General features: G+C 60.5%; 38 protein-coding genes, 1 pseudogene and 1 riboswitch. Of the genes and pseudogenes, 24 read left to right on the top strand and 15 right to left on the bottom strand.

What is annotated here, in order from left to right:
- Positions 1–192 precede the first annotated feature (192 nt).
- Positions 193–1,185, top strand: a complete 993-nt coding sequence (locus NA619_RS17800) for a TRAP transporter substrate-binding protein (RefSeq protein WP_336605469.1) — start codon at positions 193–195, stop codon at positions 1,183–1,185.
- 88 nt (positions 1,186–1,273) lie between these two features.
- Entirely contained in the window at positions 1,274–1,618 is a 345-nt protein-coding gene (locus NA619_RS17795; RefSeq protein WP_255963145.1) for a hypothetical protein, read from the top strand.
- A 28-nt stretch (positions 1,619–1,646) separates the two neighbouring features.
- Here NA619_RS17795 and NA619_RS17790 read toward each other — a convergent pair whose 3' ends face one another.
- From NA619_RS17790 to NA619_RS17775, 4 genes are all read right to left on the bottom strand, one after another.
- Complete coding sequence (locus tag NA619_RS17790; protein WP_272891818.1) at positions 1,647–3,119, bottom strand: efflux transporter outer membrane subunit; 1,473 nt, start codon at positions 3,117–3,119, stop codon at positions 1,647–1,649.
- Positions 3,116–6,220 (bottom strand): efflux RND transporter permease subunit, encoded by a 3,105-nt coding sequence (locus NA619_RS17785; protein ID WP_255963144.1) that lies wholly within the window; start codon positions 6,218–6,220, stop codon positions 3,116–3,118. Before NA619_RS17785 ends, NA619_RS17790 begins: the two co-directional genes overlap by 4 nt.
- Before the next feature lie 133 nt (positions 6,221–6,353).
- The gene (locus tag NA619_RS17780; RefSeq protein WP_255963141.1) at positions 6,354–9,434 is read right to left on the bottom strand and encodes an MdtB/MuxB family multidrug efflux RND transporter permease subunit; all 3,081 of its coding nucleotides are present in this window, start codon (positions 9,432–9,434) and stop codon (positions 6,354–6,356) included.
- Positions 9,431–10,666 (bottom strand): MdtA/MuxA family multidrug efflux RND transporter periplasmic adaptor subunit, encoded by a 1,236-nt coding sequence (locus NA619_RS17775; protein WP_255963140.1) that lies wholly within the window; start codon positions 10,664–10,666, stop codon positions 9,431–9,433. Before NA619_RS17775 ends, NA619_RS17780 begins: the two co-directional genes overlap by 4 nt.
- 269 nt (positions 10,667–10,935) lie before the next feature.
- Here NA619_RS17775 and murJ point away from each other — a divergent pair, with 269 nt between their 5' ends.
- The 3 genes from murJ to NA619_RS17760 all read left to right on the top strand — a co-directional run bounded on the left by murJ (position 10,936) and on the right by NA619_RS17760 (position 15,638).
- Positions 10,936–12,402, top strand: a complete 1,467-nt coding sequence (murJ, locus tag NA619_RS17770; protein WP_255963139.1) for a murein biosynthesis integral membrane protein MurJ — start codon at positions 10,936–10,938, stop codon at positions 12,400–12,402.
- A 292-nt stretch (positions 12,403–12,694) separates the two neighbouring features.
- Positions 12,695–13,660 carry an XdhC family protein gene (locus NA619_RS17765; protein WP_255963138.1) on the top strand — a complete coding sequence of 322 codons (966 nt, stop codon included), beginning with the start codon at positions 12,695–12,697 and terminating at the stop codon, positions 13,658–13,660.
- Positions 13,661–13,961: 301 nt separating this feature from the next.
- On the top strand, positions 13,962–15,638 hold the full coding sequence (locus NA619_RS17760) for a putative bifunctional diguanylate cyclase/phosphodiesterase (RefSeq protein ID WP_255963137.1): 1,677 nt from the start codon (positions 13,962–13,964) through the stop codon (positions 15,636–15,638).
- 82 nt (positions 15,639–15,720) lie between these two features.
- Here NA619_RS17760 and NA619_RS17755 read toward each other — a convergent pair whose 3' ends face one another.
- Positions 15,721–15,939 carry a hypothetical protein gene (locus tag NA619_RS17755; RefSeq protein WP_255963136.1) on the bottom strand — a complete coding sequence of 73 codons (219 nt, stop codon included), beginning with the start codon at positions 15,937–15,939 and terminating at the stop codon, positions 15,721–15,723.
- Between the two features lie 246 nt (positions 15,940–16,185).
- Complete coding sequence (locus tag NA619_RS17750; protein ID WP_255963135.1) at positions 16,186–17,319, bottom strand: aminotransferase class V-fold PLP-dependent enzyme; 1,134 nt, start codon at positions 17,317–17,319, stop codon at positions 16,186–16,188.
- Positions 17,320–17,919: 600 nt separating this feature from the next.
- Here NA619_RS17750 and NA619_RS17745 point away from each other — a divergent pair.
- The 8 genes and pseudogenes from NA619_RS17745 to NA619_RS17710 form a co-directional block, all read left to right on the top strand.
- Positions 17,920–18,984: pseudogene (locus NA619_RS17745) on the top strand (glycoside hydrolase family 5 protein); the annotation flags it as partial.
- 187 nt (positions 18,985–19,171) lie between these two features.
- Positions 19,172–20,260 carry an endonuclease/exonuclease/phosphatase family protein gene (locus NA619_RS17740; protein ID WP_255963134.1) on the top strand — a complete coding sequence of 363 codons (1,089 nt, stop codon included), beginning with the start codon at positions 19,172–19,174 and terminating at the stop codon, positions 20,258–20,260.
- 239 nt (positions 20,261–20,499) lie between these two features.
- The gene (locus tag NA619_RS17735; protein WP_255963133.1) at positions 20,500–21,717 is read left to right on the top strand and encodes an MFS transporter; all 1,218 of its coding nucleotides are present in this window, start codon (positions 20,500–20,502) and stop codon (positions 21,715–21,717) included.
- Positions 21,718–21,775: 58 nt separating this feature from the next.
- Entirely contained in the window at positions 21,776–23,743 is a 1,968-nt protein-coding gene (locus NA619_RS17730; protein WP_255963132.1) for a TonB-dependent receptor domain-containing protein, read from the top strand.
- Between the two features lie 56 nt (positions 23,744–23,799).
- A complete protein-coding gene (locus tag NA619_RS17725; RefSeq protein ID WP_255963131.1) occupies positions 23,800–24,834 on the top strand; it encodes a FecCD family ABC transporter permease in 1,035 nt (344 codons plus the stop codon).
- Between the two features lie 2 nt (positions 24,835–24,836).
- Positions 24,837–25,880, top strand: coding sequence for a FecCD family ABC transporter permease (locus tag NA619_RS17720; RefSeq protein ID WP_255963130.1), 1,044 nt, complete (start codon positions 24,837–24,839; stop codon positions 25,878–25,880).
- The gene (locus NA619_RS17715) at positions 25,880–26,731 is read left to right on the top strand and encodes an ABC transporter ATP-binding protein (protein WP_255963129.1); all 852 of its coding nucleotides are present in this window, start codon (positions 25,880–25,882) and stop codon (positions 26,729–26,731) included. Before NA619_RS17720 ends, NA619_RS17715 begins: the two co-directional genes overlap by 1 nt.
- The gene (locus tag NA619_RS17710; RefSeq protein WP_255963128.1) at positions 26,728–27,672 is read left to right on the top strand and encodes an iron-siderophore ABC transporter substrate-binding protein; all 945 of its coding nucleotides are present in this window, start codon (positions 26,728–26,730) and stop codon (positions 27,670–27,672) included. Before NA619_RS17715 ends, NA619_RS17710 begins: the two co-directional genes overlap by 4 nt.
- Before the next feature lie 51 nt (positions 27,673–27,723).
- Here the strand turns inward: NA619_RS17710 and NA619_RS17705 are convergent, their stop codons facing one another.
- The 8 genes from NA619_RS17705 to NA619_RS17670 all read right to left on the bottom strand — a co-directional run bounded on the left by NA619_RS17705 (position 27,724) and on the right by NA619_RS17670 (position 42,107).
- Positions 27,724–29,169, bottom strand: coding sequence for an amino acid adenylation domain-containing protein (locus tag NA619_RS17705; RefSeq protein WP_255963127.1), 1,446 nt, complete (start codon positions 29,167–29,169; stop codon positions 27,724–27,726).
- Positions 29,166–33,728, bottom strand: a complete 4,563-nt coding sequence (locus NA619_RS17700) for a non-ribosomal peptide synthetase (protein ID WP_272891817.1) — start codon at positions 33,726–33,728, stop codon at positions 29,166–29,168. Before NA619_RS17700 ends, NA619_RS17705 begins: the two co-directional genes overlap by 4 nt.
- Positions 33,729–33,747: 19 nt before the next feature.
- The gene (dhbA, locus tag NA619_RS17695; protein ID WP_423836848.1) at positions 33,748–34,506 is read right to left on the bottom strand and encodes a 2,3-dihydro-2,3-dihydroxybenzoate dehydrogenase; all 759 of its coding nucleotides are present in this window, start codon (positions 34,504–34,506) and stop codon (positions 33,748–33,750) included.
- Positions 34,507–34,516: 10 nt separating this feature from the next.
- Entirely contained in the window at positions 34,517–37,612 is a 3,096-nt protein-coding gene (locus NA619_RS17690) for an amino acid adenylation domain-containing protein (RefSeq protein WP_255963126.1), read from the bottom strand.
- Positions 37,609–38,481, bottom strand: coding sequence for an isochorismatase family protein (locus tag NA619_RS17685; protein WP_255963125.1), 873 nt, complete (start codon positions 38,479–38,481; stop codon positions 37,609–37,611). Before NA619_RS17685 ends, NA619_RS17690 begins: the two co-directional genes overlap by 4 nt.
- A gap of 12 nt (positions 38,482–38,493) precedes the next feature.
- Positions 38,494–40,119 (bottom strand): (2,3-dihydroxybenzoyl)adenylate synthase, encoded by a 1,626-nt coding sequence (locus NA619_RS17680; RefSeq protein WP_255963124.1) that lies wholly within the window; start codon positions 40,117–40,119, stop codon positions 38,494–38,496.
- Positions 40,116–41,288, bottom strand: coding sequence for an isochorismate synthase (locus NA619_RS17675; RefSeq protein ID WP_255963122.1), 1,173 nt, complete (start codon positions 41,286–41,288; stop codon positions 40,116–40,118). Before NA619_RS17675 ends, NA619_RS17680 begins: the two co-directional genes overlap by 4 nt.
- A 342-nt stretch (positions 41,289–41,630) precedes the next feature.
- Positions 41,631–42,107 (bottom strand): GreA/GreB family elongation factor, encoded by a 477-nt coding sequence (locus NA619_RS17670; RefSeq protein WP_255963121.1) that lies wholly within the window; start codon positions 42,105–42,107, stop codon positions 41,631–41,633.
- A 214-nt stretch (positions 42,108–42,321) separates the two neighbouring features.
- Here NA619_RS17670 and NA619_RS17665 point away from each other — a divergent pair, with 214 nt between their 5' ends.
- Positions 42,322–42,753, top strand: coding sequence for a DUF2141 domain-containing protein (locus NA619_RS17665; RefSeq protein WP_255963120.1), 432 nt, complete (start codon positions 42,322–42,324; stop codon positions 42,751–42,753).
- 135 nt (positions 42,754–42,888) lie between these two features.
- Positions 42,889–43,413: an HU family DNA-binding protein gene (locus NA619_RS17660; RefSeq protein ID WP_336605468.1), complete on the top strand. Its 525-nt coding sequence runs from the start codon at positions 42,889–42,891 to the stop codon at positions 43,411–43,413.
- A 289-nt stretch (positions 43,414–43,702) separates the two neighbouring features.
- On the opposite strand, the gene NA619_RS17655 is transcribed toward NA619_RS17660, so the two are convergent.
- Positions 43,703–44,467 carry an SDR family NAD(P)-dependent oxidoreductase gene (locus NA619_RS17655; RefSeq protein WP_255963118.1) on the bottom strand — a complete coding sequence of 255 codons (765 nt, stop codon included), beginning with the start codon at positions 44,465–44,467 and terminating at the stop codon, positions 43,703–43,705.
- 343 nt (positions 44,468–44,810) lie between these two features.
- Positions 44,811–44,909: riboswitch (guanidine-I (ykkC/yxkD leader) on the top strand.
- A 119-nt stretch (positions 44,910–45,028) separates the two neighbouring features.
- Here NA619_RS17655 and NA619_RS17650 point away from each other — a divergent pair.
- From NA619_RS17650 to NA619_RS17610, 9 genes are all read left to right on the top strand, one after another.
- Positions 45,029–45,844: an ABC transporter permease gene (locus NA619_RS17650; protein ID WP_255963117.1), complete on the top strand. Its 816-nt coding sequence runs from the start codon at positions 45,029–45,031 to the stop codon at positions 45,842–45,844.
- Positions 45,841–46,680 carry an ABC transporter ATP-binding protein gene (locus NA619_RS17645; RefSeq protein ID WP_255963116.1) on the top strand — a complete coding sequence of 280 codons (840 nt, stop codon included), beginning with the start codon at positions 45,841–45,843 and terminating at the stop codon, positions 46,678–46,680. The genes NA619_RS17650 and NA619_RS17645 overlap by 4 nt, the downstream gene beginning before the upstream one ends.
- A gap of 1 nt (position 46,681) precedes the next feature.
- Positions 46,682–47,410 carry an urea amidolyase associated protein UAAP1 gene (locus tag NA619_RS17640; RefSeq protein ID WP_255963115.1) on the top strand — a complete coding sequence of 243 codons (729 nt, stop codon included), beginning with the start codon at positions 46,682–46,684 and terminating at the stop codon, positions 47,408–47,410.
- Positions 47,411–47,421: 11 nt separating this feature from the next.
- Positions 47,422–48,057, top strand: a complete 636-nt coding sequence (locus tag NA619_RS17635) for an urea amidolyase associated protein UAAP2 (protein ID WP_255963114.1) — start codon at positions 47,422–47,424, stop codon at positions 48,055–48,057.
- 229 nt (positions 48,058–48,286) lie between these two features.
- Entirely contained in the window at positions 48,287–51,904 is a 3,618-nt protein-coding gene (uca, locus tag NA619_RS17630; protein WP_255963113.1) for an urea carboxylase, read from the top strand.
- A gap of 553 nt (positions 51,905–52,457) precedes the next feature.
- Positions 52,458–54,260, top strand: a complete 1,803-nt coding sequence (atzF, locus tag NA619_RS17625) for an allophanate hydrolase (RefSeq protein ID WP_255963112.1) — start codon at positions 52,458–52,460, stop codon at positions 54,258–54,260.
- 339 nt (positions 54,261–54,599) lie between these two features.
- Positions 54,600–55,577, top strand: coding sequence for an aldo/keto reductase (locus NA619_RS17620; RefSeq protein ID WP_255963111.1), 978 nt, complete (start codon positions 54,600–54,602; stop codon positions 55,575–55,577).
- Between the two features lie 254 nt (positions 55,578–55,831).
- The gene (locus tag NA619_RS17615) at positions 55,832–56,077 is read left to right on the top strand and encodes a hypothetical protein (protein ID WP_255963110.1); all 246 of its coding nucleotides are present in this window, start codon (positions 55,832–55,834) and stop codon (positions 56,075–56,077) included.
- A gap of 199 nt (positions 56,078–56,276) precedes the next feature.
- Complete coding sequence (locus NA619_RS17610; RefSeq protein WP_255963109.1) at positions 56,277–57,590, top strand: DUF4832 domain-containing protein; 1,314 nt, start codon at positions 56,277–56,279, stop codon at positions 57,588–57,590.
- The last annotated feature ends 81 nt before the right edge of the window (positions 57,591–57,671 follow it).

Here is a 57,671-nt window from a genome sequence, read left to right as displayed (position 1 = left end):
CGAAGTTCAAGGCAGGGTACGGCTGTAGCGGGCAAAGTGTGACGCATGCCCGCTATCGCTCTTTCGATTGTGAATTTTGCGAGAAAGCGCTTCTTGTGGTTTGGGTTATTTGGCATAACGGTCCGGAAAGCTCATTCGCATCCGGTCGCCGGATGTCATGCCAACCAACCAAGAACAAAGAGCCCTTCAATGATCAAGCCGATCATCACCTTTGCCGGCCTCGTGCTGGCATTGGCTGCAACCGCTGCCGAGGCGGAACCGATTGTCATCAAGTTCTCCCACGTGGTCGCCGAAGACACCCCCAAAGGCAAGGGCGCGCTGCTGTTCAAGCAATTGGTCGAGCAGCGCCTACCCGGGCAAGTGACCGTCGAGGTCTATCCCAACTCCACGCTGTTCGGCGACGCCAACGAGCTGGAGGCACTGGCCAAGAATGAGGTGCAGCTGCTGGCACCGTCGCTGGCGAAATTCGAGCAATACACCAAGCAACTTCAAGTATTCGACCTGCCCTTTCTGTTCGACGACCTGGCATCCGTCGACCGCTTCCAGAAACGCGCTAAGGGTAGGCAGCTGCTGCTTTCAATGGAGAAGCAGGGCATCACCGGCCTGGCCTATTGGCACAATGGGATGAAGCAACTTTCATCCACCAAGCCACTGCGGATGCCAAGCGACGCAAACGGCCTCTCGTTCCGTATTCAACCCTCTGGTGTACTGGAGTCACAGTTCGCCCAAGTTGGAGCAACGACCAAGAAAATAGCGTTCGCGGAAACATTCGGTGCACTGCAAAACGGAACTGTGCAAGGCGCGGAAAACCCCTGGTCGAACATCTACAGCAAGAAAATGCACACGGTTCAGCCTTACATCACTGAGTCGAACCATGGCGTGCTGGACTACATGCTGGTGAGTAACACCACGTTCTGGTTCGCCATCCCCCACCAGATTCGCACACAGCTTGAAGGCATCATCGACGAGGTGACCTTCGAAGTGAACCGCGCTGCAGAAGAAGCCAACCAGGGAGATCGCGAACGCATCCGCAAGTCCGGCACCTCCGAAATTATCGAGCTCACTCCCGAACAGCGCGAAGCCTGGCGTGAAGCCATGCGCCCGGTGTGGAAGGAATTCGAACCTGCAATCGGTGCGGACATCATCAAGGCAGCTCAAACGGTCAACCGCAAACAGCGCCAGTAAACGCTGAACCTCGAACAAACCAGCCGCGGTCCATGCCCAGCATGCACCGCGGTTTTTTCATTCAGTTGTATAACGAGCCCATCACGCCATGTTGATTGCGTTACTCGTGCTGGTGATGATTTTGCCGCCGGTATTGCTGTCGAGTCGCCGCCTCACGCTGGCATGGCCACTTCGTTACCTGCTCTCGGCGCTATCCGCTGCCTATACCTGGATTGGCTCGCAAATCGGAATGCTCGCTGCTACTCGATTCGACTGCCTGGGCGGGATGAAAAATCTGCACGGCTGCAGCGCAGGCGGAACAGATATGACCGCGCTGATCGGGCACGGCCTTTTCCTGATGATCCCTGGAGTATTCGTTGCCGCACCGCTATCCATGTTCTTGCTGCTAGACACGCTGTGCAGACATATTGGTGAACGCCGACCCGAGGTTTAGCGATCAGCTATCGGCTGCAAAAAACTGCTCATCGCTCGGTCGACATCACCGGTTCAGTCTGCAGCGCTTCCTCGTCCCAGCCGCCACCCAGCGCCGCAATCAGTTGCACGCTGGCGGCCAGTCGGTCGCCTAGCAACGTGAGATTGGTGCGCTCGTTGTTGAGCGTGGTCGTCTGCACAGTGGCAACACTGAGGAAGTCGACGGTTCCGGCGCGGTACTGGTTTTCGATCAGTCGCAACGACTCCTGTGCCGCTTCCAGCGCCTGTTGCTGCACGACCGCCTCGTCGGCAAGCACGCGCAATTGGACCAGATTGTCTTCGACCTCGCGGAAGCTGTTGAGCACGGTCTGGCGATAATTGGCAACGGTCTGATCGTAGCTGGCTTCAGCCTGCTCAAGGCTCGCTCGTCTCCCGCCGAAGTCCAACAAGGTCATTGCCAGCTGCGGGCCAAGCGACCAAAAGCGGTTGGGGACGCTGATCAGATTGCTGAAGCTGCTATTGCGATACCCCCCGCTGGCACTCAGGGTCAGGTCCGGGTACCAGGCCGCTTCCGCCACGCCGATCTGTGCATTGGCAGCGCTGACCTGACGCTCAGCCGATGCAATGTCAGGGCGCCGTTCAAGCAATTGGGAAGGCAGGGCCAACGGCACCTGAGGAAGCGCTGGAATATCGCTGCGCTCGGCAATGTCCAGTTCTGATGGCGGCACTCCGATCAGCACCGCAATGGCGTGTTCCAGCTGCGCGCGCTGCCATCGCAGATCAATGGCCTGCGCCTCGGTACTTCTGAGCTGGGTGAGCGCCTGCGTCGCGTCGGATTTGGGCACAATGCCGGCGCGATACTGGTTCTCCGTCAAGCGAAGCGAGCGAGCGAACGCTTCTACCGTCTGGTCCAGCAGCCGCTGCTGCTCGTCCAGCACCCGCAGCTGCAGATAGGTTTGCACCAGCTCGGATTGCAGGCTCAGCCGCACGGCTGCCAAGTCGGCCGCACTGGCTTGCATGTTCGCCTGATTGGCTTCGAGGTTACGCCGCAGCCGGCCCCATATATCCAGCTCCCAGGAGGCATCCAACCCGACACTGTAGCTCTCGCTTACACCACTGCCGCTGCTTTGACTCTGCACCGTCGGGCTGCTTGAGGTGCCCTGCCCGCCGCGAGTGACACCGGCACTGCCGCCGATCGTTGGGAACTGCTGTGAGCGAGCGCCGCGAACCAGTGCGCGAGCCTGGCGATACTGCGCTTCGGCCGCCGCCAGATTCTGGTTGGAGACATTCAGCCGCCCCACCAGCGCATTCAACTCGGCGTCACCGTACAGCGTCCACCACTCGCCACGCTGAAGTGAGTCGGCAGGTGCTGCGACTTTCCAGCCTTCAGCCTGCTTGAACTCAGCGGCAATCGGCACTTCAGGCCGCTGATAGTCCGGGCCAAGTGTGCAAGCGCTCAATGTGAGCGCCATGGCAACCAGGGTCATTGGGCGCAGCGAATGATTCAGGGACGTCGAACTCATAGCGGATTTTCCAGGGCGGCGTCAGTGCGTACACCGCGCCAGCTGTTGAAACGATGACGCGCACGGTCCAGATACAGATAGACCACAGGCGTGGTGTAAAGCGTGAGGATCTGGCTCAGGACCAGGCCTCCGATGATGGTCAAGCCGAGTGGCTGGCGCATTTCAGCGCCTTCTGCGCCCCCCATCAGCAACGGCATAGCACCGAGAATGGCAGCCATCGTGGTCATCAGAATCGGGCGAAAACGCAACAGGCAGGCCCGACGAATCGACTCGGCGGGAGACAGGCCATCGTTTCGCTCGAACTGCAACGCCAGGTCGATCATCAGGATGGCATTCTTCTTGACCACCCCGATCAGCAGAAACAGCCCCAGCAGTGAAATCAGGCTGAACTGCTCGCGCATCAGAATGATCGTCAGAAGCGCGCCGACTCCGGCAGACGGCAGCGTCGAGAGGATCGTCAGCGGGTGTATGTAGCTCTCGTAAAGGACGCCCAACACGATGTACACCAGCAGCAGTGCGCCCAGGATCATCAACGGCTGGCTTTCCTGAGTCGACTGAAAAACGTCACCGGTGCCGCCAAGTTTTCCTTGTACCTCGCTTGGCAGCCCGATAGCCGCAACCGCGCGCTCGATCGCCCGTGTCGCCTCTTCCAGGCTCACGTCGGGCGCCAGGTCGAAGTCGATGCTCTCTGCGGCGAATTGGCCGTCGTGGCTGACACGATCCTCCTCAAGGCTTCGCTCGTAACTGGCGAATGCTGCAAGCGGAACTCGGCGACCGTCGCTGGTGATCACCTGGATCTGCTCGAGCACTTCCGGGTGCTGGGCGTAGCTCGGGTCGATCTCCATAACCACGCGGTACTGGTTGAGCGATTCGTAAATCGTCGAGATCTGCCGCTGGCTGAAGGCGTTGTTGAGGAGCGTGGTCACGGTGCTCATATCAATGCCGAGCCGCTTGGCAGCATCACGATCGATCTTGAGGCTGATCTGTTGGGCGCCCTCTCCTTCGTTGGCGTCAATGCTGGTTAGCTCCGGCAAGGCCATCAACGCGCGGGTGACCTGCGGCACCCATACGCGCAGGTCGGCCAGATCACTGGCAAGCAGATTGTAGGAATAGGCTGAGCTGCTCTGCCGGCCGCCACCAAACTGCAGATCCTGATCAGCCATGAGGAACATACGCCCGCCAGGCACCTTCGGCTGATTCTCGCGGATTCGCTCGATCACCTTTTGTGCGGAGATATCGCGCTCCGACAACGGCTTGAGCCGCACGATCATGAAGGCATTGTTGATGCCGCCTTGCCCACCGATGAAACCTGCCACGCTTTCCACCGCCGGGTCGGCCAGCACCGCCTTGCGATAGGTTTCCATTTTCGGCTGCATCACTTGGAAGGACAGTCCGTCATCGCCGCGGATAAAGCCGGTCAGCTGGCCGGTGTCCTGCTGGGGAAGGAAGGTCTTGGGCACCTCAATATAGAGAAAGACGTTCAGCCCGATGGTCGCCAGCAGCGTGAACAATGTGATCCGATGGTGGCGCAGCGCCCATCCCAGCGACCTGTCGTAGTGGCGCAGCAGCCATTGGTGGGCGTCGTGACTCCAGCGGTGCAAGCGGCCGTCGCGTTCAGGCTGATGCGGTTTGAGCCAGCGCGCGCAAAGCATGGGTGTCAGGGTCAGCGAAACCAGCAGCGAAACGAGAATGGCCGCCGCCAAGGTGATGGAGAACTCGCGAAACAGCCGCTCGACGATGCCGCCCATGAACAGGATCGAGACGAATACCACCACCAGCGAGAGGTTCATCGATAACAGCGTGAAGCCGACCTCTCGTGTGCCGATATACGCGGCCCGCATCGGCGGCACACCGTCGTCGATGTGCCGTGCGATGTTCTCCAGCACCACGATGGCGTCGTCCACCACCAGACCCGCAGCCAGGATCAACGCCATCAACGACAGTACATTGAGGGAGAAGCCGAACAGGTACATCACGGCGAATGTGCCAACCAGCGATACCGGCACTGCCAGCGCCGGAATCAGCGCGGTTCGCAATTTACCGAGGAACAGGAACACCAGAATGATCACCAGCCCCACAGCAATCAGCAGCGTTCGCTCAGCCTCGTGCAAGGTGGCGCGAATCACCGGCGAGCGATCCATCGCCACCGCCATATTGACGCTGCCCAGCACGATGGCCTGCAGCGCCGGCAGCTCGTTGCGGATCCCCTCGATGGTTTCGATGATATTGGCGCCGGCCTGGCGGTTTATCACCAGCAGGACGGCCCGTTCATTGTTGAAGAAGCCGTCGTTGTAGCGATCTTCCACGCCGTCCTTGACCTTGGCCACGTCACTCAGACGCAGCGCGGCGCCATCCTGATAGCGGATGATCAACGGAAGGTAGTCCGCCGCCTCGTGCAACTGATCATTGGCCTGCACCTGCCAATGCCGATTGTCGTCTTCGACCATTCCCTTTGGCCGCCGGACGTTGGCACCTGCGATGGTCTGGCGGACCTCGTCCAGCGACACGCCGTACTGTTCCAGCTGTTTCGGTTGCAGCTCGACCCGCACCGCTGGCAATGAACTGCCCCCGACCTGTACTTCGCCCACCCCGGACACCTGGGACAGTTTCTGAGCCAGAACCGTTGAAGCGATGTCGTAGAGCTGCCCCTTGTCGAGCACTTCAGACGTCAGCGACAGCACCATGATCGGTGCCTGCGCGGGATTGATCTTGCGATAGGTCGGCATGCTGCGCATGCCGCTGGGAAGCAGGTTACGTGAAGCATTGATCGCAGCCTGGACGTCACGGGCGGCGCCGTTGATCTCTCGATTCAGATCGAACTGAATGACGATGCGCGTCTGGCCCTGACTGCTCCGGCTACTCATTTGGCTGACGCCAGCGATGCTGCCCAGTGATCGCTCCAGCGGCGTGGCGACGCTGGAGGCCATGATTTCGGGGCTCGCCCCAGGCAGGCTAGCCTGCACGGTGATAACCGGGAAATCCATATTCGGCAAAGGCGAAACCGGCAGCATCCCAAAGCTGACGCCGCCCAGGATCAGGATCGCCAGGCTCAGCAGCATGGTCGCGACAGGACGGGCGATGAACGGAGCGGACAGGTTCATAGCGAGAAGCCGCAAGCCGCAAGCTGAACGCTGCAGGCGGATCGCAGCTGGCCGGGCAGAAGAACATGAGCCCTATTACAGGTTACAGAATGCTCTGCTTTTCTCTTGCCGCTCCAGGCTCCAGGGTCAAGGCTCATACTTCGGCCTCCTGCCCTACGCGACTCTTGCCGGCAAACCGCTGCCCGAGCCGATCAAAGAACAGGTAGATGACTGGCGTGGTGAACAAGGTCAGCAACTGGCTGAGCAACAACCCACCGACCAGTACCAGCCCTAGCGGCTGGCGCAGCTCGGCCCCGGAACCTGACGCCAGCATCAGCGGCACGGCGCCGAACAGCGCGGCCAGGGTGGTCATGAGAATCGGACGGAAGCGCAACAACGCCGCTCGGTAGATCGCGTCGTGAGGGCTCATACCCTGATGCCGCTCAGCCTCCAGCGCGAAGTCGATCATCATGATCGCGTTCTTCTTGACGATGCCGATCAGCAGGATGATGCCGATGATGGCAATCAGGCCCAGATCGTTTCCAGTCAGCAGCAGGGCCAAAAGCGCACCCACCGCTGCCGACGGCAAGGTCGACAGAATTGTTATCGGATGGATATAGCTCTCGTAGAGCACCCCAAGGACGATATACATGGTCACCACTGCCGCCAGGATCAGCAGCAAGGTGCTAGACAGCGACGCGCGAAACGCTTCAGCGGCGCCCTGGAATCGGCTCTGGATGCCGGCTGGCAGCCCGATCTCCGCTTCGACGCCTTCGATGACCTCAACCGCCTTGCCCAGCGAAACACCGTCGGCAAGGTTGAATGAGAGCGTGACCGCCGGAAACTGACCGATGTGATTGATCAATAGCGGTGCGTTGCGCTGTTCAAGTGTCGCCAGGCTCGACAGTCGCACCGGCGTTCCACCCTCGCTCTGCACGAACAACTGTTCCAGCGCCTGCGGTCCCAGACGGCTGCCTGCGTCTGCCTCGATCACCACCCGGTACTGGCTGGCCTGGGTAAAGATGGTCGAAATCTGGCGCTGGCCGAACGCGTCATACAGCGCGTCGGTAATGGCCGATATCTGGATACCCAGCCGAGCCGCCGCATCACGATCGATATCGAGGTAGATCTGCAGCCCATTGCTCTGCAGGTCACTGGCCACATCAGTCAGCTCCGGTCGCTCGCGAAGTGCGGAGACCAGCCTCGGCGCCCATTCCTGAAGCAGCGCGCCATTCGGTGACTCGAGGCTGAACTGGAATTGCGTGCGGCTGACCCGATCCTCGATGGAAAGGTCCTGCACCGGCTGCATGAACAATTCGATGCCAGGCAGCTTCGCCAGCTCAGGCCGCAGGCGGTCGATGACCTGGCTGGCAGTGACGTCACGTTCACCATGGGCTTTGAGGTTGATTAGCATCCGCCCGCTGTTGAGGGTCACGTTGTCACCATCCACGCCTATATAGGACGACAGGCTTTCAACGGCAGGATCAGCGAGGATCACGCGGGACAAGGACTGCTGACGCTCACTCATGGCCCGGAATGAGATCGCCTGAGGCGCTTCACTGATGCCCTGAATCACACCGGTATCCTGCACAGGGAAGAAGCCCTTCGGTACGGCGAGGTACAAAACGACCGTCAGACCCAGCGTAAGAACGGCGACCAGGAGGGTCAGCGTCTGGTGTCGCAATACCCAGGTCAGCCAGCGTGCATAGCCACCGATCAGCCGCTCGACCCAGTCCGGCTTGGATTTTTCCAGCGTGGCTGGCTTGAGCAATTTGGCGCACATCATCGGAGTCAGTGTCAGGGACACGACCAACGAGATGAGAATCGCGACCGCCAGAGTGATAGCGAATTCGCGGAACAAACGGCCCACCACGTCCTGCATGAAGAGCAGCGGGATCAATACGGCGATCAGCGACAGCGTCAGCGAGATCAAGGTGAAGCCGATCTGCTTTGCACCCTTGAGTGCGGCCTGTAGCGGGGTCTCGCCCTCCTCCACATGGCGCGCAATGTTCTCGAGCATGACAATCGCATCGTCGACCACAAAGCCGGTAGCGATGGTCAACGCCATCAGCGTGAGGTTGTTCAGCGAGAACCCAGCCAGATGCATCACGGCAAAGGTGCCAATCAGCGACAGCGGCACGGCGATGGAGGGGATGATCGTCGCAGAGAGTCGCTTGAGGAAGACGAAGGTGACCATCACGACAAGAAAGGTCGCCAACAGCAATTCGTGCTGAACGTCGGTAATGGCCGCACGTATTGTCTGGGTACGATCGGTGAGCACCACCACGTCCAGGCCGGTGGGCATGCTGGCGGTCACCTCAGGCAGCAGCGCCTGAATGCGCTCGACCACTTCGATCACATTGGCGCCCGGCTGGCGCTGGATGTTCAGCAACACGGCCTGGCTTTCGTTGGCCCAGGCAGCGAGTCGCTCGTTCTCCGCGCCGTCGACGATCTCAGCCACGTCCTTCAGGCGCAGGGTCGCGCCATCCTCGTAGGCCAGGATGAGTTCAGCGTATTCCTCGGGCGTTTTCAGCTGGTCGTTGGCATCGAGCATCGAGACGCGAGTCGGGCCGTCGAAGTTGCCTTTGGGCTGGTTGACGTTGGAACTGGTAACCAGGGTGCGTACATCTGCGAGCGACAAACCATACGACGCAAGCGCTTCCGGGTTGATGCGAATGCGCACGGCCGGTCGTTGACCGCCCGCGATGCTGACCATGCCGACGCCACTGATTTGCGCCAGCTTCTGCGCCATCCGAGTGTCCACCAGATCATGCAGTTCAGGCAGTGCAAGGCTTTCGGATGTCACGGCCAGTGTCATCACGGGCGTATCGGCTGGGTTGACCTTGTTGTACACCGGCGGTGCCGGAAGATCATTTGGAAGTAGATTGCTGCCGGCATTGATCGCGGCTTGCACTTCCTGCTCGGCGACATCCAATTCGACATCGAGCGAAAAACGCAGGGTGATCACCGAGGCGCCCCCCGAGCTGGTCGAGGACATCTGGGTCAGCCCCGGCATCTGGCCAAACTGTCGTTCAAGCGGCGCGGTCACCGCGCTGGTCATGACCTCGGGGCTCGCGCCGGGATATAGCGTCATCACCCGGATGGTGGGGTAATCGACCTGCGGCAACGCAGAGACCGGCAGCATGCGATAGGCAATGAGGCCCGCCAGCAGGATTGCGATCATCGTCAGGGTGGTTGCCACCGGCCGGAGAATGAACAGCCGCGACATGTTCATTGCGCGGGACGCTCCCCGCGACCTTGTGGCGCGACCTTGGGACTCTCAGCCGCTTCTTCGGCGAGTTTCTGCGGGTCCACCACCTCCACTTCACTACCGTCCCGAAGGCGATCCGTGCCCTCCATGACGATTCGTTCACCAACGCTCAAACCCTTGGTGATAACGGCTTGTTCACCGTTGCTCGGGCCGACTTCAAGTACCCGCAGTTCGACTTTGGAATCCTCGCCAACTACGTAGGCATAGTTGCCGCGCGAGCCGAACTGTAGCGCTGCAGCGGGGATCAGGACGGCGTCTTCGAGCGTCTCAACGCGCAATCGAACATTGACGAACTGGTTTGGGATCAGCAGTTCCGCCTCGTTATCGAAACGGGCCTTCATTTTCAACGTCCCGGTGGTGGCATCGATCAGGTTGTCGAAGCTTTCCAGAACGCCCTCACCGAGCATCGCGCGCTCACCCCGATCCCAGGCGTACGCCGCTAGCTCATCGCCCTTACGGAAACGTGCAATGACAGGCGGCAGATCGCTTTCCGGCAGCGTGAAGCTAATAGCCATTGGCTGGGTCTGGGTGATGACGACAAGAGGGGTGGTGTCATTGGCAGCGACAAGGTTGCCCTGATCCAGCTGGCGCAGCCCGACGCGTCCATCGATAGGTGCGCGGATCTCAGTGAACTGCAGATTCAGCTTGGCCTCGTTTACCGCGGCCTGGTTGGCGGCAAGCGTGCCCTGGTACTGGTTCACCAGCGCCTGCTGGGTATCGAGGGTCTGCTTGGCGATGCTGTCATCGGCGAACAATCCTTGATAGCGCTTGAGGTCGACCTGCGCGTTCTGCAACAGGGCGCGGTTCTGCTGTAGCGTACCCTCGGCCTGTTGCAACGCCACTTTGTAGGGTCGGGGGTCGATGACGGCGAGTAAATCACCAGCCTTCACCCGCTGGCCTTCATCGAAACGTATCTCCATCAGTTCGCCCGCGACGCGGCTACGCACATTTACGGTGTTGAGTGGCGTAACGGTGCCGAGCGCCTTGGCGTAAACCTCGAATACGCCCTGCTCGACTGTCGCGACCCGTACGGGCGTCGGGCCGCCAAATGCGCCTCTGCCGCCTCCAGGTTGCTGAGGCTTATCGGTTGTTGTCGGCCACAGCCACCAGACCAGCAGCACAGCCACAATAATTAAGCCGCCAATGACCAGCCAGCGTCGCACGGAGCCGGCAGAAGAAGTGTTCGCCTCGGACATGAACTGGGTTCGCCTGAAAATGAGCGTGAACCATAAGCAGTCGCGCTCCGCTCGCAAAGAGGATTTACGGCATTTTTACGTATCGGCGGGTTTCATCGTCTTCATGAAGCTATTCGGCCCGGAACCATTAGAATGGCCGCCCAGTCTATTCCGCATTCGACTTGCTGGGCTTTTTCTGCAAGCCAAGGGTCAATCATCAACCAGCCCGTTCACCGGATGACATCAAGTCGTAATTGGCCACTTTTGGATGGCCGCCAAAGGATCAAGGAATGAACACATCATTGGCTATTCTGGCGCTCACTGTCGCCAGCTTTCTCCTCGGTTTCCTGCGGGATATTTTCATCGCCAGAGAGTTCGGTCTGAGCTGGCAGGCGGACCTTATATTCGTAGCCCTGATCCTTCCGCTGTTTTTTGAAAACTTCCTCGGACTGGCATTGCGTGACGCGATGATTCCGTATCTGCAGCGGTTGCGCAGAGAATCGGAAGAGGTGTTCAGGGCGGTTGCCGGCTGGCTTTACTGGCGCATCAGCCTTGCGGGCGCAGGCGTGGCGCTGCTGATAATCCTCTGCAGTTATTGGATTCTCGGCCTGCTCGCACCAGGCTGGACGGTCGAGCAACTCGACGCTGGGCAGCTCGTGTTCTGCGTCGGCGCGCTGCTGATTGCGGTACAGGCGGTGCTCTACTGCCAGAGCGCGCTGCTGAACATGGACAACGTGTTCATATTGCCGATGTCCCGGACGGTCCTGCTCAACGCCGGCGCGATTATCGGCATCCTGATTTTCGGTCCAAATGGCATAGTGATTTTTGCCGGCATGCTGGTGCCTCAACTGGCGCTCATCATTATCCACCATCGTCGACTCGGTTATCTGGGCGGTTCCACCGAAGCGGCAGGGAAAGGACGTGGTGGCGACTTTGGCATGGCCCTGGCTCCGGTGTTGCTGGCTGCCGGGGCACAACAAAGCTGCATTCTCGCTGAGCGGATGTTCGCCTCCTTCCTCGATGAAGGCAGTATTTCCATGCTTTCCTTTGCGTTCCGGATCGTCACCATCCCGCTCACGCTCTACGCCATGTCGGTGCTGGGTGTGCTCTTTCCGCGGTTCGTTTCCACCTGGGGCGACCAAGACCCTGACTCTCACGCGGTGGTAATCCGCAAAGGGCTGCTGGCAACCCTGCTCTTCCTGGTCCCGGCCGCGGTTGTGCTCTGTTCCTTCCCTCAGTCGGTGGTTTCTGTCCTGCTGGAACGCGGCGAATTTGGCGCAGCACAATCCGGCGCCACCGCATCGCTCGTGGTCTGCTACGCGCTTGGCCTGCCTGCCATGGGGCTGGCCTTGTTATGGGGGCGCGTCCTGCTCGCACAGCACAAGTCGCGGCTGTTTCTGGCCATCACGCTTATCAGCTCCACACTGACGGTCAGCCTGGACGCAGCGCTCTATGACCCTTACGGCGCCGAGGGCTTGGCTTTCGCGTTCTCCGCCGGGGCGACGTTACAGGCCCTGTTCATGGGCCTCTACGTCTACCGCGCATCCCCGGCGGGGCTTGCGCCAAGCGTCCTTCTACGCTGGTTGGGCACAGCCTTCGGCATTGCTGCCGTGCTGCACTGGGTGCCCGCACCGCACGGGCTGCTGCAGTTGTGCCTGTACATTCTTGTGGTGCTCATCACCTTTGCGGTCGGCGTAGGCATTCTTGGCGAGCGAGACCTGTTCAAGCCGGCCTACTGGTCGATGAAAAACGTCTGATCGCTGAGCGGCCAGCGCGCTGATGAAAACAGCTGGTATCAATTAAACGGGATGCCGACCCGCCCTCGCCCATCGCATCTCCGCCTCGAAATCACAGGTGGCAAACGCCACCTGACTACCAATCTGCTGCGCCCCCTGCAGCAGAACGCCCGTCGAGTGGGTCCGATCAGGGACATGACGCTTGAACCTCGCCAAGTTACAGCGGCTTGGGGAGCAATGAGCTGCCGGTCAAATCCGACCGATACCAATTTCTGCGGAACCTGTGAGTCCGCACCTAGGGGAAAGATCAGACATGCAACAACTCGATCTGCAGGTGATCGACACGGCTTTGCAATGGGTCGCAGATGGACAGGACATATGGTTCTGCACTGTCTTGTCGACCTACGGATCGGCCCCCCGAGCGCCGGGCGCGCTGCTCGTCGCACGAGCTGATGGCGCCTATACCGGCTCATTGTCCGGCGGCTGCGTAGAAGAGGAGTTTCTCGCGAGCCTCGCTCAGGGCGATCTGCGGGCGCCGGCGCAGATCGTTCGCTACGGTGAAACCGACGATGACAGACGGCGGCTGCGCCTACCGTGCGGTGGCATTCTTCAAGTGCTGGTCGAGCACCATCACCCGAGCGAGCCTTGGCATGAACACTTGCTCACGTTTAAAGCAGCGCTCGAGGGCCAGCGCAGGTTGCTGCGCCGGGTTGATCTGACGACTGGAAATACAGAACTGTTGCCTGATCAGGGCGGCGAGCAGACCCGTATTCGGGACGAACGAGCCGAAATCCGCATTGGTCCAGCGTTGCGGTTGCTGCTCGCCGGTGTCTCGCCTGTGGCGCAAGCCTGCGCGAGTTTCGGTCGTTCGCTTGGCTGCGAAGTGATCGCCTGCGATCCCCGTGAGGAAATGCAAGGGATGCTTGTCGAAGGCGTCGAAGTACGACCGGTTCTACCATCCGTTTTCATCGAGGCAGGCGGTTGTCACGAAGCCACCGCGGTGGTCGCCCTCACGCACGATCCGCGCATCGACGACCTCGCACTGATGGAAGCGGTGCGTACCCCTGCTTTCTACATTGGCGCCATGGGATCCAGGCAGACCTCAGCGAAACGAGCTGAGCGGCTTCAACGCGTCGGAGGCTTGAGCACCGAACAGATCGAGAGGATCCACATGCCTATTGGGCTGGATCTTGGTAGCAAAACGCCCGCTGAGATCGCGCTTTCGGTCATGGCCGACGTATTGCGTGTGTACCGGGGCAAGTCCCGGGACGAGCTATGAGCGCTTGGTCGCACCGGCATCACAGACATTGACTACTCATTCAGCATCACAGATGTCCAGGACACAGAGCGCTTAAATCGACAGTGGATTAGAGCCGCATTTTCCGACCGTTATCGCTGCTGCCCGGGATCCGGGCTAGCGCCCTCTTCAGCCTACCGTTTGGCATCCTGTTTCGGGATGTGTACCTATACCCGACTGTTGCGCTGCACTTTTTCTCGGATGTCGAGTCAGTATTAATCCAACGGTGCCGCGATCGTTCCTAGCACCCATAAGCCAGTAGTCGCTATGCGTGGTTTAGCCAATGACTGACGATAAATACCGGACTGCTGTAGACGCCGCCGCGATCTACTCCGAAACGGATCTGCGCGGGACCATCACCCATATCAACGATCAGTTTTGCGCCATTTCCGGGTATGACAAGGAAGAGCTGATCGGCGCCAATCACCGCCTGCTCAACTCCGGTCTACATCCTCCGGAGTTTTTCCGCGACCTCTGGCAGGCCATTTCGAACGGTGAAATCTGGAAAGGCGAGATCTGCAATCGCCGAAAGGATGGATCGCTGTACTGGGTCAACAGCACCATAGTGCCGATCAAGGACGACAAGGGGCAGCGCGTCGAGAAGTACATTTCCATCCGTTTCGATGTCACGGAAAAGCAGGAATTGCTTGAGGCCATGCAGTGGCGTGCGTCGCACGATGTGCTCACTACCCTGCCCAACCGCGTTTATCTCCATGACCGGCTGCACCAGGCCATTTCGGCGGCTCAGCGCCATGATCGCTCGCTCGCCGTGTGCATTCTCGATCTCGATGGTTTCAAGGCGGTCAACGACCGTTACGGTCATGCAACAGGTGATCTGCTTCTGGTAGAAGTCGCCAACCGACTCACTCGTGAGCTGCGCGCTGAGGACCTCCTGGCCAGACTTGGGGGCGACGAGTTCGTCCTGCTGCTCGATGAGGTCGATGAAGAGCTGCTCCCCGCTGCGCTACAGCGGATCCTGGATGTGATTGCGGTGCCTTTTCATGTCGACGGTCATCTGCTCAAGGTGGCCGGATCGCTCGGCGTGACCATCTACCCGAAGGATAACGAAGGCCCGGACACCCTGTTGCGTCATGCCGACCAGGCGATGTACGAAGCCAAGCAGAGCGGACGCAACCGATTTCGGTTTTTCGACGTTTCCATCAGCAAAAAAACGCGAGCAACCTTCAAGACCATCGAACGACTCAAACGCGCGCTGGAGCAGGATGAGCTGCGCCTCCATTACCAACCCAAGGTCAACCTGCGCAACGGTATGGTTATCGGATTCGAAGCACTGCTGCGCTGGGAGCATCCCGAATGGGGGTTGTTGCCGCCCGACGCGTTCCTGCCGGCCGTCGAGCGAACAGACCTCATCATCGACATTGGCGACTGGGTGATGGAGCAGACCCTGCAACAGATAAGGCTCTGGACTGCCGAAGGCCATCATTGGCCTACCAGCGTTAACATCGCGGCTCGGCATTTTCAGCTACCCGATTTCGTAGATCGCTTACAGCGTCTGCTCGCCAGGCATGCAGACGTGGAGCCGCGAATGCTCGATATCGAGATCGTTGAATCCACGGCTATCGATAATCTCGAGCACGTGAGTCAATGTCTGATTGATTGCCAGAAAATGGGCGTGACTTTTTCGCTGGACGACTTCGGGACCGGCTTCTCTTCCCTCAGTTATCTGAAACGCTTGCCGGCACAGACCATAAAGATCGATAAGTCCTTCGTGCGGGATATCCTGCATGACAAGGATGATCTTGCCCTGTCAGAAGCGATCATCAATCTTTCACGCACGTTTGAGCGAGAGGTAATAGCCGAGGGCGTCGAAACAGATCTGCAGGAAAGCATGTTGCTGGGTATGGGCTGTTATCTGGCGCAAGGTTACGGGATAGCGGCACCGATGCCGGCGAGCCAGGTAGCAGATTGGGCAGCGCGTTACGAGTTAATGCATCGCTAGCCAACTCATTCAAACAGAGCGGCAATAAAAGAAGGGGATATCCTGCGCTAACCTCCACCCGTCAGCGCAGGACGGCAGTGGGTCAGGAATTCCTTAGTTCAATGTGCTGCTCCCGACGTCTGGCCAGCATGTCAGCAGTAATCAGCGCAAGTAACGGCAGTACGCCAACCTTGAGGCCCAGCTCCCATGATCCAAGGAACCCAATCAGTACCGCTCCTACAACAACGATGGCAGCAACGCAGTGCGCGCAAAAACGCCACAACTCGAGTGCAACGACCTGAGCATTCTGGTTGTTGATCATAGTTAGCCCCTCTTTCTTGTTGTAATAAGCTTTGTACAACTTGAGAGTAGCCCTCCTGACAGATGGTGCAAACACATTTTTGTTTCAGGAATGTGTCTATCTCGCAGGTTTCGGGCCCTTCTTCGTTGTTCGGAACAGCAGTGGCAAGGGATGCGCTTGTTGTTTAGCTTCAACGGGCCCCCTGCTCCCCCAAAAAAACGCCTTCAGAAATTACGATGAACGGTCACTCAATACTGCGAATTTTCTTCATGAATTTCTGATGGCCTCTAGTGCGCGGCGAAGCGTATCCACTGTTCGGTCTATATTTTTAAGTTTCTCCAGGCCGAAAAGACCGACGCGAAATGTCTGAAAGTCTGCTGGCTCATCGCATTGCAGGGGTACACCGGCGGCAATCTGCAAGCCCTGATCGGCAAACTTGCTGCCATTCTTGATGCCCGCGTCGTCGGTGTAACAGACCACAACCCCTGGGGCGTCGAAACCTTCCGCGGCAACGCTTTTAAATCCCCGTTCCGCAAGAAGCCGCCTAACTGAGTCCCCAAGTTCCACTTGCTGCCCACGCACCTTTTCGAACCCATACGCCTGGGTTTCCAGCATGACATCGCGGAAACGCGCCAGTGCATCACTCGGCATGGTCGCGTGGTATGCGTGACCGCCCTGCTCGTACGCCTGCATGATCTGCAGCCATTTTTTCAGGTCACAGGCGAAGCTGCTGCTTTGGGTCGCCTCAACCCGGGATTGAGCAGCCTCGCTGAGCATTACCAGCGCGCAGCATGGTGACGCGCTCCATCCTTTTTGCGGAGCACTGATCAGCACGTCGACGCCGTAAGCCTGCATATCTACCCAGAGTGCACCCGACGCAATGCAGTCCAACACGAAGAGCCCGCCAACCGCGTGTACGGCTTCTCCGACCTTCCGCAGGTAGTCGTCCGGCAGGATCATTCCAGAGGATGTCTCTACATGTGGCGCAAAAACGACATCAGGCCTTTGCTCCGCGATGCTGGCCACTACTTCGTCAATTGGAGGCGGGACAAATGCCGCATTGGCGTTTGCGCCCTTCGTACGCGCCTTGAGCACGGTCGACTCTGCCGGGATTCGCCCCATCTCGAAGATCTGAGTCCAGCGATAGCTGAACCATCCGTTTCGAATCACCAGGCATTTCTTGTCATGGGCAAGCTGCCGCGCCACTGCCTCCATTCCGAAAGTACCGCTCCCGGGCACCACTACGACGGAGTGGGCGTTGTAGACAGATTTGAGCGTGGCAGAAATGTCGTTCATCACGCGTTGGAACGACTTGGACATATGGTTCAGCGAGCGGTCGGTGTAGACGACCGAGTATTCGATCAACCCATCGGGATCGACTTCCGGGTATAGCTCTGACATGGAATCACTCCGCAGCGAGAGGCCTCAATCGACCCTGCCCGAAGCCTGGATACATTACAAGCGCAAGCTGTTCTAGCTTGGGCCGGACCCTCATGAGCAAGGTTGTAATGTATGAGATCCACCGTCGGTCTGATGAGAATGATGATCGCCGCCCGCTTGGCCTGTTCGATCCTTCAAAAAAATGACGCTTAGCCGTCCCTTACTAGCCGACTTTCGCCAGTTTTGCTGACCCCAAGCAGATCTTCAGCCTATGCCCCAGCAGAGCGATTACTGGCAATTCAAAGATAGACGATTTACTGACGCCTGCATTTCGTCGGCATATTATTGATTCGTTTCCAGAATTAATAATTAATCCGCAGCAACCGAAACGGCGGCGTTGGAATGCGCGGCGGTTTCGACTCAGTGGATCGATCTGTTCGTGGATATACCTGCTTACTTAGCACCGCTTATTGACCGACCTCCCATGTAGCTATGTCGTCCTGCGGGTCGATGTACACGATCACGGTGAGCCCAATGCATGACTCGAATTTTTCCCGCAGCCCAATAAGGCTTCTGTACGCGATCGCGCTTTCGACGCTATTGGGCTGGTTTCCAAGTGTCACTAGTGCCCAGGCCAAAGCCAACATCAATGCTTCAGGCCAGTTGGCAATACAGAAGAGTGGAAAAGCAGTTCCTGCGCCATTCAGCGCGGCGGTCGCGGCACCCGTCCAACTGGTGGGCGTCAATCTTTCCGGTGCGGCGTTCGGATCGTCCGCGCTGCCTGGCAAGCACGGCACCAATTACATTTATCCAGCCGAGTCGTATTACAAGAAGTACGCCGAGCAAGGTCTCAAACTGGTCCGCTTGCCCTTCCTCTGGGAGCGTTTACAGCCAAAGCTCGACGCTGAGCTCGATGCCGAGCATCTCGCCTTACTCATGCAATCGATGGATTTCGCTGAAAAGCATGGCGTGAAGGTAGTGCTCGACATGCACAACTACTATCGCTATTACCGCGAGCCGATTGGCTCGGTGAACGTGCCAGTAAAGTCGTTCGCCAATGCCTGGAAGCGCATAGCCCTCAAGGTCGGTCATCACCCAGCCCTGAGCGGCTATGGTCTGATGAATGAACCGAACACCAAGGGTCTCTGGCCCGAGACCGCGCTTGCGGCGGCAAAGGAGATCCGCAAGATTGACAAGACCAACTGGATCTACGTCGCGGGAGATCGGTATTCCAGCGCCTGGCACTGGCCGCAATCCAATACCCAGCTGATCGCCGACCCGTGGATGCGCGACCCCGCAAACAACCTGATATTCGAAGCGCATATGTACCTGGACCGAGACACATCGGGCATGTACGCAGACAAGACCGAGACTTTCGCGCCGGACCTAGGCATCAAGCGCGCCAAACCGTTCGTGGATTGGTTGCGGGCTAATAACCTGCGTGGATTCATTGGCGAGATGGGCGTCCCCCACTACGCGCCCGATGCAATCCTTGCGATGGATAATCTGCTCGGTTATCTGCATGACAACTGCGTTCCGCTCACCTACTGGGCGGCTGGCCCCTGGTGGGGCAAGTACGTTCTTTCCCTGGATGTGACCGGCGGCGCCGAGCAACCGCAGTTGCCGGTATTGCGCAAGCATGCCGCCGCGCCTAACAGCTGCGCGGCTATCGGCGAGCCAATGTAGCGCCTGCTACACCGCAAAAAAGGCCTGACCCTGTCAGGCCTTTTTTGTTTGTGCGCAAAGATGCACAACATGCATGTCATGTGATCGCAACGGAACCAACCATCGGTACGGCAGGACGAACTCCTTGTGCCTTCTCCAGGCGCCTGAACGGCGACACGACGTCAGCCGATAAACTCCGAGGATTGGAATGAAGGAAGGAATACTTCTCGCCGCGACCGGGCTGCTGGTCGTACTGACCTTTCTGCCGCTTTGGAAAAACCCGGTCTGGTGGGTTCGAGGATTGGATTTTCCGCGCTTGCAGCTGTGCGTACTGGCCTTCGCACTGCTGATCGGCCAAGGGCTGCTGCTTTCATACTCCAATGCCTCGCAAGTGCTGATTTCGGTCCTTTCGACGATCTGCCTCGCCTATCACGCATGGTGGATCTTTCCCTACACCCGTTTATGGCGCCGCGAAGTGAAGTCTGCTGAACCGAGCGCTGACAGGCCTCGAATTCGCGTCATGGCGGCCAACGTACTGACACCGAATCGCCAGGCCGACAAGCTCAAAGCACTGGTGCGCGAACATCGCCCGGAGGTTTTGGTCACGCTTGAAACTGATCAATGGTGGGAAGATCAGCTGGCCGAGTTGGCCGATGAGTACCCTCACAGCATCCGATGCCCGCTGGATAATCTCTACGGCATGCACGTCTGGTCACGGCTGGAGCTGGAGAATCCGGAGACCTGCTTTCTGGTCGAGGATGACGTCCCGTCCATGCACGCCAACGTTCGGTTGAACGATCAGTTGGCGATACGCATGCACTTCTTGCATCCCGCCCCGCCGAGCCCAACGGAGAATGACGAGTCCACCGAGCGCGACGTGGAATTGCTGGTCGTGGCAAAAAGTGTGCAGGACGACCACGAAAACACGCCGGTGATCGTCACGGGTGATCTCAACGATGTGGCTTGGTCTGCCAACACGAGACTGTTTCGCAAGATCAGTGGGCTGCTCGATCCGCGCGTTGGACGCTGCATGGTCAACAGCTTCCATGCTCAGCACTGGTTTCTGCGCTGGCCGCTGGACCATCTGTTTCACAGCCACCACTTTAAGCTGGTGTGGATCCAGAGGCTGCCTGAATTCGGCTCCGATCACTTCCCGGTTCTGGTCGAGTTGCAATACGACCCCGCGCCTGAGCAGGAGAGCTTGTCCGGCGACGAAGACGACGAGCGCGAGGCGGACGAAAAGATCGGCAAGGAAAATGTTCAGGCATCTGACGTACCTGAGCCTGAGAAGCACTGACAATCACACCCATGCGCTACCCCAGGTCAGACGATCATCACCTGGGCGTCTGGCTCCAAGCTACGTGCAAACGGCGCCGCCATGGGTGTCTCGATCCTCGGTTGAGCACCCGGCAATAGGCCTCAACGTGAGTCATCACGCCGCACGTCATCAAGACTTAATACGAACGATTTGTATTTGATGTCGGTTCTCGATTGGCTTAGCATGCTGCCGCCTGTCAACTGAGCGCGCCGCAATCCATGAAAGCTGCCCTACCGTCGAGGATCGCCGTTCACCTTGCGATGCTGATCAACATGCTGTCGCTGGGCAGCTTGATGATGGTCATGCCGCTTGGGCCCGATCTGGTTCACGACCTTGGCATGGAGCCAAGCCATGTCGGTTACATCAGCGGCGGCGCGACTCTCGCAGCAGCATTTAGCGCCATTGTGAGTGCACCTTGGCTTGATCGTTTTGCCCGCAAGCGCGCACTCGTCGTGCTGCTTGTCCTGCGTTTCGCGCTTTTGCTCAGTTGCGCGTTGGCGACCGAACCACAACAGCTGATTACACTTTTCGTGCTCTCCGGGCTCGTCGCCGGTCCGATGGGTGCGATCCTGATGGCAACCATGCTCGACCTGATTCCACCCGCCGAGCGCGGTCGACAGCTTGCCTACGTGGGCATGGGCTTTTCACTTGCCGCCATTCTGATCATTCCACTAGCCCTTGAATGTTCGATGCGCTGGGACTGGGCCAGCCCGTTTCTCCTGCTTGGCGGGGCCGGCCTGGCGCTCGCGCTGCTATGTCAGCTTTATCTTCCGGTTCCAGAGCGAGTTGCCCATCCAAAGGCGACGCTCAAGGCGTTGCTTGCATCGCGGCTTTGTCTTATCGCGCTAGCCATCACGTCACTGCAGATGTTCGGGCACTTCCTGCTGGTGCCGCACTTCGCGACGTACTTCCAGTTCAACCTTGATTTCCCCCGTGAACAGCTCGGAATGCTGTACCTGGCCGGCGGCCTTGCAAGCCTTGCGGCCATGCGCATGGGCGGTGCGTGGATCGATCGTGGCGGCGCCATGACCGTCGTGCTGGCCAGCAGCGGTGGCCTCGCGCTGGTCACCCTCCTCGGGTTCGCCGCGCCTGTCGGGCTATCGCTCTACATCATCTTCACCTTGTTCATGGCGCTGAGCGCAGTGCGCAGCAACAGCACCATGACCATTGCCGCTGGCGTGCCGCCTGCTCACCAACGCGCCGCGTTCATGGCCTTCCAGGGCACGGTTTCAAACGTCGCCGCGGGGCTTGGCAGCCTCGTTTCAGCGCAGTACCTGATGGGTGACGCGCAGAACGAGCTGCTTGGCTTCGAGCGCTTGGCCGCCATTTATGCAGTCGCCGGCATCGTAGCGGGCGCCGGTGTGCTGTATCTGATCCGCGCCATCAGGCAGCGCGATTCCAGCCAGACGCTTGCAGCAGAACAACAGGCGGGATGAACCCGCCGGGAAAACGTGATGAGTCGATTCCAAATAACGAGCAGCAACGGAGCATGCTATGAAAATCGCAACCAGTCGGGGCATCAGCCGCCCTCGTCACCTTTCCTTGACCGTCCTGGCCAGCCTTTTATCTTTCGCCGCACTGGCGGACGAGCCTGTAGCACTTGAACAACAAGTCATCACGGCCACCCAGACAGCGCATAGCGAACTCAGCGCACCGGCCAGCGTGTCCGTGGTGACCCGTGAAGAGCTTGAGAAACGTCCGGTCTATAACCTCGCCGATGCCGTGAAGTATCTCCCCGGCGTACACCTGAACCCGTCTTCGACCTACGGGCGCCAGGAGATCAAGCTGCGCGGCATGGACTCCGATTACACCTTGCTGCTGGTCAACGGCCGCCGCATCAACTCGCGTGACGCGCTGAGTTCCAACTACGCCAACGATTTTGATCTGTCGTCAATTCCGATTGCCGCCGTTGAACGCATCGAAGTCATCCGTGGGCCGATGTCTTCGCTATACGGTGCTGACGCACTGGGAGGCGTTGTCAACGTGATCTTGCGACAGCCCACCGAAGACACCAAAGCAGGCATCGCCTACACCTACGAACACCCAACCGAGGGTGACTCCGGCGACAGCCACAAGGCCAGCGGTTACATCAGCGGCTCGTTAATTGAAAACAAGCTGCGCGGCAATCTCATCCTCGAGAAAACAGACCAGGCGGCGTGGCTCAGCGAACAGACCGTCAACCCCAATACAGACGCGGCCGAGCAACGCCAGAACAGCGCAGCTTATGGTTCGTTGAGCTGGTTGCTGGACGAGCGTCAGACTGTCGACCTGGACATCACTCATCGCAAAGATGACCGTGAAGCCGAATGGAACAACTTCGGTGCGGTAGTTCAGAACATCCAGGAGATGGAGCGCTGGAGCTTCGGCCTCGGACATACGGGCAACTGGGATGGCTTCAATACCCGGATTCGCTACTACTACGAGGATGTTGACCTGATGGATGACTCGCAGATCATGACCACCCTGCGTGGCGTGAAGGGCGATATTCAACAAAAGAACCACACCGTCGATGGTCAGGTAACCGCGTTTGTGGGTGATCATCTGGTTACGCTGGGCAGTGAATTTCGCCGTACCGAGCTGACCCATAATCAGAACCTGGGCAGCGAAACGGAGGTAGATCAAAAGGCGGTCTATTTGCAGGATGAATTCTCCGTTGGCGCACTGGATGTCACCCTTGGCGCCCGGCTGGACGATCACGACAGTTTCGGCAGTGAGTTCAGCCCGCGCGCATACGGCGTGTACAACCTCACCGATAACTGGGTAGTCAAGGGTGGTGTCGGTCGCTCATTCAAGGCGCCCAGCATCTACCAGTCTGACGACAGCTACGGCGTACTGGCCTGTCGCGGCATGTGCACGCTAGTGGGCAACCCCAACCTAAAACCAGAAACTGCCACCAGCTACGAGATCGGTACGCTCTTCCAGAACGAACAACTCGAAGCCGGCATCATGCTGTTCAACAACGACATCGACGACATGATCATCACGGACAGCTGGCGTGCCGGTTATAGACCCGCTGTGATGACCTACAGCAACGTCAGCAAGGCTCGGGTAAGAGGCTACGAATTGATTGGTCGCTACAACCTGAGCGACACCATGGGACTACGCGCGAATTACACCTACTCCGATGCAGAGGACCGCGATACGGACGAGCAGCTGCGCAATACGCCGCAGCACGTCGCCAATCTCGGCTTCGATTGGCAAGCTGCACCCGCGCTGGGGCTGAACCTTGACTACCAATACACCGGCAGCCAGCTGCTTTACGTCTCGGCGGCGGATCCAAATGTCGAGAGCGGCGCGTTTCATCAGCTCAACCTGGGCGCGAGATATCAAGCCACCCGCGAGCTCTCGCTCAAGGCTGGGATGAATAACCTGACCAACGAAAAACGCGACGATGTCGCTCAATCGGTCGACAACATTCTCATGGGTCGCACATTGTTCGTCGGCTTCAGCTACGACATCTGATTCACCACGACACCCCGGCAGCCGCGCTGCCGGGCCTTTGGAGTTCTCTGCTTTCGATGATCCGAACCGAATCCTTCCCCGCCTTCCAGCAAGCGGTACTGCTGGGAAGCGTCGGGCTTTTACTGGGCTTTTTGGTGCTGTCGATGAGTACCGGCGCCGGCGTATACGGTGCAGCCGAGGTGTTTCGCTATCTGACCGGTGATCCTGCGGCGGTGGCGGATGAAAAACTCGCCATGGTGGTCGATACGCTGCGTCTGCCGCGAACCCTGGCCGCATTGGTGGTGGGTGCAAGCCTCGCAGTTGCCGCATCGCTATTGCAAAGCGCCACCCGTAATCCGCTGGCAGAGCCCGGCTTGCTGGGGGTCAACGCTGGCGCCGTGCTCGGTCTGGTAATCGGATTGATCTTCTACAACGTGGAGTCGACCCGAGGCTATCTGCTGTGGTCCGGTAGCGGTGCCCTGCTGGGCAATGTGATCGTTCTGGGCATCGGGCTGATGCTGGGTCAGGCCAGTCCGCTCAAATTGATACTCGCCGGGGTCGCGCTTGCCGCAATCTTCGGCGGGCTCGCCAACTTCATGCTGCTGCGCACCCGCGTTGCGCTCGACCAGTTCCGTTACTGGAATCTCGGTTCACTGTCGGCTTCGAGGCTCGATGCCCTGGGGACCATCCTTCCGGTCGCACTGCTTGGCATCGTGCTGGCCGCCCTGCTCTGCCGGCAGCTGACGTTGATGCAGATGGGCGACAGCCAGGCCAGAGCGCTGGGCATTCATACCACCGGGGTGCGGGTTGGCGTATTGGTCGCTTCGACACTGCTTACCGCCTGCGCCATTTCCATCGCCGGGCCGATAGGCTTTGTTGGCTTTCTAGCTGCTTATTGCGCGCGACTGATCGAACCCGTCGGGCTGCTCCGGCAACTGCTGTTTTCGACTCTGTTCGGCATGCTTTTCCTGCTTGCCGCGGATGTTCTCGCGCGATGGCTGCTGCAGCCCTATGAGTTACCCGTGGGTACGCTGCTGGCTGCAATCGGCGCTCCCGCCTTGATCACCATCGTGCTGCGCGGTGGTTTTCGTTCACTGCTGACCGTGAGGTAGACATGGCCTCCATCACCCCTAGCGGTTTCTGGACCGTCCGGCTGGGCAGCCTGAGCGTGTTGCTGCACCGGAGAAACTGGCTGATGTTCGGCCTGCTGACCACGCTGCTCGCCGGTTTCGCCGTTGTCGCCATCAGCCTTGGCTCCGGCAACATGGGCGTGCGCGATGTCATGGCAACGCTGGGCGGCAACGGCAGCAAACTGCACGAAATCATGGTGTTCAAGATCCGCATGCCGCGCATCGCTGCGGCTGTTGTGGCGGGTTTGGCCATGGGCATGGCGGGTTGCCTGATCCAGACGCTGGTACGAAATCGACTGGCGACCCCGGATATGATCGGGGTGAACGAAGGCGCTTCCCTCGCAGTGGTCGGCTTTGCCATGTACCTCACCCTGGGCAGCTGGCCCTGGTGGGCGTCGCCGCTGGGCGCGCTCTTCGCCGCCGCGGCGCTGTTCACGCTCTGCCGACGCCCTGGCGAGCAAGGTTATCTGTTCATCGTCATCGGTATCGCACTCTCCGAGTTGCTCGGCGCTATCGGCGACTTCGCCATGTCCACCCAACCGCTGGTGCATCTGGGCAGCATTTACCTCTGGACGATGGGCCATTTCGCCGGGGTCAGTTATCAAACGGTGAAGCCCATCACCCTGGTGCTGCTGGTACTTTGCCCGCTGATGGCGCTGATCAACCGCCCACTGGCATTGCTTCGCTTCGGCGATGCGACCGCGCAGAACCTCGGCGTTCGTGTACCGCTCATTCAGCTGTCCGTCCTGGGGCTGGCGATCCTGGTGGCGTCCCTGGGCACGGCCATCGCCGGCCCGGTGGTTTTCATCGCCATGGCCGCGCCCATACTCGCGAGCTGGCTGGCGCGGGACAACCTTGCGCCTATCTGGCTCGCCGCGATGTGTGGTGCCGTGCTGATGCTGGGCAGTGACACGCTGGTCCGCGTGCTGGCTCAACCAGAAGAGATTCCTACGGGAATCATGACTCGCCTGCTCGGTGGCATCCTGCTGCTGGGCCTGCTCATCAAGGACAGACGAGGAGCTGACTGATGACCGTTCTCCAGGTGCGGAACCTGCACTTCGCCTATCAGGACAAGGTCGTGCTCGAAGACCTGTCCTTTTCGCTGCCCAAGGGGCGGCTGATCGGAATCGTCGGCCCGAATGGCAGCGGCAAATCCACGCTGCTGAAGCTCCTGGCGCGACAGCTACCCCTGCAACGTGGCGACATTGAAGTACAGGGTGAATCACTGACTCGCTTCACCTTGAAACGCCTCGCCAGGCAGCTGGCATTTCTGCCGCAAAGGCCGGTCATGGCGGAAGGCATTCGCGTGGAACAGCTGGTGCAATACGGACGTCACCCTCATCAAGGCTGGTTCAACCAGTGGAGCGAAGAAGACGCCGCTCAGGTTGAAAAAGCCAGAGTGGCAATGCAGCTCGACGCCATATGGCAGCAGCAGGCGTCCTCGCTTTCCGGCGGCCAGGCGCAACGCGCGTGGCTGGGCATGATCCTGGCGCAGAACACCGATCTGATCCTGCTGGATGAGCCCACCAGCGCGCTGGATATCGGCCATCAGGCCGAGGTCATGGAAGCCGTGCATCGAATCGCGACCGAGGGCCGCACGGTGCTGATCGTCATCCACGACCTGGGCATCGCAGCGCGCTATTGCGACGAACTGATCGCCCTCGCCGATGGCCGCATTCAGGCCATGGGGCCGGCGCGGCAAGTGATCACCAAGGAGCTGGTGGATCACCTTTACCAGACCGAAGTTGACATCCTCCCGGCACCTGGGGATGGCGCGCCGGTAATCGTGCCGCGCCGACGACCACTGACCCCATCCCTAGCGCCTGCATTCCAGGCAAGTGCCCATTACGAACTTGCACCACAGGATGAAACCCTATGAGCCTGAGATTCCCCCTGACCCTGACTGCCGCATTGCTGACCGGCCTGCTGACACTCAATACCCAGGCACAAACGCGTCAGGTCGAAGATGCATTTGGCAACAGCGTCACCATCCCGACAGCGCCTGAACGCATCATCACCCTCAGCGAGATCGACCTCGACACCGCCTTGACCCTCGGCGTTACGCCGATCGGCACCGTCAACGGTCGCGGCCAGGCCGCGCCGCCTCGTTACCTTGAAGGCAAAGTGCCAAAGGGCATCAAAGTCGTCGGAGATCTCGACAACCCCAATCTGGAAGTGCTGCTTGAGCTCGAGCCAGACCTGATCCTCACCGGCCCGGTAAAGCCGGAGCAGCTCGCCATCCTCAACGAGATTGCGCCAACCGTCATCACCTTCAACTGGGCGCGCCCATGGCAGGAGAGCATGTTGCGAACCGCTCACGTGCTGAACAAGGATGCCGAAGCCCAGGCCTTTCTTGAGCGATACAAGGCCCGGGCTGCGGAAGCACGCCAAAGGCTGCAGGATCATCACGGCGAAACGTTCAGCATCGTGCGCTGGAACCCAAAAGGCCCGTCCTACATGTTCAAGGACGCGTTCTCCAGCACCGTCCTCGAAGACGTCGGCTTGGTGCGCCCGGCCCATCAGCAGGACCCGGGGCACACCCATTCGATGGCCCTCAGCCTCGAATCGCTCGAACTGCTCGACGGCGACTGGCTGGTAATCGGTACCCTCGCTACCAGCGGCGAAGCGGTCGAGGCGCTGAACCAGGCCGAGGAGACGGCCGCCTTCCGCCAGTTATCTGCGATCCAGGCCAAGCGCTTCGCCGCCGTGGATGGTTCGCTGTGGACCTCGCTCGGTGGCCCGATGGCTGCCCTGCAAGTAATTGAGGACATCGAATCCATCATTGGCAAAGCGGACGCCGAGCCAGTAGCCAGGGACTGACCGATGCGGCGAGCCCGTTGCTGTGCTTAGCACGGCTCGCCGCCTCATCGCTCAGAGCGGCTCGGGCAGGCGCTTGCGATCGATCTTTCCACTGGGAGTTTTGGGTAACGCGTCGATCATCACGATGCGGCTCGGAATCATGTAGTGCGGCAGGGTCAGATGAAGCGCTCGCCGAATCTGAACCCGACTGGGGGCGCCCTGGCATCCTGCCTCCACATAGCCCACCAGACAGGCATCATCGCCTGCGCCGAGCAAGCGCACCGCCGCATCCTGAACCCCGTCTATCTGCCTTAGGTTCGCTTCGATCTCCCCCAGCTCGATTCGGAAGCCACGCAGCTTGATCTGGTCGTCCTGGCGTCCGAGATACAGGAACTCGTCGTCACCGGTTCGGCGTACCCGGTCACCGGTGCGATACAGACGCCGCCCCCGCCAGCTGATGAAAGCCTGATCGCTCAACTCGCTGCGCTGCCAGTAGCCTTGGGCCAGTGAAATACCTTCGATACACAATTCACCCTTGCCACCGGATCCGACATCATCACCGTCCTCATCCAGTACCCAGTGCCGATACCCATCAAGTGAGTGCCTGAGGCGTACGCCTTGCTCAGCCGACAAGTCGACCGGCGCCATCATTGACCAGATGGTCGCCTCCGTGGGGCCGTAGCAGTTCCAGAGTTGGCCAACCGATGCGCCGAGCCGGGTCGCGAGTGCAGTGTCCAGGGCTTCTCCACCGCACAACGCGATCAGGCCGGCGCGGCCCTGCCATCCTGCCTTGAGCAGCATCCTCCAAAACGCAGGGGTTGCTTGCAGCGTATTGAGATCCGGTCGGCTGTCGAGTAACTGCAGCAGTGCCACCGGGTCCTTGTGAGCAGGAGCACAGACCACCTCGACATAGCCACCCGCCCAGAGCGGCCCTAGCATTTCCAGCAAGGAAATATCGAAAGCCGGGGTCGTGGTGAACAGCCAACGCGTATGCGGCCCGACTCCGACTCTTCGCGTCGCCGCATCGAGAAAATTGGCAAGGGCAGCGCGGCCGACGACCACGCCCTTGGGTCTGCCTGTGGAGCCGGAGGTGAACATCATGTAAGCCGGCAATTCATCACTCAGCACTGGCGAAGCGGGCATGTCCGCGATACCCGGCTTCAGGCGCAGCGACGGCGAAAGCGACCGTGAAGCCTGCTCATCCTGAATCACCCAATGCACCTGCGCGTCGTCAGCGATGCCTTGCAGCCGGTCGAGCGGAAAGTCCGGTTCGAGTGGCACAAAGCACAGACCTTCATGCAGACAAGCCAGCAGCGCGGCGATCAGATCGGGCCCCCGACTCAGATGCAAACCGACGCGATCACCCGCAACCAGCCTTTTGGCACGCAGTTGCAGCACGATGGCCGCCACCCGCGCCTGCAGTTCGGCATAGCTGAAGCTGGCACCCATACATCCCAATGCCGGCTGGTCGGGGTGACGGGCAAAAACACCGGCGAATCGTGAATTGAGTGAGGTCATGGTGCGTCCTCATTCAAGGCCGCCAAGCGTTGAAGGTTCGTCTTCAGCGACGTCAGCAGCTGCGCACTCAGATCCGCACGCAGGCTGCCGATCTGGCGCAGGGTCAGCAGCCCGTCGAACACACCGCCGTGCAGACTGATCAGCTCTGCGGACAGGTTGCCCTTACCGCTCGGGTTGCCTGCAGGCATTGGCAAGGGCTGCCAATGCCCTGCTCCACTGCCGTAGACGCCCAGGTAGTTCAGCGCCACAGGTGGTAATGGCAGCGAATCGCGATGCACCGGGTTGTTGCGCAATGGGAGATAACCCACGCCCTTGTCGGGGACCTGGCGCAGCTGGTCAGCGGCTTGCCGTAGCAGCGCCGTCCAGTCGGCCTGGTTGCACACCCTTACCGGAAACATGCTGGTGAACCAACCCACCGTGCGGCCGACGTCCAGTCCAGCTTCGATGTGCTCGCGACCATGCCCTTCGAGCATGATCCACTGCTGTTCGCCAAACCCCAGGTCGCTCAGGGACCGCGTCAGCGCGGCCAGCAGGATTTCACGTACATCGCTTTGCAGTCGCACGGTAGCAACCTGTGTCAGCTGCCGTGTGGTGGCCTCGTCAAGCTCCAGCAATTGCGGTTCGGCTCGCTCGTTCGAGGACCAGTCGGCAGGGCACCGGATATCCATCGCACCCACCTGCTCACGCCAATACGGCAGCTGCGCTTCAGCGCGTTTGGCATAAGCGGCAAGACCCTCACCCCACTGTCTATAGCTGCTGCTCTTGTCCGGCAAGGTTTCGCCCCGGGCAAGACGCTGCATGTCTTCAATCAGGATGCGCCAGGACACCGCATCGACGACCAGATGATGGAGCGCCAGGAACAGGCCACGCTCGCCGCTCGGCAAGTTCTCGATCACTGCCCACGCCAGCGTTCGCGCACTGGCCGGGTCCATGTGCGCTTGCAGCTCGGTCAACGCCTGCTGTACGCCCGATGGCCCGAGTTCGGCTGCGTCCAGCCGCGCAGGCTCGGCCAGTGGCAGGAAGGCTTGGTAACACTGGCCGGACGGGATGACGATCAGGCGCAACGCGTCGTGATGTGCCAGGAGCTGCCGCATGTAATCCATCAGCTGCGGGGTCGTTGTGGCCTCTGGCAAATGCAGCACCACACCCTGATTCCAGTGCTGAGGCTGAGCGAATGGCTGTTCGTAAAACCACTGCTGGATCGGTTGCAACGGGAACTCGCCTGTCAGCAGGCCGTGCTCGGCGCGGATCGTCTCGGCGGCTCGCGGCATTTCGAGTACCCGACACAATCGCCGAACCGTTTTCGCCTCGAAGACTTCCTTTACGCTGCAGGGGTAGCCCGCGTCCCGAAGCCGGGTCGCCAGCTGAATGCTCAGGATGGAGTCGCCTCCCAAGCGGAAAAAATCACTTTCAACGCCAAGCGGCTGCTGCAGGACGTCCTGCCAGATGCGCAGTACCTCGCTTTCCAGCGCTCCGGTCGGCGGCACAAGCGGCTCATCCGAATCCAGTCGAACCGCAGGCAGCTGCCGCACATCGAGCTTGCCGTTGGCGGTCAGCGGCATCTTGTCGAGCAGGATCAACCGTTGCGGCACCGTGTATTCAGGCAGTCGCCGCGATACCCGCTGCAATATGTCGTCCGGCTGAGGGGCCGCTGCGCCTGGGGTCACCGTTGCATAGGCCACCAGTGCCTGGCGCGTTTCCTGTCTGGCAACGATGACCTTTATCTCCTGCAGGCCTGGGCAGATGGCGTGCAGCTGTGCTTCGATTTCGCCCGGCTCGATGCGATAGCCGCGCAGTTTGATCTGCGCATCCAGGCGTCCCAGATACTCGTATTCACCATTGGCGAGCTGCCGAGCACGATCACCGGTGTGATAAAGACGGACTGTGACACCGGCGATACGATGCTCACGAAACACGTCCGAGGTGCGCTCCGGCTGGTTGAGATAGCCTCGGGCAAGCCCCAAACCGGCCAGACAGAGTTCGCCGGGAACACCGGCTGGACACAGCGCGCCATGGCGATCAAGAACCACCGCCTGCAGACCATCGATGGGCTCACCGATTGTCAGGCGTGCACCCACCACGAGCGTCTTGGTCAGCGCCGTCACGGTGGCTTCTGTGGGCCCGTACATGTCGATCAGGCGGAACTGCCGCGCCCAGCGGTGTGCAAGGGCCGGTGGACAGGCCTCACCGCCGAAGCCCACAGCTTTCATGGCTGGCAATCGCCGCTCGGGCAAGGTCGCCAGCAGCGCTGTGGCAAAGATCATGTGGGTGGTCTGAGTTCGTTCGATTTCGTCCAGCAGCCCCTCACCCGGGTCTGCCCAGAGCAGGCAGGCGCCATGAACCAGCGGCACAAGGGCGCACATGTTGCCGGCATCAAAGGACAGCGACATGCAATCCAGCATGCGGTCGCCAGGCTCAACCATCAGCCGTCGGCCATGATCGCGCAGCAGATTGACCAGCGACCCGTGTTCCACCATGACGCCCTTCGGCGTGCCGGTCGAACCGGAGGTGTAAATCACCTGGGCGAGTCGCTGGGGCTCTTGCCGCAACGGCGGTGCATCGGGCGATTGTGCATCGAGCTGCGCCTGTAACACCTCGCTGCGCAGATTGACCCAATGTTGGCCCGCCTCCAGCGCAAAGGGTGCCTCACCCTGGCCGATGATCAGCTGCAGCTCGGCGTCGCGCACGATGTGTGCAATACGCTGCTGCGGATAATCCGGGTCCAGCGGAACGTACGCGGCGCCGACTTTCCAGCACGCCAGCAAGGCGGTGACGAACGCATTCTCACGCCGGGCAAGCACGCCGACGAGGTCACCATCGGTGCAGCCCTGCACCTGCAGCCAGTTGGCCAGCCGGTTCGCCCGGGCGTCCAATTCTGCGTAGCTGATCCAGCTGCTGCTCTGGCGCAGCGCGGGCCTGTTCGCATGGGACCGGACTATGTCATTGAACAGCGAAAGCGCGGTGAGGCCATCAGGATAGGCAACGGGCAGCGCGCTAAGCTTCTCGGCGGTCTGCTTCAGCAGCGCCTGATCGTGCATCGGAAGCTGCCAGATATCCTGCTCCGGCGTCTCCACCACCGCCTGCAGCAGATTCAGCAGACGACTCGCATAGCCTTCGACGCTGCTGCGCTCGAACAGGGCCGTAGCGTAAAGCCAATCGACCCGCACCGAGTCGACCAGCTCGGTGACCTTGACCGAGATATCCGTCTTGGCTGGCAGCACGGGGGACGTCTCTTCCATCGCATTGCAACCGGGGATCAGGTCATTGAAGTCCACGCGCGCCTGGTAGACCAGCATGATCTGGAAGATCGGGTTGATGGCGGTGTGGCGGTCCATGCCAAGGGCCTCGCTCAAGGCTTCGAAGCGATACAGCTGATGATCGAATGCCTGAAGGTCTTCAGTTCGGCACTGAATCAGGTAGTCGACGAAGCGCTGTCGCTCGGGCAGTTGCGTGCGCAACACCAGCGTGTTGACGAAAAAACCCACCACCGGCTCGACTTCAGGACGCTCCCGATACGCCAGCGGCGTGCCAATCACAATGTCGCGTTCCCCGGAGTGGCGCGCCAACAGCAACGCGAGCACCGCGTGCAGGCCTATGAAGGGTGACGTGTTGTGTTGCTGGCACAGCGCTTTGAAACGCGCCCAGAGGCAGTTGTCGATGGTCGAGAACACGACTTCACCGCCACTCGCCGGCTGTGCTGGGCGAGGCTTATCCAGCGGCAGGCTGTGTACATCGGGAATTCCCGCCAGCCGCTCAACCCAGAACGCCTTGAACTGTTCGTGGTAGTCGCGGAACAGGGGTGAATTGAACCAGTGCGCGTAGTCGATATAGCTCAGTCGCGGTTCTTCCCAGCTTGGCTGCTGACGATTCTGATAGGCGAGATACGCGACCTTCAGGTCGGCGAACATGTTCTTAACCGACCAGCCATCCGAGATGATGTGGTGCTGGTTGATCATCAGCACGTGCTCGCGTTCGCCAAGCTCCAGCAGCGTGACCCGGGTCAGCATCCCGCTGGTGATATCGAACGACTGCAGGATTTCCTCGCGCACCCGCTGCGCTACCCGCTCTTCGCGCGCCTGAGGCTCCAGGTAACTCAGGTTCTCGCGCGCAAGATGGAACTCGGTGTGGGCCAGGATCTCCTGTTCCCCCCGGCCCTCGGCACTACGCTGAAACCGCGTGCGCAGGCTGGTATGACGGGCGACCAGCGCATCGAATGCGAACGTCAGCGCATCCACGTCCAGTTCGCCAGTCAGGCGGAAGAACACCGGCATGTTGTACAGGTGTGAGCCTTGCTCGTACTGCTCGATGAACCAGAGCCCGCTCTGCGATGAGGACAGCGGTCCGACGCTGCCGCGCTGCGCGGTGATGGGTGAATCGAACGCCTGCTGCGCCCGCAGGCACTCAATGATGGCGTCGCGGTTATCGCGAATCTGCTGTCCGAGCGCCGGGGTGATGGCGTCCTTGCGGGCCTGCGAGACCAGCTGTCGCTGATCGTTGAGCGCAAGCTGCACCCCCTGCTGAGCGAGATGCTTCAGCAGGCCGATTATGTTGTTGTGCATTTGCTACCTCTCGGAAAGCTCAAGCCGCCAGGGTGGCGCCACCATCGACGACGATGTCCTGCAGGGTGATATGGCTTGCCAGGTCCGATGCCAGAAACAGCACCGCACGGGCGATCTCTTCCGGTGTGGCGATCTTGCGCAGCGGGATGCCTAGCTTGTACTGCTCAGGAAAGCCGGCGATGGTCCGGTCACGAGCGTCCTCGGTTTGCCACATGCCTCGCTGCATTGCGGTATCGGTGGAACCCGGCGAGACCAGATTGCAGCGCACGCCGTGCTCGGCCAGTTCGAGGCCAGCGGTGCGGATCAGGCTCGAAAGTGCCGCTTTTGAAGCGCTGTAGGCGGCCATCTGCATGCGCGGGACGTGGGTCGCGTTGCTGCTGACTGCGACTACCGCCCCTCTGCCCTGCACCTTGAAATGTGGAATAAGCTCGCGCAGGAAATAAAACGGGCCGGAGGCGTTGACCCGCATCGTGTCGTCCCAATCGGCCGAACTCAGCGCCTCGATCGTCCCCAGCCGCAGGATGCCAGCAACACTGGCGAACACATCGACACGCTGTTTCACACCGAGTAGCTCGGCGCATGTGTGTTTGACCGCCTCGGCATCACCGACATCGAGCACATAGGCGGTGAAGCCGTAATCCTGCTCCGGGAAGGCGCGGTCGAAGCCGGTGACCTGCGCGCCCAGCCGCGCAAACCCCTCAGCAACTGCACGGCCAATCCCCTGCCCGGCGCCGGTTACCCAAACGCACTGCCCGGTGAAACTCATCTGATCGTTCATCTGCCCGTCCTCACCAAACCAGTTCAACCTGCTCTTCTTGCTGCCCCATGCGGGCGTCGAGAAAACTGCAGAAGTCCGCGAGCCGCGGGTGATCGAATACGTCCGAGACTTTCACAGCGGTACCGAATTCAGCGCCCAGCCGGTTCACGATCTGGATGGTCTGCAACGACTGCCCGCCGAGTTCGAAGAAGTTATCGTCCGGCGCGATGGCACCGACGCCAAGAATCTGCTGCCAGATTGCGCTCACCCGCCGCTGTGTTTCGTCGTTCAGCACATGTTCGGTAGCGCCTTGCAGGTAGCTCTGCTGCAACCGCTTGCGGTCGATCTTGTTGCTTGCGGTACGGGGCAATGCGGAGAAATGACGGTAATCGGTGGGCACCATCGCGGCGGGCAACACCTCGGCCAACTCACGTTTGATCGCCCGAATGTCTTCACGAGGCCCAGCAATGAACGCAACCAGTCGCCGCACGCCGGCTTCAAGCTCAAGGCCGAGCACGCATGCCTCATCAATACCGGGCAGCGCAAGCAGCCTCGACTCCACCTCGCCAGGCTGTATGCGGTAGCCGCTGATCTTGAACTCGTGATCCACGCGACCGAGATAAACCAGCTGGCCATCGACCAGCCGAACCCGATCGCCGGTCCGGTAAACACGCTCCGTCTCGTCGCCAATACGCAGATGGGCGAACGCCGGCGAATCGCTGTTCAGATAGCCGTTCGCCAGTTGGGCGCCCAAGAGCACCAACTCGCCTTCGCGCGCCGGACGGTTACCGCGCTCAAGCACCAATGCCTCGACGCCTGCCAGAGGGCGGCCGATTGGCAATTGCCCGGCGTGCGGATCGAAGTCTTGCAGCTCGCTGGTGCAGGCCACGACCGTGGTTTCTGTCGGACCGTAGGTATTGATCAGTCGGATGCCCATAGGCGCAACGCGCTGCCAGGCGAGCAGTTGCTCGGGGTAAACGGCCTCACCACCAATGATCACCGTTGTAAGGGTTGCGGGGATCCGCACCTGGCCGCTGCGCAGCGCCACGACCCACTCGTTCCAGAACGCCGTAGGCAGATCGACCACCGTGACGGCCAGCTGCTCAAGCCCATCGACGAAAGCCGTCATCGATTGCAGCAGCGCGTCGGTCCGCGATACCAGTGTCGCGCCGGCGGACAAGCTGACGAAGACTTCTTCGATGCTGGCGTCGAAATTGAACGGGGCGAATTGCAGCACCCGGTCGGTAGCGTCAATGCCGTAACGCTGCCGGGCGGCCTGGCTGAAATGCGAGAGCGCGCGGTGGCTCACTTCGACACCTTTGGGTGTGCCCGTCGAGCCCGAAGTAAACATCAGATAGCAGGCATCGTCGGCCCCGCACGGGCTGTAAAGGCGATTGGCCGAAGTCAGCAGGCCGATCAACTGGATCGGGCCTGCATGAATATCAGCCAATCGGTGACGATAAGCCGCCTCGGTGATGACGAGCGCCAGCTCTGCGGTCTCGCAGATAAGCCGCTGCCGATCGGCAGGCTGCTCCGGATCGAGCGGCACATACACCGCCCCGGCAAGCAACACGCCCAGCTGCGCAAGAATGGCCTGTGGCGATCGGCTTAACATCACACCGATCCGCTGGCCCGGTTGGACGCCCTGTTCAGCCAGCGCGGCAGCCACCATTTCGGCACGCGCCTGCACCTCGGCGTAGGTTAGTGCCTGTTCATGCTGAACCAGCGCGATGCGCTCCGGCTGGGCCTGTGCCTGCTGACGAATCGCCTCCAACACGCTGGCCGCCTGCGCCTGGGCTGTGACGCCCGGCGCCTTGATCACCTGCCACGCACGTCGAACCGCGTAGAGCTCATCGAGCATTACATCTCGCGGTTGCTGGGGATCGGCCAGCCAGCATTCGAGCAGATCGAACAGTTCTTCCTGCAGGCTGCGGACCTGATCAAGGCTGTAGCAGGATGGATTGGCGTCATAGTCCAGCACCGGCACGCCGTCAGTACCGATCTGCACTTCGAGGGTCAGGTCTTCCACTGGTCCGGCGCTGAGGTTCAGCGTGCGCGCCGGGCAATTGCCGTACGCCAGCGGCCGGTCGAACGGCATGATGTTGATCAGCGGGCCGAACAGTCGTTGCTCACCGCCGACACGGCCAAGATCACGACGCAGTGACTCGTAACGGTAATGTTGATGCTTGCGGCTGCTACGCCGTAATTTGCCGATGGTTTTGGCGCAGGCTATGAGGTCCGCGTCATCCGGGAGATCCAGGCACAACGGAGCAATGTTCATCTGCATGCAGGGCACGTTGAACGATGCTGAACCGATGCGGTTCATCACCATCAGTCCCAGTACCTGTGCCCGGGCGCCACTGACCTGACGCAACTGAGCCGAAACACCGGCGAGCAGCAAATCGGGCCAACCGATCCCGTGGGCCTCGGCAGCGTTCTGCAGGGCATGCCAGAGCGGTGCCGGGAATGCTGCACCGTGACGAATGAACGTGGCTGAAATCGGCGCGCTACGGTCGCTGAAGCTGACCGGCTCGGGCATGCGTGACAGGGCTTCCAGCCAGTAACCGCATGCCGCTGCTGTACGGCCATCTGCATGCCGCGCGGCGTCTTCGGTCAGGACGTCCTCATAGCAGCCGAAACCGTTTGGCGGTGTCGCTTCGCCAAATAGCGCAGCCCCATAAAGCTCGGCGATGCGCTGATACAGCAGGTTGGTGCCATAACCGTCCAGGGCGATGTGGTGGATGCAGCTGTACAGGAAGTCACCCGCCTCGCCCTGCAGCAACACGAAACGGCACGGCAGTTCATTTTCCAGGTCCATGGGCTCCCGAATGTCGCGCATGGCCCAGTCGCGCACCCAGCTTTCAGCATCGACACCCTGCGGAATCGCCAGCTTGCGCACCTCCAGCGGCAGCTCACATGGGTTGAAATACACCGCGTCTTCGTCAGCCACGAACAGCCCGGACAGTGCCTCGCACTCACGGACCGCCCGCTGAACCGAGCCGATCAGAGTCGCTGCCTGAACTTTGCCGTCGAAAGCGATGCATTCGGCCGTGTTGAACATGGCACGGTCCTCGTTCAGCAAGTAGCCGAACCAGAGCCCTTGCTGGGCGATTCCAAGCGGCCTCATCGTGCACCTCCCTGTTCGGCGATGAGTGCCCACCACCCGTTAAGCGTCGGGGTTTTGGCCAGATCAGTGAAATTGAGCTCAAGGCCTTGTTCCCGCCACTCACTGAGCAGCGTCATCATCTGAATGGAGTCGAGGCCGTAGTCGAGCAGGTTCTCATCCGGGTCGAAGGGCTCGTCCATCTCGTCGAGCAGCGTCAGCAATCGCGCCTTTAGGCCGTCGCGGGTGGGCAATGATTGCGCAGCGGAGCCGAGCGAGACGACTTCACTACAGGTCACCACCCGTCCACACCGAGTCGCCACGTAATCGAGCGCCATCTGATGCTCGGCCTGACTGAAGTCGGCGATGCCATCGGCAAGCATGAAGGGCTGGATATCGCGCATGAAGGCGTCGCATGCGGTCATCAGGCAGCCAATGTGTCCGTAAATGCCGCCGATGATCAGCTGATCACGCCCGAGCTCGGCCATCATGTGCTCTAGCGGTGAACGCTGAAACGCGCTATAGCGCCACTTCACCAGCACGGTGTCGTCGTCAGCCGGTGCGAGTCCGGCAGTGATGGCTTGCCGATCGGGATGCTGGGTGATGCCTGGCCCCCACATGTCGGTAAGCAACGCACGATCCGCGTCGGCTTGCTGCCCCGGCTGCGCGGTGTAGACGACGGGAATACCCAATGTCTTGCAGCACTGGCGAACTTGCGCCAGACGCGAGACCAGCTCGGCAACGAAGGGGCTCTCCACGCCCCAGAAATCGCAGAAGTACGCTTGCATGTCGTGAATAAGCAGCACAGCGCGACCGGGATCCAGCGTCCACTGAACCTTGTTTTCGCGCCATTCGCGAGGCAACGGGTACGGCGTGAGAGTGGGAATAGCCATTGAAACGGATCCTTATTCGTTCACTGTCAGTTTTTCAGCGGCACGGCGGCGCAGGCGGTTCTTGTCCACCTTGCCTACGGCGGTCATCGGGAGGGAGTCGAGTTTCTCGAAACGATCGGGCAGCTTGTAGTCAGCAAGTCCGAGCCCGCGGAGGAACTTGCGCAGAGCGATGCCCTTGAGGCTGAGTTCGGAGCTGACGATGTAGGCGCAACTCTTCTCGCCCATCGCCTCGTCGGGGATCGAAACCAGCGCAACCTGTGTCACGGCCGGGTGCGCCATGAGGAGGTTTTCCACCTCTTCAGCGGCAATCTTTTCCCCGCCACGGTTGATCTGGTCCTTGATACGACCGACGACGACGAGGTAGCCGTCCTCACGCAGACGCACCAGATCACCGGAGCGATAAAAACCCTCGGCGTCGAAGGCGCTGGCGTTGTGTTCGGGGCTCTGAAAATAACCACGGATGGTGTAGGGCCCACGGGTCATCAGCGCACCAACCTCGCCGGTTTCAACCGGATTGCCGTCTCGGTCGACGACCTTGAGCTCATCATCCGGGCTCATCGGCCGGCCCTGGGTGAGGTAAACCCGCGCGTCGTCATCCTCCAGGCGGGTGTAATTGACCAGACCTTCGGCCATGCCAAACACCTGCTGCAGCCGGCAGCCCAGCAAAGAAGGCACGCGCCTGGCCTGCGATTCCGGCAGTTTGGCGCCGCCCACCTGTATCAATTCAAGCGTCGCGATTTCGTCCCGATGGGCCGGTGCCGCCTGCAGCCACAACGACAGCGCCGAAGGGACAAGCGCAGTCACGTTGACCTGCTGCCGCGCAATTAGCGGGAAGCAGCTGGCGGGACCTGGATCAGGGCTGAGCACCACCCGGCCACCTGCAAGGAAAACGCCCAGCGCACCGGGCGAACTCAGCGGGAAGTTGTGCGCAGCGGGAAGCGCGCAGAGGTAACGAGTGTGGCGATCGAACTGGCAGATCTCGACGCTGCGCCGAACGCTGTAGAGGTAATCATCATGGGTCCGCGGAATCAGCTTGGGCGTGCCGGTGCTGCCGCCGGAAAGCTGGAAGAACGCCACTTCGCTGGCTGGAGTCGGGCTGAATGGACGCCCTGCTTCGACCGGCTCGAACCAGCATTGCAGCCGCAACTCCGACTGGGGATCGTCATGCAGCACGACGGTATCGAGCCCCGGAATGAGGTCGGCCAACTCTTCGACGAATGCATCGTCAGCAAATAACGCGTGACTACGGCTGGCGATCAACAAACGCGGGCGAATCTGGGCGGCATAGGCCACCAGTTCGAGGCGGTTGTGACTGAACAGTGCATTGACCGGAGCGATCCCGGCCTTCATCAAGGCGAAAAACACGATATAGAGTTCGGCCTGATTGCCCAGCTGCACCAGCGCGCGATCACCCTGCCCCAGCCCCCGGTTAGCCAACCGCCGCGCCAGATGTGACGAGGCCATGTCCAGCTCGGCGTAACTGATCGCCTGGTTGCCACTCACCACGGCGATGGCGTCCGGTTGGCTGCTTGCCTGATCAACGAGCATCTGGCTCAAGGGCTCCCCGCGCCAGTATCCGCCACGGCAATAACGCTCGACGAATGCTTCGGGCCAGGGCGTGAACGGAACCAGACTCATAGCGCCTCCCGATCCAGGCCGAACGCCGCGAGCATGGTTCCTAGCTTGGTACCGGTCTCACGCCACTCCGATTCGGGACAGGATGCTGATACCAACCCGGCCCCGGCAAACAGCCGGACCTTGTGCTGGTCGATCACTCCACAGCGGATCACTACCGCCCATTCGCCGTTTCCAGCGGCATCGCACCATCCGACGATGCCGCCGAATACACCACGATCAAAGGGCTCCAGCTCGGCAATCAGTTGTTTGGCGGCCGCAGTGGGAAAGCCGCACAGGGCTGGAGTCGGGTGCAGCTGGCAGGCCAGATTCAAGGCGGAGACAGGCTCTACCAGTTCGCCTTCAATCCGCGTCGACAGGTGCCACAGCTTGGCCGTACTCATCAGTGATGGAGCGGTAGGTATGTGCAGCTCACGGCACAACGGTCGTAGCTGACGTTCCATGTCGCGAATCACCAGCCGGTGTTCGTGCTGGTCCTTGGCGGAGTCCAGCAGGCAAAGCGCAGCCTTTTGGTCCGCCGCCGGATCGGCGTGTCGCCGCGCTGAACCCGCCAGCGGATTGGTCTCTAGCCGTTGCCCTGTCTTGCGCAGCAGCAACTCGGGGCTGGCACCAATCAGAACGCCCCCATCCGGCAAGTCCGCGAGGAAATGGTAGGCCTCGGGGTTTTGCTGGCGCAGTCCCTGAAAGATGGTCGCGGCACACGGCGGTTCGTCGAATTCAAGCTGCAGCAGGCGGGACAGCACTGCCTTGTCCAGACGCCCATTACGCAACGCGCTCAGCGCACGTGTGACGGCCTGCTGAAAGCCCGCCTGATTGGGTTGCTCAATGCACTGCCGGGCGCTACCGCATGGAAAACCGCAAATTGCTGTGGGCGGAGACGCCGGAGATAGATGGCTTACGTGTCGCGGAATGAACAAGCTGGAGGGTTGCTGCTTATCGAAGGGAATCACACCAACCAGTACAGGATTGGTCAACCCGGCAGCTCGGGCTTCGGAGAATGCGCGCTGAACATCGCGTTCCAGGCCCGGCCCCGCTCCTTCGGCTGGTGTATTTATCGCTTTGAAACAACCGCTGGCTTCAATGCCACCAGCCGGGGAATAGAATCGATATGACGGTGGGAATTTGTATCCCAGCCCTGGCCCGTCACAGGCGACGCGAGTCAATGCGTTCACCAACACCTCCGCAAATGCAAATGAGATTGCTTTTCATTTGCTGCGGAAAGATAGATAGCTCGGCTGAATGCGTCAAATTGTTTCTCGGCGAAAGTGCCGAGTGGCACTAATCCGATAACACCGGAATGCACCAAGATGGCGCGTTAATCTCAGAGCGTTTATCGATTCTCAGAGGCTCGCACAGGCCAAGCGATAGACTATATAGATCAATAGTTTATTAAACTTTATTGATGCTTATTCGAGTATCTTCCGTTGAGCGGAGCAGGGACAGCCAAATGAGATCAGTTACCTAGAATCATTATGAGAATTCATCGCTATCTAACTGATTTTAAAACTATATTTTCAGATAACGGAAACAACAGCATAGCGTTGCGCTCGGCTGTTAACTGAAATTTCCAGTTCGTCACCCTCATACAGATTCATCAGCGCCTGGCCCAGGGGTGAACGGGGCGAGATCAGCAGCACATCAGTTGAATCGATGACTACGCACAATCCAGCTGCGTCCGGGCCCAGAAACACCCACCGGCAGCCACCATCCCCCTCCAGTTCGATCAGAGCGCCAAGAGATATCGGCTCGTTCAGGTGAGCACGGATCGGCAGGTTGCGAAAACCCGCCAGAGCTACTTCGATTTCATGAACCCGCCGACGCTGCCCATCCGCCAGATAAGCAGCTTCAAGCCCGCGGGTATCGTATTTGTTCTCGGCTTTGCTCTCGGCATGGGTAGCCGCCTCGTGAGACGCCTGCAGGGCATCCTTGGCAATCTTCAGATCGGCCTGCAGCTGTTCAATGATCAATGTGTGAAGCAGGCTTTTGTTCATGAGGGCTCGAATAGCATTGAGGCGTGGCGGTTGGCATCGTCCAACTACACGGTTTGGCTTCCGCCACGCTGGCTGGGGCACTGGTAGGTTACCAGTCGTGCACTCGTGCTGGTCGACAACGACAAAGCGCGGCACTATCGCGAGCCAGAGTCCCGCTGGCGTCGACTGCGCCAGTAACCAGGTTCACCTGTTTTGTCTAAAAGGGAGTGAGTTGATGACACTACGCGCAGTGCTGGCTCTAGCAGCCGCAATCACGACGAGTGGGTTCGCCGTTGCTGAAGGCGAATCGATGACGGTCAGACTGAACGGCGTTGAACACGACCGTGGCACCGTCCGGGTTGCTCTGTTCTCTGATCCGAAGACCTTTCGCAAGGCTGATCAGGCATATGCTGGGAAGGAAGTACCGGCAAGCGCCGGAACCGTCACGGTAGAGTTCGAAGAGGTGCCAGCCGGCCAGTACGCTGTAATGGCCTACCACGACGAGAATGGTAATGGTGAGCTGGACCTGCGCTTTGGCATGATGCCCATCGAGGGCTATGGTCTGTCCAACAACCCCAAGGTCATGGGGCCGCCGTCGTTCAAAGACAGCCAATTCGAAGTGCCCGGCGACAAGCCGAGCGAGATCGACATCGATATACGCTACTAAAGTCGAATGCAAGCCAACGAGCTAGGCCTGCCGAGCAGGTCGCCTGGGCAAATGCCCGATTATTCCGCCGCTTTTGTACCGATAAGCTTTGCCGATTCAAGCAGCTAGCGGATCTGGCTTTGAATCTATCCAGCCATGTTCTGGTGCGCAGCGCAGTTTCGCACTGAGGTTTCACGTCACAGGCTGCATCCCTGGCTGCCGGTAGTCGGAGCATCAATGAACCGAAGCCGGATTGCAGCTGTCCAGACAAATGCGTCTGGATCAGCCAAAAAACGAGCGAATAGTCGGCCTGAGCGGGATATTTTTCAAAAAAGAGGAAATTTGCCGCAGGCGACAGAGCAAGACGCTGCTTATACTGACCACCCATCCCAATCTGGAGCCACACCCGTGAATAAAGCCGAGTTGATTGAAGCGATCGCCGCCTCCGCCGATGTCCCGAAGAGCACCGCAACCCGCGTGTTGGATGCCTTCACCGAAAGCGTGACCAACACCCTGCAAAGCGGCGACAGCGTGACGCTAGTCGGCTTCGGCACTTTTGCCGTCAAGGAGCGCGCTGCTCGCGATGGTCGCAACCCGCAGACCGGCGCTACGATCAAGATCTCCGCTGCCAAACTGCCAGGCTTCAAGCCAGGCAAGTCGCTCAAGGACGCGGTGAACTAAGTCACCCGCATCCGAACACCGGGCCGCTGACGTCCCTTGCGGACGCAGCGCCTGCTTACTCCCAGCCTCCCTTCTCCCTCCTCGACCAATTCATACGGTCGATTCCCTCCCTGAGCAAGCCTATCGCGCAGACCAGTCTTCTCGCTGTGTGTGGCTACCTCGCATCTCTAAGTGCCCCTAAGCGCAAGCAATGCGCTTACATCGGCTCGAACAATCCGCAATACCTAGGGCGAGACCAGCCGGCAAAAGCCGGTGCGAATCCGGATCGCACCGGTTGTGATTGCACGTTTTATTTGTCGCGGTCCACAGCAAAGCCAGCCCAGGCCTGGCGCGACGGCATGATTTCCAGCCGATTGATGTTGATATGCGCCGGCAGCGAGGCGACATAGAAGATCTGCTCGGCGATGTCCTCGGCTGTTAGTGGCGTGGTGGTGCTGTAAAGCGCATCGGAGGCTGCCTGGTTGCCCTTGGTACGCACCAGGGTGAACTCGGTCTCGGCCATGCCCGGGGCAATGTCAGTGACACGCACACCGGTCGCAATCAAATCGCAGCGCAGGTTGTAGCTGAATTGCTGTACGAATGCCTTGCTGGCGCCATAGACATGGCTTCCGGGGTACGGCCATTGGCCGGCGACCGAACCAATGTTGATGATGCTGGCGCCCTTGCCGGTTTCGATCAGGGTCGGCAGCAAGGCATGGGTCACGTTGACCAGCCCGGTGATATTGGTGTCGATCATGGTGTGCCAGTGATTCAGATCGGTCTTCTGGGCTGGCTCCGGTGCCAGCGCCAGACCGGCGTTGTTGACCAGACAGGTCACCGCGCGGAATGCGTCGGGCAGATTCGCAACCACCTCAAGCACTGCTTCATTCTTGCGTACATCGAGCGTCGCGACATGCACCGGCACCTTGGCGCCTAGCTCGGCTTTCAGTGCATCCAGCCGCTCCGAACGGCGGCCAGTCAGAACCAGGGACCAACCTGCCTCTGCAAAACGGTGTGCTGTGGCGCGTCCGAAGCCAGACGTGGCGCCCGTGATGAAAACAACCTTGCTGTTCATGCTGTTCCTCTTTCGAATGGCAGCGCCGGTAGAAGCACTGCGTTGATCTCTACTTTCTATGGTCCGTCGGCGGACGAAATAATTCGAGCGGTTTTCCGAGCTTTACCGCCTCTCGGTGCGCTGCTAGTCACTGACGCTCTTGCCGAGATGCCCCGACCTGGGACCAGTTTGATCCATTAGGGGGCATCGCCATGTATTGCGCACCATCAAGGCGCTAGAACTCGTCTCAGGTCAGTGACAGATCCCGGCGTGCAGCCAGTAATACGGGGGCTGAAATCACCTGGCACCCCTCTTGCTAATACTTCTTTGCCAGGAAGCTGCGGCTCACGGACGAGAAAATTCAGAAATAGCTGACTAGGGTTCCGGCTCGCAATGCGAGTGGCTGGTCCGAGAGTTGGCGACCTCCAGTGAGGTTACACGGCGGGATAAAAGCCCGGGAGACGGCGTTTGATACGCAGCTCCTTTGCCATGTCCACTCACTGGAGGCTCTTTTATGCCATCGCTCGGATTTCATAAGACCGATCCACGGCAATGCTCCCCGATAGCGCGGGGGCTCTCCCCATGCGTTTGATCAATCGTGTGCCAGGTCGTACCGGCTGGACGCTGCTGGTAATCCTGCCCTTCGCCCTTCTGCTTTTCGCCTACCTGACCAGTTCCGCGCAGCGACTGGAAACCAACCCAAACGACAAACTCCTGCCCAGCTTCACCCAGATGTCCAGCGCGGTGGAGCGATTGGCCTTCACGCCAGACAAGCGCAGCGGCGACTACCTGTTCTGGCAGGACACCGCCTCCAGCCTCAAACGTCTGGGCATCGGGCTCGGTATCGCCGCGATTGCCGGGCTGTGCCTGGGCGTGGCTGCCGGCACCCTGCCGCTGCTCAGTGCGCCGCTGTCGCCCTTGCTGACGGTGCTGTCGATGGTACCGCCACTGGCGATTCTGCCGATTTTGTTCATCGTGTTCGGACTTGGCGAGCTATCCAAGGTGATGCTCATCGTAATTGGCGTCACGCCGGTACTGGCCCGCGACCTCGAACAGCGGGCCCGTGAATTGCCGCCGGAACTCTTGATCAAGGCGCAAACACTGGGCGCCAACACCTGGACGCTGATTCTTCGCGTGGTTCTGCCACAGCTAATGCCGCGGTTGCTGATCGCACTCCGACTGGTGCTCGGTTCCGCCTGGCTGTTCCTCATCGCAGCAGAGGCCATCGCGTCCACCGATGGGCTGGGCTATCGAATTTTTCTGGTACGGCGCTACCTGGCGATGGACGTGATCCTGCCCTACGTAGCCTGGATCACCCTGCTCGCCTGGAGCATGGATTTCGGCCTGCGCAAGCTCACCCAGCTGGCCTTCCCCTGGTACGAGGGGGCCAAGTCATGAGTGAGATCATCGTGAGCCAAGCCGTCGAGCAGTCGCCCAGCCCCTTCATCCAAGTCAACAACGTCTGGCAGGAATACGGTGACCAGGTCGTGCTGGAAAGGCTGAATCTGAGCGTCAACGAAGGTGAGTTCTGCACGCTGGTGGGCGCGTCAGGCTGTGGCAAATCTACCTTTCTGAGATTGCTATTGGGTCAGGAACGAGCCAGTCGCGGCGAGATTTTGCTCGATGGCACGCCGATCGCCAACGAACCGGATGCCAGCCGTGGCGTCGTGTTTCAGCGCTACTCGGTATTCCCCCACCTGACCGTGCTGGACAACGTCGCCCTCGGGCTGGAGCTGCCCAGGGCGCCGTTGTTGGGCCGCCTGTTCGGTAGCCGTAAGCGTGATGCGCGCGAACAGGCAGAAATGATCCTGCGTAATGTCGGACTTGCCCACTCGCTGGACAAATACCCCGCGCAGCTCTCCGGCGGCATGCAACAACGGTTGGCCATCGCCCAGGCGCTGATCATGAAGCCTCGCGTGCTGCTGCTCGACGAGCCATTCGGGGCGCTAGACCCGGGCATACGCAAGGATATGCACGAGCTGCTGCTGCAGCTCTGGCAGGAGACCCGGCTGACGGTGTTCATGGTCACTCACGACCTGTCCGAAGGCTTCACCCTCGGCACCCGCATCTTGGTATTCGACAAGACTCGTCTCGACCCGCACGCACCCGGCGCTTACGGCGCACGGGTGACCTATGACATCCCGCTGAACTCCGAACGCCGGGTCGCACGCGCCGCCATTGGCGACCTGCCTACCCAGCTCGGCGCTCTGCATACAGTCAATCAAGGAGCCTGACATGAGCGCTTCACTCGCCATCCGCCCGACGCTTTACGAAGAAACCCTTCCAGGCGGCGGCCATACCTCTTTCGTGCTCAAGCGTGGGCAGCTGCTGCGTTTCACCGACATTGAAGGCGGCGCTAACGTCAGCCTGATGCTGTTCAACGCAGCCGAAAAAAGCGAGCGCCTTAACCTGCCGGATTCGCTCAAAGGCCAGCACACCGCCAAGCTATCAGCCGGCCATTGCCTGTATTCGGACATGGGCCGCGTACTGGCCTGCATCACCGCCGACACCTGCGGCTGGCACGACAGCTTTGGCGGCGTACTGAACGCCGATGAAGTCGCCGAGAAGTACGGCCAGGGTCGCTATCAGGAGCTGCGCAACGGCTTTTTCCGTAACGGCGTCGATAACCTGCTGGTGGAAATGGGCAAGTGGAACCTGAACCTGCAGGACTTGCTGATGACGCTCAACCTGTTCAGCAAGGTTACCGTGGACGCCGACGGCGGCTTCGCTTTTCACCCCGACAATTCCACGGCTGGCAGCTACGTCGAGCTTTATGCGCCGATGGATACGCTGGTGGTACTCACCGCCCTGCAGCACCCAATGGATCCAAGCCCGGTCTATGCGCCGAAACCCGTCCAGCTCAGCTGGCAGCGTGTGGACAGCGACGGCATCAGCGTGCTCTGCCGTACCTCGCGCCCGGAGAACGGCCGCGCCTTCCATAACACTGAACGGCTCTATATCTGAGGAGGTGCCCCATGACCATTCTTGAAAGCCAGCTGCACCCTGAAACCGCCGTTTTCCGTCATGTCATTCCGGCAGGTGAGCCCTACCTGTTCGAAGTGAGCGCAGGCCAGACCCTGCGCCTGTTGGACATGGAGGGTAATCAGGCAATCGACACCCTGTTCTTCAGTGCTCGCAACCCGCGCGAACGCTTCGACCCGCAGCGCACCCTGCGCAAGCAGAACAAGGTCTACCTCACCGCCGGCACGGTGCTGTATTCGAACCTGGGCAACCCGCTCCTGACCATCACGGCGGACACCTGTGGGCGCCACGATACGCTCGGCGGCGCCTGCGCCCAGGAGAGCAATGTGGTCCGCTATGCGCTGGACAAGCGCTATATGCACAGCTGCCGCGACAACTTCCTGCGCGCCAGCCTGCACGATGGTCGTCTGGAGAAGCGCGATATCGGCGCCAACATCAACTTCTTCATGAACGTGCCCGTCACCGTTGATGGTGGCCTGACCTTCGAGGACGGCATCTCCGCCCCCGGCAAGTACGTTGAACTCAAAGCCGAGCAGGACGTAATCGTGCTGATCTCCAACTGCCCGCAGCTGAACAACCCGTGCAATGGCTGGAATCCGACGCCCGCTGAGGTGCTGGTGTGGGATTGAGCGCTCCAGCCCTCGCCCAGGGCGCTGCCCTCCGTGATCGCTCACTCGCAGGAGATCGAGCTGCAGCAGATGGACCGGCCTGAAGGCCATTGACCTCTCGGTCCTCTCGGAAAGTGATGCGGCACAGCTCAGCCGTTCACCTCCGGGCACACAACGCCTCACCACGGACGACCGTGGCTTCGAATGAATAAAAGCGGGACGGCCCGCCTCCCCCCTGAGGGATTTGACGATGTTCGACAAACTGCTGATCGCCAACCGCGGCGCTATCGCCTGCCGCATCCTGCGTACCCTCAAGGCGCTCGACTGCCGGGGCGTGACCGTGTACTCGGAGGCCGACGCCGCCAGCCTGCATATCCAACAAGCTGATGAGGCCCATAGCCTGGGTGAGGGTCCGGCTGCCAATACCTATCTCGCCGTGGAGAAGATCCTCGGCATCGCCCGGCAAACCGGCGCAAAAGCCATCCACACTGGCTACGGTTTTCTCTCCGAAAACGCAGCCTTTGCCGAAGCCTGTGAGGCCGCCGGGATTGCATTTGTTGGCCCAACCCCTGAGCAACTGAGGGTGTTTGGTCTCAAGCACACCGCCCGGGCGCTGGCCAAGCAACACGGCGTACCGATGCTCGAAGGGACTGAACTGCTGGAAAATCTCGACGCCGCGCTGAAGGCCGGTGACGAAGTCGGCTACCCGGTGATGCTGAAAAGCACTGCCGGCGGTGGCGGCATTGGCATGCGTGTCTGCCGCTCGGCCGAAGAGCTGTCGGACGCTTTCGAGGCGGTCAAACGCCTTGGCCAGAACAACTTCAGCGACTCGGGCGTGTTCATCGAGAAATACATCCAGCGCGCCCGCCACCTCGAAGTGCAGGTATTCGGCGATGGCACCGGTGAGGTAATCGCCCTTGGCGTGCGCGACTGCTCGGTGCAGCGGCGCAACCAGAAGGTGCTGGAGGAAACCCCGGCGCCTAACCTCCCCGCAGGCATGGCCGATCAACTGTGCGACGCAGCGATCAAGTTGGCCAAGGCGGTGCGCTACCGCAGCGCCGGCACCGTCGAATTCGTCTATGACGCAGAAGCCGAACAGTTTTACTTCCTAGAAGTAAACACGCGCCTGCAAGTCGAGCACGGCGTCACCGAACAGGTCTGGGGTGTGGATCTGGTGCGCTGGATGATCGAGCTGGCAGCCGGTGATCTACCACCGCTGGCAGAACTGTCCAGGGACTTGAAGCCCAGCGGCCACGCGATTCAGGCGCGTCTCTACGCTGAGGATCCGGGTAGGGACTTCCAACCGAGCCCAGGCCTGTTGACTGCAGTGACCTTCCCATCAGCGGACGGCAAGGCGCTTCGCATCGACACCTGGGTCGAGGCTGGATGTGAGATTCCGCCCTACTTCGATCCGATGATCGCAAAGGTCATCTGCTGGGAGCCGGACCGCGAAACCGCCCGTCATTCGCTGGACAAGGCGCTGGGTGAGTCCCTGCTGTACGGCGTAGAAACCAACCGCGATTACCTGCGCCAGATCCTCGCCTACGCGCCGTTCGCCGAAGGCACTCCCTGGACCCGCTGCCTCGAAAGCCTGACCTACCGCGCCACCACCTTCGAGGTAATCAGCGCCGGCACCCAAACCACTGTGCAGGACTATCCCGGCCGAATCGGTTACTGGGCGGTCGGCGTACCACCATCCGGTCCAATGGACAGTCGTGCGCTGCGCCTGGGCAACAGCTTGCTCGGCAATGCGACCGATGCGGCCAGTCTGGAAATCACCATGAGCGGGCCGACTCTGCGCTTCAACACCGATGCTGTGGTGGCGGTGACCGGTGCCGAGATCCCACTGAAACTCGATGACGCCGAACTGCCGATGAACACGGCTACGCTCGTCAAGGCTGGTAGCACGTTGACCCTTGGCACCATTGCCGGGGCTGGTGCGCGCAGTTATCTCTGCATCCGCGGTGGTGTTCAGGTTCCCGACTACCTGGGTAGCCGGAGCACCTTCACCCTGGGCCAGTTCGGCGGGCACGCTGGCCGAGCGCTACGAGCAGGCGACGTGCTGCACCTTCCCGTTCTCGCCGACGATAGCGTGGGTGCGAGGCTGCCACTAGAGCTGCGTACGGCATTGCCTGCAGTACGTGAGATCCGCGTGATCTACGGCCCCCATGGCGCGCCGGAATACTTCACTGATGCCTATATCGGGACATTCTTCGCGACCGACTGGGAAGTCCACTTCAACTCCAGCCGCACCGGCGTGCGACTCATCGGACCGAAACCTGAATGGGTACGCGAGAGCGGCGGCGAAGCCGGCTTGCATCCCTCGAACATTCACGACAACCCTTACGCCATCGGCGCGGTGGACTTCACGGGCGACATGCCGGTAATCCTCGGACCGGACGGCCCAAGCCTCGGCGGCTTCGTCTGCCCGGTGACCATCATCGAGGCGGACCTCTGGCAACTGGGGCAACTGAAGGCCGGCGATAAGGTGCGTTTCGTGGCGGTCGATATCGGTACCGCGCGAGCATTGGCAATCAGGCAGCAAGAGGAATTACATCTAGGGGCGAATTCATCTGCCAGACCAGAGACGATAAAACAGGCGAATAAATTCGCCCCTACGTCCCCCATCGTCCTCGATCTCGGTTCCGCCGACACCCGCCTGGTAGCCCGCCTCGCCGGTGACACTCACCTATTGCTGGAGATTGGCGAGCCGGAACTCGATCTGGTACTGCGCTTTCGCGGGCATGCGCTGATGCAGGCGCTAGAGGCCAAGCAACTGGATGGCGTCATCGACCTCACTCCAGGCATCCGCTCCCTGCAAGTCCACTACCAACCGGAAACGCTGCCACTGGATTCGCTACTTAAGATCGTGGCTGGCGAATGGGATGCCGTCTGCGCTGCGCGGGACCTGAAGGTGCCCTCGCGCATCGTCCATCTGCCGCTTTCCTGGGACGACCCGGCATGCCAGCTGGCCATCGAGAAGTACATGACCACGGTGCGCAAGGACGCGCCCTGGTGCCCCAGCAATCTGGAGTTCATTCGTCGCATCAACGACCTGCCGAACCTGGATGAGGTGTACCGCACGGTGTTCGAGGCCAGCTATCTGGTCATGGGCCTGGGCGACGTCTACCTCGGCGCCCCGGTGGCTACTCCACTGGATCCGCGTCACCGCCTGGTCACCACCAAGTACAACCCGGCGCGCACCTGGACGGCGGAAAACTCGGTAGGCATAGGAGGCGCTTACATGTGCGTCTACGGCATGGAAGGCCCGGGTGGCTACCAGTTCGTCGGCCGCACGCTGCAGATGTGGAACCGCTACCGCGCGGTGGAGGCTTTCGGCGGCCAGCCCTGGCTGCTGCGCTTCTTCGATCAGATCCGTTTCTATCCGGTCTCGGCTGAGGAGCTGATGACGATTCGCCGCGACTTCCCGCTAGGGCGCTACCCGCTGCGCATCGAAGAAACCGAGCTTCGCCTGTCCGATTACCAGGCATTCCTGGACCAGGAAGCTGACGGCATCGACGCCTTCCGCCAGCAGCAACGCGCCGCCTTCGACGCCGAACGCCAGCGCTGGATCGCATCAGGCCAGGCGCATTTCGAGAGCGAGGAAGTGGCCGCCGACCTCGGCGAAGACGCCCCGCTGGGTGACGGCCAGCACGGCATCGAAAGCCATATCGCCGGCAATCTCTGGCAGGTCTCGGTGGCTGAAGGCGAACGCGTCGAAGCCGGCGACGTGCTGGTGATCCTCGAGAGCATGAAGATGGAAATCCCGCTCATCGCGCCGGTAGCCGGTGTGATCAAGGAAGTTCGCGTGCAGCCCGGCTCGCCCGTGCGCGCTGGTCAGCGGGTGGTGGTGATCGAGGCAGAGTGAGCCCATGCCCTATAACGGTTCCATGAACGGTGCACGCCTTCGACCGCTGTCTTGCCGAGCGCGATTCGTCAACGCATCTTTCCCCCTCACCCTAGCCCTCTCCCTCAGGGAGAGGGGACTGGAGCGTGGGTGCCGTGGAGACCGCTGCCAGACGCAACTTCGAATAACGGAAAGCACGCGGCGCCAAGCATATCCAGGCGATCCCAACACGGAGGGCCCGCAGCTGCATCAGATAAACCCACTCTCCCCTCTGGAGATTGGGCTAGGCAGCGTAGCTGGCCACCGGGGCCTCCCCCTCACCCTAGCCCTCTCCCTCAGGGAGAGGGGACCGGATCGTGCGTGCCGTGGGGGCCGTTGCCAGACCAAACTTCGGATAACGGGAAGCACGCAGCGCCCAGTACATCACGGCTATGCCCATGCGAGCAGTCAGCAGCAACATCGGACAAGCCCCCTCGCCCCTTTGGGGAGAGGGCTGGGGTGAGGGGCGGTGCCGCAACTCCGCACCCTGATCCCAACATCAAACAGACCAGGCCCGTTACAGAGGAAGCCAACCATGACGACTGATTTCGATCTGCACCTCTCCACGTTGCGCAGCGCCTATGAAACCGGCGCGATCACCCCGCGCCAGGTGATCCTAGCCCTGCGCGACAAGGCCGCCGAGCTCAACGGCGAATTCAACGCCTTCATCCATTTGCTCAGCGCCGACGAGCTGGAGCCCTACCTCACCTCGCTGGACGACAAATCCCCAGCCGAGCTGCCGCTCTACGGCATCCCCTTCGCTATCAAGGACAACATCGACCTGGCCGGAATACCCACCACCGCTGCCTGCCCGGCCTTTGCCTATACGCCTGCGACCAGCGCGACCATCGTCGCGCAATTGATTGCCCTCGGCGCGGTTCCGATGGGCAAGACCAACCTCGACCAGTTCGCCACAGGCCTCAACGGTACGCGCTCGCCCTACGGCGAATGCCGCAACAGCGTGCACCCGGACTACCCGTCCGGCGGCTCAAGTGCCGGCTCGTCCCTTGCCGTTGCGTTAGGCATTTGCAGCTTCGCCCTGGGTACAGACACCGCCGGCTCTGGCCGCGTACCGGCCGCGCTGAATAACCTGATCGGGCTCAAAGCCAGCAAGGGGCTGATCTCTACCGCAGGCGTAGTGCCGGCCTGCCGCACGCTTGATTGCGTCACCTTTCTTTCATCGACCGCTGCGGAGGCCAGCATGTTGCTGGCGCTGACCGCCAGGCTCGACCCGCGAGACGAGTACAGCCGTGCCAACCCGCTTTGGAACGACGGTTCCGCCTTCGGCAAGGCCGCGGCATTCCGTTTCGGTGTGCCTAAGCAGCTGGAATTCCTTGGCTGCCCCGAAAGCCCGCAACTCTTTTCAGCAACAATCGAGCAGCTGAAGGCCATCGGCGGCGAGCCGGTCGAGATCGACTTCAACCCCTTCCTAGAAGCCGCACGGCTGCTCTATGAGGGGCCGTGGGTCGCCGAACGCTACAGCGTCGCGGGTGACTTGATCGAGCAGCAGCCCGATGCCGTGTTACCCGTCATCAAAGCGGTGCTGGAAAAAGCCCCGGGAACCACAGCCGTGGGGTTGTTTCGCGCTCAGTACCGTCTGCAGCAACTCAAGGCGGTCTGCGATCGGACCATGGCCGATGTCGATTGCGTACTAACGCCGGCCTATCCGCGCCCGGTCACGCTGGACGAACTGCATGCCGAACCCGTCAAGCGCAATTCGGACCTTGGCTACTACACGAACTTCATGAACATGCTGGACTACGCCGCCGTCGCGGTGCCAGCCGCCGTCATGCAGAACGGCCTGCCGTGGGGCATCACACTGTTCGGCCGCGTGTTCACCGATCAATACCTGCTGAGCCTCGCCGGTGCTCTGCAGCATCAGACGGGACTCACCCTGATAGGCGGGCAGTCAGCCGCTACACCTGCGCCGCAGAACGCAGCCCGCAACGACCGCGCCCGCGTGGTCGTATGCGGCGCGCACCTCGACGGACTTCCCCTTAACTGGCAGCTCCAGCAGCGCGGCGGACGATTGCTTGAAGCCACACGGAGCGCCCCGCACTACCAGCTCTGGGCATTGGCCGGCGGACCGCCATTCCGTCCTGGAATGGTACGTGTCGATCAAGGCGGCGCGGCCATCGACGTGGAAGTCTGGGAAATTCCGAGCAGCGAATTAGGCTCTTTCTTAACGGGTATTCCAGCGCCGCTTGGTCTGGGCAAAGTGCAACTGGCCGATGGCCGCTGGGAAACCGGCTTCATCTGCGAGCCCTACGGTTTGGAAGGCGCGGCTGATATCACCGGGTTCGGCGGTTGGAAAAACTGGTTGGCGCAGCGCCAGTAGCCGGAACAGGCTGTACGCCTTTGTTGGTCGCCGCCAAGTGCGTGCGGCCACAGAGGCGTCAGAGGCGGCAAGCTGGCGTCGAGCTTGAACGACACCGCAGTCATCGTTTCCCGTGGCTGTTCAGTTCAACACGCCGGCGAATAGCGCACAGACGATCCCGGTAGTTACGGCTACCCCCTTACTCACCGCCCCACCGCTGAATTTCCCGCTGAACACGAATCGGACGACTGCTGATGCCCGGGGCCCTTTGCTTAGATCATCGGAACATCCCTTCCCCCACGCCCTCCCATGAAACGCCACGCCGGTTTCTCGGCTCGATTCTGAATCTGAGGAGGTTACATGCGCATCACACTTCCGCGTCTTGGTTTTGGCGGGGCCCCACTGGGCAACATGTTCACCCCGCTCGATGAGGCCACCGCTGACGCCACGCTAAAAGCCGCCTGGCAAGCCGGTATCCGCTACTACGACACCTCGCCCCATTACGGCGCCGGGCTGGCGGAGCAACGCTTCGGTCGCCTGCTCAGCAACAAACCGCGCGACGAGTTTGTGCTGAGCACCAAGGTCGGTCGTTTGCTCCAAGCTGCGAATGCGCCGGAGAACGCCAAACCCTTTGTCGACGAGCTGCCCAACAAGCGTGTCGTCGACTATTCCGCTGACGGCGCGCGTCGCTCTATCGAGGACAGCCTGGAGCGCATGGGCGTCGACCGCATCGATGTCGCCTTCATTCACGACGTGTCCGAAGATCAGTGGGGCCCGCAGTGGACCGAGTATTTCCAGCAAGCCATGCAGGGCGCGGCGAAAGCGCTGACGCAGATGCGTGAAGAGGGAATGATTCGCGGCTGGGGTCTGGGCGTGAATCTCGTCGAGCCGTGTCGCATGGCCCTCGAACAGTCCGACCCGGATGTGTTTCTGCTGGCCGGTCGCTATTCACTCCTCGACCACCGCGAAGCCCTGGATACCTTGTTTCCACAGTGCTTAGAGCGTGGTGTAGGAATCGTTGTCGGCGGGCCGTTCAACTCCGGCGTACTGGCCGGCGGTGAGCACTATGACTATGCCCAGGCACCGGACGAGATTCGTCAGAGAACCCAGCAAATCGAAGCGGTGTGCCAAGAGTTCGATGTCGACATCCGCGCTGCCGCGTTGCAGTTCTGTCTGGCTCATCCAGCAGTGCTGTCGGCCATTCCCGGCACCAGCAACCCCAAGCGCCCGGCGCAATATGTGCAGCAGTTCGAAGCCGAGATCCCCGCTGAGTTCTGGCGCGCATTGAAGATAAAAGAACTTCTGCCAGAAGACGTACCGGTGCCAGCGCAACGCTGACACCTGCAGCCCTCGGCCGAACAAGTTCAGCCCTACAATCTGCCGCATCACCGTAGGGTCGAATTTATTCGACCTGCGCTTCCAAGACGGCATGCAACCCGGCCGAACAAGTTCAGCCCTACAACCTGCCGCAGCACCGTAGGGTCGAATTTATTCGACCTGCGCCGCCAAGACGCGTGCAGACCTCGGCCGAACAAGTTCAGCCCTACAAACCTACCGCAGCACTGTAGGGTCGAATTTATTCGACCACCATTTTGTCCGTCACCCATGACGTCGAAGAAGCCATCTACCTCGGCGGCCGCGTGGTGCTGATGGCGCCGCGCCCGGGCAGGATCGATTCGATCTATGACGTTCCGTTGCCTACGCAGCGCGACCAGGACATGAAGTTATCGCCTGAATTCACCGCACTGAAACGCGAGATTCTGAAACGCATCAGGGAGACGTCAGGCATGCAGACCGACCTCGACCAGTTGGCCAAGCTCACGGCCATTGCCGGCTAATCCATCGCCTGGACGCGCGAGCTCTCCACCGGCGAGGCCCGTTTGACCTGATGCTTAACGCGGCATCGGAGATTGGCTGCCACCGGCCCAAAAGCGAACATTCAGCACATTAATCAAATCTGTCACCTTGATCTTCTACCGTCATGGGACGCTTGCTGACTAGACTTTGGCTCCGCATCCACGACAGAAGAGATATGTCATGCAGATATGCCGCACCCTGCTGCACGGGTTCATCACCGCCACGCTGTTAACGGTCGCGGGCGCATCGCAGGCCGACGCTGCGCAACGCTCGAGTGTTGCGGACTATGTTCCGGTACCGCTGCATTCTTCGATCGACCGGGTGCAACCTATGACCGGCATCGTGTTGTGGAGCGACAACACCAGTGACCTCGCCGCGCTCGGCGAAGACGTGCAACTGGAGTTCGCCTACTTCAAGTACAGCGATGTCGTCACCGAGTCAGGCGTCTACGACTGGTCACGGGTCGATGCCGCGCTGGCGTCCTCGGCGGGGCGTGGTCACCAGATGATTTTGCGCTTTCACGACACTTATCCCGGGCAAACAAAGGTCTCGATTCCTGCCCACGTCGCAGGTGCGCCCGATCACACGCTGAGCTACCACAAAATTGAGGGCCAGCGGACGTTCGTGCCGGACTGGCGTTCACCCACGCTACAGGCGTTCATCCTCCAGTTCTACAGCCGGTTTGCGCAGCGCTACGACCGCGATTCACGTCTTGCCTTCCTGCAGGTCGGTTTCGGGTCCTATGCCGAGTACCACCTCTGGGACGGACCGTTGAAGCTCGGCACCACGTTTCCGTCGAAGGCCTTCCAGCAGCAGTTTCTGGCGCACCTGGGCGACACATTCGTAGAAACGCCGTGGTCGCTGTCGATCGACGCCGCCAGCACCAAGTACACGCCGTTCTCGGCGGTACCGGCCCTGCGGCAGCTGCGCTTCGGCCTGTTCGACGATTCCTTCATGCACGAGACGCATTCGGAGAACAATCAGGAATACAACCGCGCCTCCTGGCTGTTCTTCGGCAGCACGCGCTATCACCACAGCCCCGCAGGCGGCGAATTCAACTACTACAGCGATTACGATCAGGAGCATGTGCTGGCCCCGAACGGTCCCTGGGGACGGAGCTTCGAATCCTTCGCGGCGCAGTATCACATCAGCTACATGCTCGGAAACGATCAGCCCGGTTACCAGCCGCGCTGGCGGATTCGCGAGGCGTCGATGGCGACCGGCTACGCGTTCCGGATCACGGCGCTCTCCAGCAATGGCGAGTGCGTGCGTCTGACGGTGCGCAACGAAGGCGTGGCGCCGATCTATCACGACGCCTGGCCAGCCGCGGATGGTCAGCGCATGAGCACTTCTTTAAAGGGGTTGCTGCCCGGTGCGGAACGGACCGCCGCGACATGCATTGGCCCGCATGCGCGGGCGGCACTGGACATCAGCATAGAAAGCGATCGCCTGGTGCCAGGCCAGCGCATCCAGTTCAACGCGTCGACGCCGTAAGTGCATTTATCGGAGGCAATGGGGCTTCATCGGTAAGCCCCGAACCGGTATTCGAGACCCTGGCCGAAGCGGACGTCTGCC

It is taken from the genome of Stutzerimonas stutzeri, assembly GCF_024448895.1.
Classification (GTDB): domain Bacteria; phylum Pseudomonadota; class Gammaproteobacteria; order Pseudomonadales; family Pseudomonadaceae; genus Stutzerimonas; species Stutzerimonas stutzeri_Q.
Note: the sequence above shows the minus strand (reverse complement) of the source record. Positions and strands in the feature narration are given on the sequence as shown.

Excerpts from the sequence above, each read along its gene's own strand:
- NA619_RS17645 (WP_255963116.1), top strand. The coding sequence starts at position 45,841 with ATGAGTGAGATCATCGTGAGCCAAGCCGTCGAGCAGTCGCCCAGCCCC.
- NA619_RS17610 (WP_255963109.1), top strand. The coding sequence starts at position 56,277 with ATGCAGATATGCCGCACCCTGCTGCACGGGTTCATCACCGCCACGCTG.
- NA619_RS17700 (WP_272891817.1), bottom strand. The coding sequence starts at position 33,728 with ATGCACAACAACATAATCGGCCTGCTGAAGCATCTCGCTCAGCAGGGG.
- NA619_RS17640 (WP_255963115.1), top strand. The coding sequence starts at position 46,682 with ATGAGCGCTTCACTCGCCATCCGCCCGACGCTTTACGAAGAAACCCTT.
- NA619_RS17730 (WP_255963132.1), top strand. The coding sequence starts at position 21,776 with ATGAAAATCGCAACCAGTCGGGGCATCAGCCGCCCTCGTCACCTTTCC.
- NA619_RS17635 (WP_255963114.1), top strand. The coding sequence starts at position 47,422 with ATGACCATTCTTGAAAGCCAGCTGCACCCTGAAACCGCCGTTTTCCGT.
- NA619_RS17775 (WP_255963140.1), bottom strand. The coding sequence starts at position 10,666 with ATGTCCGAGGCGAACACTTCTTCTGCCGGCTCCGTGCGACGCTGGCTG.
- NA619_RS17795 (WP_255963145.1), top strand. The coding sequence starts at position 1,274 with ATGTTGATTGCGTTACTCGTGCTGGTGATGATTTTGCCGCCGGTATTG.
- NA619_RS17655 (WP_255963118.1), bottom strand. The coding sequence starts at position 44,467 with ATGAACAGCAAGGTTGTTTTCATCACGGGCGCCACGTCTGGCTTCGGA.
- NA619_RS17790 (WP_272891818.1), bottom strand. The coding sequence starts at position 3,119 with ATGAGTTCGACGTCCCTGAATCATTCGCTGCGCCCAATGACCCTGGTT.
- NA619_RS17690 (WP_255963126.1), bottom strand. The coding sequence starts at position 37,612 with ATGAGGCCGCTTGGAATCGCCCAGCAAGGGCTCTGGTTCGGCTACTTG.
- NA619_RS17780 (WP_255963141.1), bottom strand. The coding sequence starts at position 9,434 with ATGAACATGTCGCGGCTGTTCATTCTCCGGCCGGTGGCAACCACCCTG.
- murJ (WP_255963139.1), top strand. The coding sequence starts at position 10,936 with ATGAACACATCATTGGCTATTCTGGCGCTCACTGTCGCCAGCTTTCTC.
- atzF (WP_255963112.1), top strand. The coding sequence starts at position 52,458 with ATGACGACTGATTTCGATCTGCACCTCTCCACGTTGCGCAGCGCCTAT.
- NA619_RS17735 (WP_255963133.1), top strand. The coding sequence starts at position 20,500 with ATGAAAGCTGCCCTACCGTCGAGGATCGCCGTTCACCTTGCGATGCTG.
- NA619_RS17715 (WP_255963129.1), top strand. The coding sequence starts at position 25,880 with ATGACCGTTCTCCAGGTGCGGAACCTGCACTTCGCCTATCAGGACAAG.
- NA619_RS17620 (WP_255963111.1), top strand. The coding sequence starts at position 54,600 with ATGCGCATCACACTTCCGCGTCTTGGTTTTGGCGGGGCCCCACTGGGC.
- NA619_RS17765 (WP_255963138.1), top strand. The coding sequence starts at position 12,695 with ATGCAACAACTCGATCTGCAGGTGATCGACACGGCTTTGCAATGGGTC.
- NA619_RS17705 (WP_255963127.1), bottom strand. The coding sequence starts at position 29,169 with ATGACCTCACTCAATTCACGATTCGCCGGTGTTTTTGCCCGTCACCCC.
- NA619_RS17785 (WP_255963144.1), bottom strand. The coding sequence starts at position 6,220 with ATGAACCTGTCCGCTCCGTTCATCGCCCGTCCTGTCGCGACCATGCTG.
- NA619_RS17710 (WP_255963128.1), top strand. The coding sequence starts at position 26,728 with ATGAGCCTGAGATTCCCCCTGACCCTGACTGCCGCATTGCTGACCGGC.
- NA619_RS17720 (WP_255963130.1), top strand. The coding sequence starts at position 24,837 with ATGGCCTCCATCACCCCTAGCGGTTTCTGGACCGTCCGGCTGGGCAGC.
- NA619_RS17685 (WP_255963125.1), bottom strand. The coding sequence starts at position 38,481 with ATGGCTATTCCCACTCTCACGCCGTACCCGTTGCCTCGCGAATGGCGC.
- NA619_RS17725 (WP_255963131.1), top strand. The coding sequence starts at position 23,800 with ATGATCCGAACCGAATCCTTCCCCGCCTTCCAGCAAGCGGTACTGCTG.
- NA619_RS17750 (WP_255963135.1), bottom strand. The coding sequence starts at position 17,319 with ATGTCAGAGCTATACCCGGAAGTCGATCCCGATGGGTTGATCGAATAC.
- NA619_RS17670 (WP_255963121.1), bottom strand. The coding sequence starts at position 42,107 with ATGAACAAAAGCCTGCTTCACACATTGATCATTGAACAGCTGCAGGCC.
- NA619_RS17740 (WP_255963134.1), top strand. The coding sequence starts at position 19,172 with ATGAAGGAAGGAATACTTCTCGCCGCGACCGGGCTGCTGGTCGTACTG.
- uca (WP_255963113.1), top strand. The coding sequence starts at position 48,287 with ATGTTCGACAAACTGCTGATCGCCAACCGCGGCGCTATCGCCTGCCGC.
- NA619_RS17660 (WP_336605468.1), top strand. The coding sequence starts at position 42,889 with ATGTTCTGGTGCGCAGCGCAGTTTCGCACTGAGGTTTCACGTCACAGG.
- NA619_RS17665 (WP_255963120.1), top strand. The coding sequence starts at position 42,322 with ATGACACTACGCGCAGTGCTGGCTCTAGCAGCCGCAATCACGACGAGT.
- NA619_RS17760 (WP_255963137.1), top strand. The coding sequence starts at position 13,962 with ATGACTGACGATAAATACCGGACTGCTGTAGACGCCGCCGCGATCTAC.
- NA619_RS17755 (WP_255963136.1), bottom strand. The coding sequence starts at position 15,939 with ATGATCAACAACCAGAATGCTCAGGTCGTTGCACTCGAGTTGTGGCGT.
- dhbA (WP_423836848.1), bottom strand. The coding sequence starts at position 34,506 with ATGAACGATCAGATGAGTTTCACCGGGCAGTGCGTTTGGGTAACCGGC.
- NA619_RS17680 (WP_255963124.1), bottom strand. The coding sequence starts at position 40,119 with ATGAGTCTGGTTCCGTTCACGCCCTGGCCCGAAGCATTCGTCGAGCGT.
- NA619_RS17650 (WP_255963117.1), top strand. The coding sequence starts at position 45,029 with ATGCGTTTGATCAATCGTGTGCCAGGTCGTACCGGCTGGACGCTGCTG.